38 protein-coding genes, 7 tRNA genes and 2 pseudogenes are annotated in these 41,288 nt (G+C 44.7%); 7 read left to right on the plus strand and 40 right to left on the minus strand.

Annotated elements, in window-relative coordinates:
• Window positions 1-72 precede the first annotated feature (72 nt).
• Window positions 73-738: pseudogene (locus GPK60_RS01005) on the plus strand (ATP-binding protein); the annotation flags it as partial.
• Between the two features lie 327 nt (window positions 739-1,065).
• On the opposite strand, the gene GPK60_RS01010 reads toward GPK60_RS01005, so the two are convergent.
• From GPK60_RS01010 to pyrH, 11 genes and pseudogenes are all read right to left on the minus strand, one after another.
• Window positions 1,066-1,488 carry a hypothetical protein gene (locus GPK60_RS01010; protein WP_173887182.1) on the minus strand — a complete coding sequence of 141 codons (423 nt, stop codon included), beginning with the start codon at window positions 1,486-1,488 and terminating at the stop codon, window positions 1,066-1,068.
• Window positions 1,489-1,507: 19 nt separating this feature from the next.
• Window positions 1,508-1,927: pseudogene (locus GPK60_RS01015) on the minus strand (WYL domain-containing protein); the annotation flags it as partial.
• 138 nt (window positions 1,928-2,065) lie between these two features.
• On the minus strand, window positions 2,066-2,995 hold the full coding sequence (gene rhuM / locus GPK60_RS01020; RefSeq protein WP_147631850.1) for a RhuM family protein: 930 nt from the start codon (window positions 2,993-2,995) through the stop codon (window positions 2,066-2,068).
• Between the two features lie 430 nt (window positions 2,996-3,425).
• Window positions 3,426-3,815: a 30S ribosomal protein S9 gene (gene rpsI / locus GPK60_RS01025; RefSeq protein ID WP_248835028.1), complete on the minus strand. Its 390-nt coding sequence runs from the start codon at window positions 3,813-3,815 to the stop codon at window positions 3,426-3,428.
• Between the two features lie 16 nt (window positions 3,816-3,831).
• Entirely contained in the window at window positions 3,832-4,260 is a 429-nt protein-coding gene (rplM, locus tag GPK60_RS01030; protein WP_022118729.1) for a 50S ribosomal protein L13, read from the minus strand.
• 244 nt (window positions 4,261-4,504) lie between these two features.
• A complete protein-coding gene (gene rseP / locus GPK60_RS01035) occupies window positions 4,505-5,539 on the minus strand; it encodes an RIP metalloprotease RseP (RefSeq protein ID WP_022118730.1) in 1,035 nt (344 codons plus the stop codon).
• Window position 5,540: 1 nt separating this feature from the next.
• Window positions 5,541-6,686, minus strand: a complete 1,146-nt coding sequence (gene dxr / locus GPK60_RS01040; RefSeq protein ID WP_173896210.1) for a 1-deoxy-D-xylulose-5-phosphate reductoisomerase — start codon at window positions 6,684-6,686, stop codon at window positions 5,541-5,543.
• Between the two features lie 10 nt (window positions 6,687-6,696).
• A complete protein-coding gene (locus GPK60_RS01045; RefSeq protein WP_022118732.1) occupies window positions 6,697-7,506 on the minus strand; it encodes a phosphatidate cytidylyltransferase in 810 nt (269 codons plus the stop codon).
• Window positions 7,507-7,509: 3 nt separating this feature from the next.
• Window positions 7,510-8,217 carry an isoprenyl transferase gene (locus GPK60_RS01050; RefSeq protein ID WP_022118733.1) on the minus strand — a complete coding sequence of 236 codons (708 nt, stop codon included), beginning with the start codon at window positions 8,215-8,217 and terminating at the stop codon, window positions 7,510-7,512.
• 81 nt (window positions 8,218-8,298) lie between these two features.
• Window positions 8,299-8,853: a ribosome recycling factor gene (gene frr, locus GPK60_RS01055; RefSeq protein WP_147631844.1), complete on the minus strand. Its 555-nt coding sequence runs from the start codon at window positions 8,851-8,853 to the stop codon at window positions 8,299-8,301.
• A 25-nt stretch (window positions 8,854-8,878) separates the two neighbouring features.
• Window positions 8,879-9,574, minus strand: a complete 696-nt coding sequence (gene pyrH / locus GPK60_RS01060; RefSeq protein ID WP_022118735.1) for a UMP kinase — start codon at window positions 9,572-9,574, stop codon at window positions 8,879-8,881.
• Window positions 9,575-9,874: 300 nt separating this feature from the next.
• Between pyrH and GPK60_RS01065 the strand changes: the two genes are divergently transcribed.
• Complete coding sequence (locus tag GPK60_RS01065) at window positions 9,875-10,723, plus strand: putative manganese transporter (protein ID WP_022118736.1); 849 nt, start codon at window positions 9,875-9,877, stop codon at window positions 10,721-10,723.
• A 33-nt stretch (window positions 10,724-10,756) separates the two neighbouring features.
• Here the strand turns inward: GPK60_RS01065 and GPK60_RS01070 are convergent, their stop codons facing one another.
• Entirely contained in the window at window positions 10,757-12,976 is a 2,220-nt protein-coding gene (locus tag GPK60_RS01070; protein WP_215658693.1) for a DNA topoisomerase III, read from the minus strand.
• A gap of 400 nt (window positions 12,977-13,376) precedes the next feature.
• Between GPK60_RS01070 and GPK60_RS01075 the strand changes: the two genes are divergently transcribed.
• Window positions 13,377-14,057: a response regulator transcription factor gene (locus GPK60_RS01075; RefSeq protein WP_215658694.1), complete on the plus strand. Its 681-nt coding sequence runs from the start codon at window positions 13,377-13,379 to the stop codon at window positions 14,055-14,057.
• Window positions 14,054-15,364 carry a HAMP domain-containing sensor histidine kinase gene (locus tag GPK60_RS01080; RefSeq protein WP_173896214.1) on the plus strand — a complete coding sequence of 437 codons (1,311 nt, stop codon included), beginning with the start codon at window positions 14,054-14,056 and terminating at the stop codon, window positions 15,362-15,364. Before GPK60_RS01075 ends, GPK60_RS01080 begins: the two co-directional genes overlap by 4 nt.
• Before the next feature lie 10 nt (window positions 15,365-15,374).
• Here the strand turns inward: GPK60_RS01080 and trpS are convergent, their stop codons facing one another.
• The 8 genes from trpS to GPK60_RS01120 all read right to left on the minus strand — a co-directional run bounded on the left by trpS (window position 15,375) and on the right by GPK60_RS01120 (window position 27,746).
• Entirely contained in the window at window positions 15,375-16,472 is a 1,098-nt protein-coding gene (gene trpS, locus GPK60_RS01085) for a tryptophan--tRNA ligase (protein ID WP_147631840.1), read from the minus strand.
• Between the two features lie 267 nt (window positions 16,473-16,739).
• The gene (locus GPK60_RS01090; RefSeq protein WP_215658695.1) at window positions 16,740-17,942 is read right to left on the minus strand and encodes a class I SAM-dependent rRNA methyltransferase; all 1,203 of its coding nucleotides are present in this window, start codon (window positions 17,940-17,942) and stop codon (window positions 16,740-16,742) included.
• Window positions 17,943-17,959: 17 nt separating this feature from the next.
• Window positions 17,960-22,501, minus strand: a complete 4,542-nt coding sequence (locus GPK60_RS01095; protein ID WP_215658696.1) for a PolC-type DNA polymerase III — start codon at window positions 22,499-22,501, stop codon at window positions 17,960-17,962.
• Window positions 22,494-23,558 carry a flavodoxin-dependent (E)-4-hydroxy-3-methylbut-2-enyl-diphosphate synthase gene (ispG, locus tag GPK60_RS01100; protein ID WP_022118743.1) on the minus strand — a complete coding sequence of 355 codons (1,065 nt, stop codon included), beginning with the start codon at window positions 23,556-23,558 and terminating at the stop codon, window positions 22,494-22,496. Before ispG ends, GPK60_RS01095 begins: the two co-directional genes overlap by 8 nt.
• Before the next feature lie 73 nt (window positions 23,559-23,631).
• Entirely contained in the window at window positions 23,632-24,126 is a 495-nt protein-coding gene (locus GPK60_RS01105; RefSeq protein ID WP_173897615.1) for a dihydrofolate reductase, read from the minus strand.
• 71 nt (window positions 24,127-24,197) lie between these two features.
• Window positions 24,198-25,049: a thymidylate synthase gene (gene thyA / locus GPK60_RS01110; protein ID WP_022118745.1), complete on the minus strand. Its 852-nt coding sequence runs from the start codon at window positions 25,047-25,049 to the stop codon at window positions 24,198-24,200.
• A 31-nt stretch (window positions 25,050-25,080) separates the two neighbouring features.
• Complete coding sequence (locus tag GPK60_RS01115; RefSeq protein ID WP_215658697.1) at window positions 25,081-26,223, minus strand: DHHW family protein; 1,143 nt, start codon at window positions 26,221-26,223, stop codon at window positions 25,081-25,083.
• A gap of 104 nt (window positions 26,224-26,327) precedes the next feature.
• Window positions 26,328-27,746, minus strand: a complete 1,419-nt coding sequence (locus GPK60_RS01120; RefSeq protein ID WP_022118747.1) for an MBOAT family protein — start codon at window positions 27,744-27,746, stop codon at window positions 26,328-26,330.
• 123 nt (window positions 27,747-27,869) lie between these two features.
• Here GPK60_RS01120 and GPK60_RS01125 point away from each other — a divergent pair, with 123 nt between their 5' ends.
• Together GPK60_RS01125 and GPK60_RS01130 are read left to right on the plus strand one after the other, a co-directional pair.
• Window positions 27,870-28,856 carry a GDSL-type esterase/lipase family protein gene (locus tag GPK60_RS01125; protein ID WP_173865695.1) on the plus strand — a complete coding sequence of 329 codons (987 nt, stop codon included), beginning with the start codon at window positions 27,870-27,872 and terminating at the stop codon, window positions 28,854-28,856.
• A 136-nt stretch (window positions 28,857-28,992) separates the two neighbouring features.
• Entirely contained in the window at window positions 28,993-29,460 is a 468-nt protein-coding gene (locus tag GPK60_RS01130) for a DUF4358 domain-containing protein (RefSeq protein WP_022118749.1), read from the plus strand.
• Between the two features lie 259 nt (window positions 29,461-29,719).
• Here the strand turns inward: GPK60_RS01130 and hydF are convergent, their stop codons facing one another.
• Window positions 29,720-30,967 carry a [FeFe] hydrogenase H-cluster maturation GTPase HydF gene (hydF, locus tag GPK60_RS01135; protein ID WP_215658698.1) on the minus strand — a complete coding sequence of 416 codons (1,248 nt, stop codon included), beginning with the start codon at window positions 30,965-30,967 and terminating at the stop codon, window positions 29,720-29,722.
• 27 nt (window positions 30,968-30,994) lie between these two features.
• Window positions 30,995-32,419, minus strand: a complete 1,425-nt coding sequence (gene hydG, locus GPK60_RS01140) for a [FeFe] hydrogenase H-cluster radical SAM maturase HydG (RefSeq protein WP_022118751.1) — start codon at window positions 32,417-32,419, stop codon at window positions 30,995-30,997.
• A 403-nt stretch (window positions 32,420-32,822) separates the two neighbouring features.
• On the opposite strand from hydG, the gene GPK60_RS01145 reads away from it, so the two are divergent.
• Complete coding sequence (locus GPK60_RS01145; RefSeq protein ID WP_147631831.1) at window positions 32,823-33,560, plus strand: ATP-binding protein; 738 nt, start codon at window positions 32,823-32,825, stop codon at window positions 33,558-33,560.
• Here the strand turns inward: GPK60_RS01145 and GPK60_RS01150 are convergent.
• The 18 genes from GPK60_RS01150 to GPK60_RS01235 all read right to left on the minus strand — a co-directional run bounded on the left by GPK60_RS01150 (window position 33,508) and on the right by GPK60_RS01235 (window position 41,199).
• Complete coding sequence (locus GPK60_RS01150; protein WP_147631830.1) at window positions 33,508-34,338, minus strand: PHP domain-containing protein; 831 nt, start codon at window positions 34,336-34,338, stop codon at window positions 33,508-33,510. The genes GPK60_RS01145 and GPK60_RS01150 overlap by 53 nt on opposite strands.
• Before the next feature lie 62 nt (window positions 34,339-34,400).
• Complete coding sequence (locus tag GPK60_RS01155) at window positions 34,401-34,850, minus strand: hypothetical protein (protein WP_215658699.1); 450 nt, start codon at window positions 34,848-34,850, stop codon at window positions 34,401-34,403.
• A 297-nt stretch (window positions 34,851-35,147) separates the two neighbouring features.
• Window positions 35,148-35,732 (minus strand): 50S ribosomal protein L25, encoded by a 585-nt coding sequence (locus tag GPK60_RS01160; protein ID WP_022118755.1) that lies wholly within the window; start codon window positions 35,730-35,732, stop codon window positions 35,148-35,150.
• Between the two features lie 199 nt (window positions 35,733-35,931).
• Complete coding sequence (locus tag GPK60_RS01165; protein ID WP_215658700.1) at window positions 35,932-37,077, minus strand: glycosyltransferase; 1,146 nt, start codon at window positions 37,075-37,077, stop codon at window positions 35,932-35,934.
• Window positions 37,052-37,645 (minus strand): glycerol-3-phosphate acyltransferase, encoded by a 594-nt coding sequence (locus GPK60_RS01170; RefSeq protein WP_215658701.1) that lies wholly within the window; start codon window positions 37,643-37,645, stop codon window positions 37,052-37,054. Before GPK60_RS01170 ends, GPK60_RS01165 begins: the two co-directional genes overlap by 26 nt.
• A 26-nt stretch (window positions 37,646-37,671) precedes the next feature.
• The gene (locus GPK60_RS01175) at window positions 37,672-38,352 is read right to left on the minus strand and encodes a hypothetical protein (RefSeq protein ID WP_147631827.1); all 681 of its coding nucleotides are present in this window, start codon (window positions 38,350-38,352) and stop codon (window positions 37,672-37,674) included.
• Between the two features lie 221 nt (window positions 38,353-38,573).
• On the minus strand, window positions 38,574-38,789 hold the full coding sequence (locus tag GPK60_RS01180; protein ID WP_215658702.1) for a hypothetical protein: 216 nt from the start codon (window positions 38,787-38,789) through the stop codon (window positions 38,574-38,576).
• 77 nt (window positions 38,790-38,866) lie between these two features.
• Window positions 38,867-39,181: a YjcQ family protein gene (locus tag GPK60_RS01185; protein ID WP_173896224.1), complete on the minus strand. Its 315-nt coding sequence runs from the start codon at window positions 39,179-39,181 to the stop codon at window positions 38,867-38,869.
• A gap of 5 nt (window positions 39,182-39,186) precedes the next feature.
• The gene (locus tag GPK60_RS01190; protein ID WP_173896225.1) at window positions 39,187-39,498 is read right to left on the minus strand and encodes a hypothetical protein; all 312 of its coding nucleotides are present in this window, start codon (window positions 39,496-39,498) and stop codon (window positions 39,187-39,189) included.
• 99 nt (window positions 39,499-39,597) lie between these two features.
• A complete protein-coding gene (locus GPK60_RS01195) occupies window positions 39,598-39,813 on the minus strand; it encodes a hypothetical protein (protein WP_215658703.1) in 216 nt (71 codons plus the stop codon).
• Entirely contained in the window at window positions 39,800-40,231 is a 432-nt protein-coding gene (locus tag GPK60_RS01200; RefSeq protein WP_215658704.1) for a hypothetical protein, read from the minus strand. The genes GPK60_RS01195 and GPK60_RS01200 overlap by 14 nt, the downstream gene beginning before the upstream one ends.
• A gap of 161 nt (window positions 40,232-40,392) precedes the next feature.
• Window positions 40,393-40,478, minus strand: a tRNA-Leu gene (locus GPK60_RS01205).
• 14 nt (window positions 40,479-40,492) lie between these two features.
• Window positions 40,493-40,565: transfer RNA gene (locus GPK60_RS01210), tRNA-Val, on the minus strand.
• Window positions 40,566-40,571: 6 nt separating this feature from the next.
• Window positions 40,572-40,645 (minus strand) — tRNA-Asp (locus GPK60_RS01215).
• Window positions 40,646-40,708: 63 nt separating this feature from the next.
• Window positions 40,709-40,782 (minus strand) — tRNA-Ile (locus tag GPK60_RS01220).
• Between the two features lie 3 nt (window positions 40,783-40,785).
• A tRNA-Thr gene (locus tag GPK60_RS01225) sits at window positions 40,786-40,858 on the minus strand.
• 24 nt (window positions 40,859-40,882) lie between these two features.
• Window positions 40,883-40,954 (minus strand) — tRNA-Glu (locus GPK60_RS01230).
• Between the two features lie 173 nt (window positions 40,955-41,127).
• Window positions 41,128-41,199, minus strand: a tRNA-Asn gene (locus GPK60_RS01235).
• Window positions 41,200-41,288 lie beyond the last annotated feature (89 nt).

A 41,288-nucleotide genomic window follows, 5' to 3' on the forward strand; every position in this document is an offset into this window, starting at 1 on the left:
AAACGAAAGGGCAGTTAATGAAAAGTCTCCATACTGCTTTTTCGTTTGCACCACCTTCGATTCTTTCCTTAACGATTTGTCAAAGAAGCACAATATCGGGTAGACAAGCCGGATTATGCCAAAAGAGCTGTGACAGAGGCTCTCGTCAATGCACTTATCCATCATGATTACATTGTGCTTGGCAGCGAAGTTCACATTGATATGTTTGATGATCGGGTGGAAATCACATCGCCTGGTGGTATGTTTGGCGGCGGCTCAATTCAGGAATACGATATTTACAGTATTCGTTCGATGCGACGAAACCCTGTGATCGCTTACCTGTTCCACCGCATGAAGTACATGGAACGCCGTGGAAGTGGCCTACGCAAAATCGTCAGTGAAACTGAAAAGCTGCCTGGATACACAGAGGCATATAAGCCCGAATTTTCCTCAACAGCGACAGATTTCAGAGTTATTTTGAAAAATGTAAACTACAACTTAGAGGGTGATACCCACCAAGTTACCCACCAAGTTACCCACCAAGATATTGAACTATCAACGATGTCCAAACAGATTTTGGCTTTTTGCACAACACCAAAATCCAAGAAAGAGCTTGCAGTATTTTGCGGCTTCAAAGATTTAAGAAACTTCACTTTGAAGCATATCAATCCGCTTTTAGAATCCGGGCAATTAGAAATGACTATTCCCGATAAACCTAAAAGTCGCAATCAAAAATATATTACAGTTCGTTCCGAATAAACAGAGAAGCAGGGCATTGGGTCTCATCTCCCATTGTCCTGCTTCTTTTCATTCCAAATTATATTCACATCATTTACCCATACATCCAATCCTGGATCGCAAATTTCAAACTCTGCACCTTGGTGCTAGAATATAAATAGTACAAGCCAAAATGAGAAATTCCAAATACACATAAGCATGATACAATAGAGGCATGCTGAAGGAGGATCTCATATGGCAAAGCAACATGACAAACAATTTAAACTTGATGCAGTCCAGTACTATCAGGATCACAAAGATCTCGGAGTACGTGGATGTGCAGAAAATCTTGGAATCGGATACAGCACATTAACAAAATCTATTGCTTTCCGTATATGGATAGTTCATTTGAAGAATTTCATCTGCGGATATATTCTTTTTACCTATCCCTTTTGTAAAGAAATCCTTCAATACATATTGATATCTTGCGGATATAAGCTGCACACTTTGATTATCCCCCAGATAATCCAACACCTGCATATAAACACCTACAAACTTTGTTGCCAACTGCATATCTAATGCTAAAAAGTTCATGTAATTCTGTATCTGTTTTGTATTTCTAAAAAACGAACGTATAGTGAGTTTTGCAAGATGATCTGCAGATGTTTTTAAATCTGTATACACTGCATTTGTTGCAGTTGTAAGCTGATCAAAGGCTTTCTGTAAAAGTAACTTTTGTTCTTCTAAATCCGTTTTGTTTTGTGCCTGGAATATAAAATCTCTTGCATTCAAAAATGGAGTCACCATATCATAATCTCTTTCGAACTGTAGATTCAGCAAACATTCTCAGCTCAGAAAAGCGTGAGAGCCTTTCGTCAATTTGGTCTGTAATCTCACTAAATGACATTTCAATGGAAGGATCAAATAGAATATCAAACAAAATAAAATGTAATGTAATATCTCCATCTGTAAAACTCTTTGTCTTCCATGCTTTATACAGCGGATTATGATTAGACAACCGGCTATCGATGGAAATGAAAACATTCTTTCCCTCAGGAGTCTGACGGAACTGCATATAATCTCCAAGTCAGCTTTCCAGACGACGCTCATCATCATAGGATCGTGCACTCTTTTTGCTAAACTCGTCACGACTTTTGAATCCATATACATAAAATTCTCTCATATAGTCACGGATGCGATTGAAATTCTTTACTAACTCGCTATATGCCATGTTTTTTTACCACCTCTCATCTATTTATTTTAATAGTATACAAGATGGGATAGTGACTGTGCCAACTTCGTGCACATTGGGCACAAGGTTGCTTCATCTCATCATATACTGTTGTAATATAAAAGCGATGCAATGCCACTATAATTTCAACAGATTCATTACCAGTTTTACCATCACATCTTTTTCTTCTGGTTTTGATTCTGCAATCATCAATGTAATTGCTACTAACGTTCCATCACTGAGTCTCTTCTCTCCATCCAAGAACAACGCATTGTTCTTGTCTAAAAATTCCAGGAACAGTGATGCGGCAATTCTTTTACAACCATCTGCATATGGATGATCTTTTATCATAAAATACAATAGATTCGCCGCTTTCTCTTCCAAGGATGGATACGCATCCTGTCCAAATACACTCTGGTAAACTGCGGCAATAATTCCTTGTACCTTGCCATCCTCTTTTTCTACACCAAATACATCTGTTTCAAAAGAATCTTTCATCTGACCAACCATCTGAACACACTCTTCATAAGTAATGCGGTATACTGGAGTACTTCCCTCTGGCTTACTTAATGACTGGTGGTCATATTGATCCAGAAGAATCAATGCATCTGTGTATTCATTCACAGCTCTGAGCACATCTTTCTCCTCTATATCAAGTGCATCTGCAAGCATCCTTGACTGAATATCAACTGTTTTCTTAAGTGCCTGAAGACGCTTTTCATTGATTGCATAGCCTTTCAAAATAAACTGTTTAAGAACATTATTTGCCCATTTTCTGAAAGCTATACCTCTTTTAGAATTAACTCGATATCCGACAGACAAAATCATATCCAAATTATAAATTTTGGGTTTTCGTCCTCCTGTACTTCTGTCGGAAAAACCGACAGAAGTCTCATCCAGTTCTCCTGAAGCAAGAATATTTGAAATATGTTCGCTTACTGTAGCGTGCTTAACATCAAACAACACTTCCATTTGTTTTTGCGTCAGCCAAACTGTCTCCTGCTCAGGATTGATTTGAACTTCTATATTGACATCACCATCTGTAAATAATACGATTTCATTCTTCATCTTTTAGTTCCCCTCCACGAATATTTCTCGATAACATTTCTAATGTAGATTTTACTGTATTTTTCAGATTCAGTCCATCTTTTAGTCCCAACCGGTAGAAAAACATTTCTGCACATACACCCATGTAGCTATACCACTGGCCTCAGAGATGATTCCTGTTATGATTTTACGCATGATATCCTCAAATTCTGCTATTTCCTCTTTGGAAACGGTGTCATAGACATCAGGGTATAGTGGTTATCGGAAGCTGGTGCTCAGGATACAACCATCAAGAAAATTGTGGGACACTCCGGCACTATGACTTTGACCAAAAAAGTTTCACCACATATCTAGACATTTCACCAAGAGTTAAGAGGAAAGAAAAACCCCAGAAACACGCGGTTTCTGAGGTTTGATATACTTTTTCGTATTCTCTTTTTGATAATCGAGATTAACGTTTTGAGAACTGTGGTGCACGTCTAGCTGCTTTGAGACCGTATTTCTTACGTTCTTTCATTCTCGGGTCACGTGTCAGGAATCCTGCTTTTTTCAGGACTGGTCTGAACTCGCCATCTACATGAAGCAGTGCTCTTGAAAGACCATGTCTGATAGCACCGGCCTGACCTGTTGTACCACCACCGCGTACATTTACCAGTACGTCGTATTTATCAGCTGTCTCTGTTGCTACTAACGGCTGACGAACGATTACTTTCAGTGTTTCCAGACCAAAGTACTCGTCGATATCTCTTTTATTGATTGTGATCTTACCTGTACCAGGTACTACATATACTCTTGCGATAGATTTTTTTCTTCTTCCTGTACCGTAGAATTTGTTAGCCACTGTCATTTACCTCCTGTTAAAATGTTAATACTTCTGGCTTCTGAGCTGCATGTTTGTGATCCGGACCAGCATATACAAAAAGTTTTTTGTACATTTCTCTTCCCAGAGGTCCTTTTGGAAGCATACCTTTAACTGCCAGTTCGATAACTCTTTCCGGTTTCTTGTTTAACATTTCTTTCAGAGTTGTCTCTTTCATTCCTCCAACGTAGTCGGAATGTCTGTAGTAAACTTTCTGTTCCAGTTTTTTACCTGTTACTTTGATTTTGTCTGCGTTTGTGATGATTACATAATCACCTGTATCGATAAACGGAGTAAAGATCGGTTTGTTTTTACCTCTTAAGATCTTTGCTACTTCTGATGCTAATCTACCTAATGTATATCCTGTTGCGTCCACTACATACCATTTTCTTTCGATTGTTGCTGGACTAGCCATATAACTTTTCATGGGGTAACCTCCTGATTGATATTCCATTATGAGTTTCTATAGTAAAATGTCGTTACCGGGGCTTGGATCAGACATTTACATACTTCGTCACATTGCTTAATTATATTATACAGACCCGTGTGTGTCAACCTTTTTTTACATTTTTTACGATTCTTATGAACCTTTTTTACGATTGTGAGTCTGCAAAGCACGGAATGATCCACCGGTATCGCAGTTTTAATTTTTAACCTCAACATCTTAACACTTAAAAGAAGATTTTCCGCACATCATTGAACATCACCATTACCATCAAAAGCATCAGAAGCATCAGTCCGACAAAATGCACCATTCCTTCTTTCTCGGGATCGATCCGTTTCCCACGGATCAGCTCAATAATCAGAAAGACCAGTCTGCCGCCGTCCAGTGCCGGGATTGGCAGAAGGTTCATGACACCCAGGTTTGCTGTCAGAAAGATCGATATGTTCAGCATATTCAGCCATACATAGAAACCTCCGGAGGACTGTGACTCCTGATACGTCTCTCCGATGTAACTCACAACACCGACCGGACCGGACATATCATTGATGCTCGCCTGACCGGTAAAGAGCATTTTAATACTCTCGATTGTCAGCTGAATCCAATATTTTACTTCATAGGCACTGTATTTCAGGGTGCCGAGGATACCGCATTTTTCGCGGTAATTGGAACTGCAGCTGATACCGAAAATGTAGCGACCGCTCTCATTTGCAACCGGATCCATCTGAACGGTGATATCTTTGCCGTCGCGTTCTACCGTCATCGTCACGGACTGTTTCTGATGAAAAGTCACATAGTTGGTTACTTCTCTTGCCACATGGATATTGCTGTGATTGATCTTTTTAACAATATCGCCTTCTTTCAGGCCTGCTTCTGCTGCCGGGTATCCGTCACTCACCTGCAGGATTACCGGTTTATCGTACCCGATACTTCCTATAATAAACATAGACAGTACAAATGCCAGGATAAAGTTAAATACCGGACCTGCTGCAATAACTGAAATCCTTGCCCATACGGATGCCGCTGCAAATGCTCCCGGTTCCATCGTTCCTTCATCTTCTCCAAGCATCATGCAGGAACCGCCAAACGGCAGAAGTTTCCAGGAATATTTTGTTCCTCCTTTGTCAAAGCTTAACAGTCTCGGTCCCATTCCCAGAGAAAATTCCACAACCGTAATGCCATTTTTCTTCGCCAGCAGAAAATGTCCGAATTCGTGAAAAAGAACAATCAGGCTGAAGATCAACAATGCTATAATTATGCTCAATTTACCACCTGCTTTCAATCATTTCATAAGTTTCCTGTTCACACTGCAGGATCTGTTCCACCGTTGGAGCTTCAATCACTTTGTGTGCATCCATACAGGTTTTGATGATCTCGTAAATATCCAGAAAACCGATCTTGCGGTTCAAAAATTTGCTGACTGCACGCTCGTTTGCCGCATTAAATACAGTCGGCATGGAGCCGCCTGCTTTTGCCGCTGCAAAGGCCAGCGGAAGTCCTTCGAAATTCTCCATATCCGGTTTTTCGAAGGTGATCTGTGACAGGCTCCAGAAATCCAGACGTTCTCCGGCCAGATATTCCCGATCTGGATAGAACAGTGCATACTGGATCGGAAGCTTCATATCCGGGGTTCCAAGCTGGGCGATCACCGCACCGTCTTTGTACTGCACCATGGAATGGATGATGCTCTGCGGCTGGATCACAACCTGGATCTGATCCAGTTCCACATCAAACAGCCATTTTGCCTCCATCACTTCCAGTCCTTTGTTTACCATACTCGCAGAATCGATCGTGATCTTATGTCCCATCGACCAGTTTGGATGTTTCAGTGCATCCTCAAGCTGCACATGTTTCAGAAATGCTTTATCTTTTCCGCGGAACGGACCGCCGGATGCTGTCAGCAGGATTTTGTCGATCTGTGTTTTCTTTTCTCCGTTTAAGGACTGGAAAATCGCACTGTGCTCGCTGTCCACCGGAAGGATCTTTACGTTGTATTCTTTTGCCAGAGGCATAATGATATGACCGGCAGTTACAAGTGTCTCTTTGTTTGCAAGTGCAATGTCCTTTCCTGCTTTTATTGCTGCAATGGTCGGGCGTATCCCAATCATGCCAACGATCGCTGTCACCAGCACTTCTGCTTCTTCCATTTGTGCGATCTCAAGAAGTCCCTCCATGCCGGAAACGATCTTCACCGGAAGGTCTGCGGTACAGATCCGCAGCTCCTTTGCTTTTTCTTCGTCCCAGACAGCTGCAATCTGCGGATGAAACTCGCGGATCTGGCTCTCCAGCTGTGTAATATTATGACCTGCTGCCAGTGCTTTTACGCAGAGCCTTTCCGGATTGGCACGCACCACATCCAGCGTCTGCGTTCCGATCGATCCGGTTGAACCCAAAACTGCTATATTTTTCATTTGTTCCTCCTTATCTCATCATAAACATGGAAAGATAATAAATAACCGGTGCAGTAAAGATCACACTGTCAAAACGATCCATGATCCCGCCATGTCCCGGTATCAGTGTACCGTAGTCTTTGATGTTGTGATTACGCTTGATCGCTGATGCTGCCAGATCTCCGACCATGGAGATCAGTGCTCCGACTGCACAGATGATCGCATAGGTGATCACCGGATTTTCTGCCTCCAGATGACTGCCTACGACTGCCGCATAGATGGCTCCCAGAAGTGCCGCACCGACAACACCGCCGACGGCTCCTTCCACGGATTTCTTCGGGCTTAAAACCGGAGACATTTTGTGTTTCCCGATCAGCATGCCGACACAGTAAGCACAGGTATCACATCCCCAGGAACACAGAAAGATCAGCCATACAAGAAATGCTCCGTCGCGGATCATCCTGGTCTGATAAATGTAGGACAGCATGACACCCACATAGACCACACCGAAAAAGGCTGCCATCACCTGTTCTGCATGATATTTCGGATAAGAAAACACATAGACAAACATCATGGCGATCAGCACAATGATCAGGTTCATCATCGCATACTCCGAATATCCGAGACTCAGCAGAATATAATGTAAGATCACGCCCAGATATCCTACCACTGCCAGCAGGTTTTCACCCTGTTTCTGTACCTTCACTGCACGGTACAGTTCAAACATACCGATCAGCGATACGATGGTCAGTGTTCCGTACAAAATCCAGCCTCCGCTGCAGATTGTCAGAAGTGCCACTGCCACCAGAACGATACCGCTGATAAGTCTTGTCACAAACATATCTTATTCTCCTTTCACACCGCCATATCTGCGTTCTCTTCCATTATATTTCTCAATGGCCTTTAACAGTTCTTCTTTATTGAATGCCGGCCACGGAACTTCCGTGAAATAGAACTCCGAATAAGCCAGCTGCCACAGCAGATAGTTGGACAGACGCAGCTCACCGCTGGTGCGAATCAGAAGATCCGGATCCGGTATCTCTCTCGTATCCAGATATGCAGAGAAGAGATCTTCTGTGATGTCTTCCGGTTTTACTGCCCCGTCTACGCAGTCCTGGCTGAGCTGACGGATCGCACGCACGATCTCATCACGGCTTCCATAGTTGATCGCAAGGTTGAAATTCAGCCCGGTATTGTTTTTGGAAGACTCAACCAGTTCTTTTAAGCTCTCCTGCAGATCATCTGCAAGTGCCGTCGGATCTCCGAGAACACGGACTTTCATATTATTTTCCCTTGCTGTCTTGATACAGGTCTTTGTATAGCTTCGGAAAAGCTTCATCAGCCCGTCAACTTCTTCTCTGGAACGTTTCCAGTTCTCAGTCGAAAACAGATAGACCGTCAGATATTTGATACCGATATCATAAGCGTCACGGCAGATTTTTTCCAGATTCTTGGCACCGCGTGCATGCCCGTAATTACGCGGCATCCCTTTGCTCTTTGCCCAGCGTCCGTTGCCGTCCAAAATGATTGCTACATGTTGTGGAATATTCATACACAAAACCTCCTGTGTGCAAAAAAGCAGGGATGCCACACTGCAACATCCCTGTATTTACCCAATATTTACCTTCTAAGACTACACGGTCATGATCTCTTTTGATTTCTCCTCGATAGCCTTGTCGATATCCTTGATATACTTGTCTGTCAGCTTCTGGACATTTTCTTCCAGCTCTTTGACTTCGTCTTCGGATACCTCTTTTCCCTTTCCAAGTTTCTTGAATGCATCGTTTGCGTCACGTCTGATATTGCGGACAGCAACTTTTGCACCCTCGCCTTTTTTCTTCACTTCTTTTACCAGATCTTTTCTTCGTTCCTCTGTCAGTTCCGGGAATACCAGACGGATCACTTTTCCGTCGGTATTCGGATTGATGCCAAGGTCGGATGTCTGGATCGCTTTGCAGATCTCTTTGATCAGAGATGCATCCCACGGCTGAATCTGGATCATACGCGGCTCCGGAACGGTAACGTTTCCTACCTGCTGAAGTGGCGTCGGTGTTCCGTAGTACTCTACGGTGATACGATCCAGTACGTGCGGATTGGCACGACCTGCACGAATCGCTCCGAACTCTTCGAGCAGATTGTTATATGATTTTGTCATTTTGACATCGTATGCTTTGATTCTTTCATCCATTTCTGATTCCTCCTGTATTCTGGTATTATACGGTAACTTTTGTTCCGTTGAATTTGCCGTTTACGGTATTGACTATGCTGTTCTCTTCGTTCAGCCCGAAAACAAGCATCGGCATCTTGTTTTCCATGCAGAGAATGGACGCTGCCATATCTACTACGCCCAGTTTGCGGTCGATGACTTCCTGAATAGAGATTTCATCGTATTTTTTTGCATCTGGGTTGGTCTTCGGATCACTGTCATATACACCATCAATGGATTTTGCGAGCAGGATCACATCTGCCTCAATCTCAATGGCACGAAGCACGGTTGCTGTATCGGTGGAAAAATACGGATGTCCGGTACCTCCTGCAAAGAAAGATACAATCCCTTTTTCAAAATATTTATTGACACGGTCTTTTGAGAAAAGTTTTGTAAACGCTCCGCATGCAAACGGTGTCAGGATCTGTGTTTTCATTCCGACAGAACGGAAGATCTCCGATACATAAATGCAGTTCATGACCGTTGCCAGCATTCCGATCTGATCCGCTTTTGTGCGGTCGATATTCTCACTGGAGCGGCCTCTCCAGAAGTTACCGCCGCCGATCACGATGCTGACTTCCAGACCTGCATCGACAATCTCTTTTACCTGTTTTGCTACTTTTGTAACGGTCGGCTCATCAAAGCCCATATGTTTATCACCTGCAAGTGCTTCGCCGCTTAATTTCAATAATACTCTTTTCATTCTGCACCTCAATCTGTTTTTTTGTTTCGAGACAGTTTATGTGTCTGTTTACCTGAAACTTTCTGCTGAGAGTATATCATATTTCCTTTGAAACTACAACTAAGAATTCTCCGAGTACTTCCACGGATTTTTCCTTCGGTCGGCATATTTTTTTGCACCGGAAGAGAACCTCCGCAAATTTTGCTATACTTTTTCCCGCGTTTTTGTTATAATCACGCTTGGTATCCGCACAGCATACGATCTGTTGCCCGTCGGATACCCGGTAACTCAGAAACATAACCTGAATATGGGAGATATCATATGAATGCAACTTTATTTCTGGATGCTGCACTGGACGCACTGCTTGACAGTCTTCGCATGCTTCCCTTTTTATTTGTAGCTTTTCTGATCCTGGAAGCCCTCGAACACTATTCCAGTAACCGGCTGACGCATTTCTTTCAGCACAAAAAAGGCGGACCGGCCATCGCATCCCTGCTTGGCTGCATCCCTCAGTGTGGATTTTCCACTCTGATCTCAAGCCTTTACTGCGGAGGCATTGTCACAGTCGGAACCTTGATCGCTGTATACTTATCCACTTCGGATGAAGCGATCCTGATCCTTCTTGCACATCCGGATCAGGCCGGTGTGGTCGGAAAGCTTCTGCTCGCCAAACTGATCATCGCCATTCCTGCCGGATATCTGGTTGATTTTATCTGGAACAGATGGAGACATCCTCAGAAACACGTCGAGGATCTCTGTGACCACTGCGGATGTCACGATCATCACGGTATTATAAGGCCGGCACTGAATCACACGTTAAAGCTTTTTGCTTTTATCCTTGTGTTCAATGCCGTTCTGAATCTTCTGCTCGAAGGGATCGGGCTGGAATCACTCTCGAAAGCCCTGCTTGGCGGGACTGTCTTCCAGCCGTTTCTGACTGCACTGCTTGGACTGATTCCGAACTGTGCAGCTTCTATCCTGATCACGCAGCTCTTCCTGGAAGGTGCGATCAGTTTTGGTTCTGCCGTTGCCGGTCTGTGCACCGGTGCCGGGATTGGACTTGTAGTCTTGTTTAAGACCAGTCGGAATAAAAAAGAATGTTTTGCCATTACCGGTATTCTCTATCTGATCGCTGTGATCGCCGGAATGATCCTGCAGCTGATCGGATAAAACATCCGCATCCGCTTACAGGCACTCTGGCTTCTATTTGATGTCCAGTTTGGCAAAAGCCGCCGCAAACGCGTTATTTAACGGTTCGGCGGCTTCTTTTTGCTGTTTTTTCAGATAACTCTGCACATCCCGTTTGCTGACACCTGCTCCTTCCTTTTCTCTTCGGTTTTTAAATGCTGAAAGTTTCTCTTTGTATCCGCATTTGCAGATAAATGTCTGATCTTCTCCTTTTCCGTACAGCTCCATCTTTTTATGGCATTTCGGGCATCTCGCATTGGATGTTCTGGAAAGAGTTTCCCGATAGCCGCATTCCCTGTCCTGACATACCAGCATTTTGCTGTTCTTTCCATTGACCGCAAGCAGTCTTTTGCCGCACTGCGGGCATTTCTTGTTGGTCAGGTTATCGTGGCGGAAGGTCTGTGTGCCTGCCTTGATCTCACGGATCAGTTCTTCGGTATAATCGCTGATTTCTTCAATAAATGCTTTTTCCTGTAAGTTTCCTTTTGCAATGCCGGAAAGTTTCATTTCCCAGGCTGCCGTCAGCTCCGGTTTCTTCAGTTCGGACGGAACCAGCTCCAGCAGCTGTTTCCCTTTTCCGGTCACATGGATCTCATTTCCCTTTTTCTCCATCAGGAAAGAGTTAAACAATTTATCAATGATATCGGCTCTTGTCGCTACCGTACCAAGTCCGCCCGTCTCGCCCAGTGTTTTTGCCGCTTTTGCATCTTTGCTTTCCATGTAACGGACCGGATTTTCCATGGCGGAGAGCAACGTTGCCTCCGTAAAATAAGCCGGCGGCGTTGTCTTTCCGGTTGTAACTGTCACTTTTGCGACCGGCATACTATCTCCCTTTTTCACGGACGGCAGCGTCTGTTCTTTCGGTGCCGCTGCCAAATCGTCCGCTTCTTCCCATTCTTCATCCGTTTCAAGATTTTCATAGGCTTCTTTCCAGCCCTGGCTCTTCACAATCTTACCTTTTGCCGTAAAACTCTCTCCTGCCAGCCCGCCGGTAAATACGGTCTGATCATACTCAAATGCCGGAAGCAGTACTGCCAGGAATCTACGTACTACCAGATCATAGACCTTACGCTCTTCGTTCGTCATCGTCTGCAGATCCACAAACTGCTCGGTCGGAATGATCGCATGGTGATCCGTCACTTTTTTATTGTCCACAAAAGAAGCATTTTTGCGGATCGGACGCATGGAAAGGCTTCCTGCCAGTTTACGGTAAGGTCCGACGCTGCATGCCTTTAAACGTTCTTTTAAGGTATCTGCCACATCGGTTGTGATATATCTGGAATCGGTTCGCGGATAGGTCAGCACTTTATGACTTTCATAGAGACGCTGCATGATATTTAAGGTCTCTTTTGCCGAATATCCAAAACGTTTGTTGGCATCTCTTTGCAGCTCCGTCAGATCATAAAGCCCCGGTGCAAATGTTTTCTTTGCTGTTGTTTTCACCTCTTTGATGATCATTTTTTTGCCGCTTTTGATCTCTGCTTTTACTTTTTTCTCAATTTCATCCATTCTCTGTTTCTGAAATGTGCAGTAACCGGAGCTTTTTGCATCTTTCCAGTTGAAACGCACTCCGCCGGATAAAATCTGCATGCCATAATATTCCTTCGGTACAAAACTGCGGATCTCTTTCTCGCGGTGTGCCACCATCGCAAGCGTCGGTGTCTGGACACGGCCGCAGGACAACTGTGCATTGTATTTGCAGGTCATCGCTCTGGTAGCGTTGATGCCGACCAGCCAGTCCGCTTCTGCCCTGGCTTTTGCCGCATGGTAAAGATTGTTGTACGCTCTGCCGTCACGCAGGTTTGCAAATCCTTCGCGGATGGCTTTGTCTGTGACTGAGGAGATCCACAGACGTTTTATCGGCTTTTTGCATTCTGATTTTTCCAGGATCCAGCGTGCTACCAACTCTCCTTCTCTTCCGGCATCGGTCGCAATGATAATCTGATTTACATCCTTGCGGAACAGCTGCTTTTTCACCAGCCCATATTGCTTTGCCGTCTGTCTGATAACAACAAGCTGCATTTTTTCCGGCATCATCGGCAGTGTTTCCATGTCCCATTTGCTGTATTTTTTATCGTATTCTTCCGGATCTGCAAGCGTCACCAGATGTCCCAGTGCCCAGGTTACAATGTACTTGTCCCCCTCGAGTGCTCCCGAAATGTTTTTGCTGCAATGTAAAACTCTTGCAATATCTCTTCCCACAGAAGGTTTTTCTGCGATCACTAATGATTTCATATGCTTCTTCCTCTTTTCTTCTATTTTGTTTTGGGTTTTATCTGATGATCAGTCGCTATGTATGATATCTGAACTTGTTTGCTTTGTTCCTTGTGCGAACCTGAAATCTATTGTAAACGAAATTTTCGTTCATGTCACGAAGTTTAAGTCGAACATATTTTAGTCGGAGAGTCAAGCGGATACTCTCAATGAAAGCAGGGAACTTGCCTGATTTGATCAAATATCTGACTGTGATATATTTCAGCCTGTTTTCAGCTTTTTATGCTATACTGATGATGCCAGGGTTACAGAATTTCGCAAGTACGCAGTACAGAGCAATTCGTATGGCATCATCAATTATAATATTCATTCGCAGGCACTGTCTGCAATGTCTGATCTTATATACACAGGAGGCGATTTTATGCAGATTTTAATTATAGAGGATGAAAAGCGACTGGCGGATGCACTGGGGCAGATTATGCAGGAAGCCAGATATCAGGCAGATATTGTTTACGATGGCCGAGACGGGCTTGCCTATGCTTCTTCCGGCGATTACGATGTGATCGTGCTGGATGTGATGCTGCCCGGCATGGATGGTTTTGAGGTCGTACATCATCTGCGGGAGTCCAAAATTTCCACACCGGTCATCATGCTGACGGCTCTTGACGATGTAAAAAACAAGATCACAGGCCTCGACAGCGGTGCGGATGACTATATGACAAAACCATTTGTCCCGGAAGAACTTCTTGCAAGGATCCGTGCCCTCTCAAGACGTCTGGGTGAGGTGATTCTGGAAGAACTGACGTTTGATGATCTGACGCTCAATCTCTCCAGCAACGACCTTTCCTGCAAAAATAAATCCATTCATCTTGGATATAAGGAATTTGAAATCCTCAAAATCCTGATGTCTAATCCGAAGATCCTGATTTCAAAAGAAACGCTGATCGTCAAAGTCTGGGGTGCAGAGTCTGCTGCCGAAAGCAACAATGTGGAGGCTTATATTTCGTTCTTACGCAAGAAATTCCACTATCTGGATTCGAAAGTCACGATCGGAACCGTCCGCAAAGTCGGCTACCGGCTGGAAAGTGAGGAAACATCATGATCAAAAAACTGCGTCGCAAATTTGTGATCATCAACATGTCCCTGGTTGCCGTGATCCTCTATGTGGTGCTTGGCATGTTCTGTTTCACCCGTATACATGCTTTTCGTGCAGAAAGTGAAATAGCAATGCGGCAGATGCTGGACAGCTCACGCTCAAAGGAGCCGCCGAAAAATGACACGAAACCTCAGTCTCCAAGTCTTGATTTCGGTCCAGGCGGACGCAATCCGGCATTTAACTCGACCCCGGTTTTTCTGGTCACTCTTGATGAAAACAACGAGATCACGGACACCAACTCCAGCGGCTCCTATACCGTAACGGATACGCTTTCCGAAGCTGCCGTAAGTGCCGCATTTGCTGTTTCCGAAGATCAGGGATATCTTTCAGATCTGAAGCTGCGTTTTATCAAGCAGAATACACCGGAAGGCACAAAAATCGCCTTTGCCGATACGGTCCAGGAAACACGTGCTCTTGGCGAGCTTGTCATTCAGTGCGTCATGATGCTTCTGCTTTTTCTGCTCTGTTTTCTTCTGGTCAGCATTTTTCTGGCACGCTGGGCATTAAAACCGGTCGAAAAGGCCTGGGAACAGCAGAATCAGTTTATCGCTGATGCTTCCCATGAGCTGAAAACACCGCTGACTGTAATTCTCGCCAACCTTCGGATTCTGCTCTCACACAAAGATGCCACGATCCGCGATGAACTCCAGTGGGTGGAAAGCACGCAGGAAGAAGCCGGCCGTATGAAAAAGCTTGTAGAAAATCTGCTCTTTCTGGCCCGTTCCGATGCGAAATCCACGCCAATGCTCTACAGCACGTTTTCGTTCAGTGACCTGATCCTTGGCTGTCTTTTAACTTTTGAGCCGGTTGCCTTTGAGCAGGGTGTCATGATAGAAGATGAAATTTCTGATGATATTTTCATATCCGGTGATGCTCCACAGATTCGACAGCTGGTTGCCATTTTGCTGGATAATGCCTGCAAATATGCCGGCATTGCAGATGTTCTTGAAAAATCGGGCAGTTCAGATAAAAAAGTTACCGTCACCCTGACATCTGAAAACGAAAAAATAAAGCTGACTGTCCACAATACCGGAAAGGCCATCCCGGAAGAAGACCTGCCACATCTGTTTGAACGCTTTTACCGCACCGACAAATCGCGAGCCCGCACGGACGGCGGTTATGGACTTGGTCTTGCCATCGCTCAGACCATAGCAAAAAACCACCATGGTAAGATCACGGTGGTCAGTGCCAAAAATCTCGGTACTTCTTTTACGGTCACATTTCCTGTGTCAAAAGAAAAAGAATCTGCCTGATTTCTGATATTTATTTCTCATGTTTAGCTGCAAAACGCTCTGACTGTTCCTGGATCAGTGCTGCATCTTCAAAATAATTGATACGCATCGCACGCTTCACTTCAGCCATCGTTTCTGCTGCTGCTTTTCTTGCTTCTTCGCTTCCTTTTTTCAGGATCTCATAGATCTCCGGAATGTGCTGTTCCAGCTCTTTTCTTTTTGCACGGATCGGTCCCAGCTCTTCCTGCATCACAGCATTGAGGAAACGTTTTACTTTTACATCTCCAAGTCCGCCCCTCTGATAATGTGCTTTCAGCTCATCCAGATTTTTATAGTCCGGCAGGTAACGCTCAAAATGTTCCGGTCTGCTGAATGCATCCAGATAAGTAAAGACTGCGTTTCCTTCTACGCTACCCGGATCAGACACTTTGATATGGTTCGGATCGGTGTACATACTCATGATCTTCTGGCGAACTTCTTCTTCTGTATCGGACAGATAGATGCAGTTGCCAAGAGACTTGCTCATCTTCGCCTTACCGTCCGTACCCGGCAGGCGGCAGCATACTTCATTCTCCGGGATCAGTGCGGTCGGCTCTACCAGTGTCTCGCCGTATACGCTGTTGAATTTGCGGACGATCTCTCTTGCCTGCTCGATCATCGGCAGCTGGTCTTCTCCTACCGGAACAGTCGTTGCCTTGAAAGCTGTGATATCGGATGCCTGGCTGATCGGGTAGGTGAAAAATCCTACCGGGATGCTTGTCTCAAAATTACGCATCTGAATCTCAGTCTTAACGGTTGGGTTTCTCTGCAGTCTGGAAACAGTAACCAGATTCATATAGAAAAAGGAGAGCTCTGCCAGCTCCGGAACCTGTGACTGAATAAAAATCGTACATTTTTCCGGATCCAGTCCGCAGGAAAGATAATCCAGTGCTACCTCAATAATATTCTGACGGATCTTCTCCGGATTGTCTGCATTGTCCGTCAGTGCCTGTGCATCTGCAATCATGATAAAAATCTTGTCGTACTCTCCGGAATTCTGCAGCTCAACTCTGCGTTTCAGAGATCCAACATAATGTCCTACGTGAAGTCTGCCGGTCGGTCTGTCGCCGGTCAAAATGATCTTTTCCATCTTTATTCCTCCTGAAATGCAGCCTGAAAACCGCATTTAATCATCTGATTTCTCTGTCCTCTAGTATAGAACAGACGAGGCTGCAACGTCAATCCTTTTTTCCACTCTGCCAAAAAACAGACTCCTGTATTCTTTCTTGATACAGGAGTCTGTTTTCATTACTTTAATTTGAGAATATCCGTCTTCGGCGGATTTCACTTAACATGCTGCCAGAATTTTCCCATTTGGATTGTTTTCGAATCATTATGGCGTGACTATTTTACAAAATCACTTCTCATCCACCACCTGGAACACGTAAAACTTCAGATAATAGGACTCTTCTGCCGCCCACAAAATCGGGTGATCCGGTGCCTGGGTGCGGTACTCGACCTGACGCAGGCGTTTGTGGACATTTCTTGCCGCCTGATGGATGGTCTGTGTGAACAGTTCATAGGTCATAAAGTGTGAGCAGGAACACGTTGCCAGGAAACCTCCGTCACGCACCAGTTTCATCGCACGCAGGTTGATCTCACGGTAGCCTTTCACGGCATTTTTCACGGAATTTCTGGACTTAGTGAAAGCCGGCGGATCGAGGATGACCACATCGAATTTCTCCCCTTTTTCTTCCAGTTCCGGGAGAAGCTCAAAGACATCTCGGCAGATAAATTTCACGCGGTCCTCCATGCCGTTTAACTTGGAGTTCAGTATTGCCTGCTCTACGGCAAGTTCAGAAGCATCAACTCCTGTCACTTCTTTTGCCCCGCCATATCCGGCATTTAAGGCAAAGGATCCGGTGTGTGTAAAGCAGTCGAGCACTTTTGCATCTTTGCAGAGATGCTGGATCGCTTTTCGGTTGTATTTCTGATCGAGGAAGAATCCTGTTTTCTGTCCGTCTTTGACATCGACCATGTAGCGGACACCGTTTTCTTCGATCTCCACGTTGGTATCAAACGGTTCTCCGATAAATCCCTTGTACAGCTCCATGCCTTCCTGACGGCGTACTTTTGCATCGCTTCGCTCATAGACACCGCGGATCTTGATGCCGTCTGCTGCCAGGACTTCTTTTAGCAGCTCCACGATCTGATTTTTCAGGCGGTCAATGCCAAGTGCCAGGGACTGTACGACCAGCACATCGGAAAATTTATCTATCACCAGTCCCGGCAGAAAGTCTGCCTCGCCGAAGATCACACGGCAGCTTCCGGTATCGCTGACTTTTTTGCGGTAATCCCATGCCTCCTGCACACGCATCTTCAGAAATGCCTCATCAATCTCCTGATGACGGTTTCTTGTCATCATCCGCACACGGATTTTGGAATTGCGGTTGATAAAGCCTTTGCCAAGTCCGTAGCCGTCAAAATCATGTACTGCCACGATATCTCCGTCCTCAAAGCTTCCGAGGATACTTGCGATCTCATTGTCAAAGATCCACAGTCCGCCTGATTTCAACATTCTTCCTTCGCCCTTTTTCAGGGTAACAATTGCTTCGCTCATTCTTTTTTTCTCCTTATCTATCCTACCAGGTCAAACAGCGACAGCTGGTTGCTCTCTGGCAGATCGCCCAGAATTCCCAGATCATCCATCAGGTCGATGACTGTCTTGCTGACTTTTGTCCGGTCTCTGAAATCATCTTTTGATAAAAATTTTCCTTCTTTTGCCGCATCCATAACGGCATCCGCAGCCTTCTCTCCAAGACCCTCGATCGTACTTAACGCCGGCATCAACTTGCCGTCGATGATCTTAAAACGTCTCGCATCTGCCTGATAGAGATCGAGTGGCAGAAAATCATAACCTCTGGCATACATTTCCTGCACGATCTTCATGTCTTTCATGGAATCCTGCTCTTTTTTGGAGAGTGCATCGCCTTTTTTGCGATATTCGTCCATGTAGTGAAGCAGTTTTTCCTGTCCCTGACACATCAGCTCATAGCTGAATGCAGAAGCTCGTATACTGAAGTATGCCGCATAATATGCCAGCGGATAAAAAATCTTGTACCAGGCAATGCGGAATGCCATCATAACATAAGCTGCCGCATGTGCTTTCGGGAACATGTATTTGATCTTTTTGCACGACCAGATATACCAGTCCGGCACATCGTGTGCCAGCATCTCCTCTTCCCACTCCGGTTTCAGTCCTTTCCCCTTTCGCACGCTCTCCATGATCGTGAAGGACTGCTCGCTGTCCAGCCCTTTTCCGATCAGATAAGTCATGATGTCATCTCGTGTACAGATTGCCGTGGAAATGGTTGCCTTGCCTTCTTCGATCAGGGTCTGTGCATTTCCAAGCCATACGTCTGTTCCATGGGACAGACCGGAAATGCGGACCAGATCTGAAAAGCTCTGCGGTTTGGTATCCACAAGCATCTGGATAACGAAATCGGTTCCAAACTCCGGAATACCAAGCGAACCGAGCGGACATCCTCCAAGCTGCTCCGGTGTAACGCCAAGTGCCTCCGTGCTGACAAAAAGCGACATGACTTCTTTATTGTCCAGCGGAATGTCCTGTGCATTGATGTCTGTTAAATCCTCCAGCATACGGATCATCGTCGGATCATCGTGTCCGAGAATATCGAGCTTCAAGAGGTTGTGGTCGATGGAATGGTAGTCAAAATGCGTCGTTATAATATCCGTTGTCATATCGTTTGCCGGGTGCTGCACCGGTGTGAACGAATCAATCTCCTCGCCAAGAGGCAGAACGATAATACCGCCCGGATGCTGCCCCGTTGTCCTTCGCACGCCGGTACATCCTTTTACGATACGGTTGATCTCACAGGTACGCTTCCGCTCGCCGCGTTCTTCGTAATAATTTTTCACGTAACCAAATGCCGTCTTCTCGGCAAGCGTACCGATTGTTCCGGCACGGTAAGTCTGGCCTTTTCCGAAAATAACCTCGGTATAGCGGTGAGCATTTCCCTGATAATCACCGGAGAAATTCAGGTCGATATCCGGCTCTTTGTTTCCCTTAAATCCAAGGAATGTTTCAAATGGAATATCAAATCCTTCTTTTCGAAGCTTCGCTCCGCAGACCGGGCAGGTCTTATCCGGCATGTCACATCCGGCTCTTCCTGCATAGGCTTTCACATCCTCGGAATCAAAATCGCTGTAGTGGCATTTCTCACAATAATAATGCGGACGCAGCGGATTTACCTCGGTGATCCCCGCCATCGTCGCTACGAACGAAGATCCGACCGAACCTCGTGATCCTACCAGATAGCCGTCCTCGTTCGACTTCCACACCAGTTTCTGTGCGATGATGTACATAACGGCAAACCCATTGGAAATGATGGAGTTCAACTCTCTCTCCAGTCGCTCGACAACGACTTCCGGAAGATCCTCACCATAAATCTCATGGGCACGGTTGTAGCAGATCTCACGCAGACTTTTGTCCGAATCCGGGATGACCGGCGGACATTTATCCGGTCTTACCGGCGATATTTTTTCGCACATATCGGCGATCTTGTTCGGGTTTGTGATCACGACCTCTTCTGCTTTTTCACTGCCAAGATATTCAAACTCTTTGAGCATCTCTTCTGTGGTACGCAGGTAAAGCGGTGCCTGTTCGTCGGCATCGGTAAATCCTTTGCCCGCCATAATAATGCGGCGGTAAACTTCATCCTCTGGATTTAAGAAATGCACATCGCAGGTCGCCACGACCATTTTGTTGAACTGTTCTCCGAGTTTTACGATCTTGCGGTTGATCTCCTGAAGATCTTCGATCGTCTCCACATCGGTCTTGTCGCTTCGAAGCATAAAAGCATTGTTGCCGATCGGCTGGATCTCCAGATAATCATAGAAATTGACCAGCCTTGCGATCTCCTGATCCGAGCGATGGTTTAACACAGCCTGATACAGTTCGCCCGCTTCACAGGCAGAACCAAGCAACAGTCCCTCTCTGTGACGCACAAATTCGCTCTTCGGGATCAGCGGTCTTCGGTTATAATATTTCAAATGTGAACAGGAAACCAGGCGGTAGAGATTGATACGTCCAAGATCGTTTGTCGCCAGCAAAATTGCATGGTGCGACGGACTCTTGCGGATCTTATCCACGGAAGTACGACCCAGCTCATTGACTCCATCCAGCGTTGTAATATCTCTCTGCTGAAGCATTTCAATAAATTTCACAAAAATCTCTGCCGTACATCCGGCATCATCAACGGCTCGATGATGGTTCTCCAGTGATACTTTCAGTGCCTTTGCAACCGTATCCAGCTTAAAACGGTTCAGTTGCGGCATCAACACCCTTGCAAGTGCTACGGTATCGACAACCGTAAATTCTTTTTCAATGCCCTGCCGTTTGCAGTTTGCTTCGATAAATCCCATGTCAAACGATGCATTGTGTGCGACCATCACGCATCCTTCCGAAAATTCCAGGAACTTCGGCAGGATTTCTTCGATTGTCGGAGCGTCGAGCACCATGTTGTCGTTGATGCTGGTCAGCTCCTCGATCCGATACGGGATCGGCACTTCCGGGTTGACAAAGGTGCTGAATTTATCCGTAATCTTACCATTTACCACTTTGACGGCACCGATCTCGATGATCTTGTTTGCCACCGTACTGAAACCGGTTGTCTCCAGGTCGAAGACTACATAGGAATCCTCCAGGCTTTGATTTCTGGAATTGACAACGAGGTCCTGCAGGTCATCCACCAGATAAGCCTCACATCCGTAAATGATCTTAAAGTCCTCATCCGGCGAAACCGCGTGGTTCGCATCCGGGAAAGCCTGCACAACACCGTGATCTGTGATGGCGATCGCCTTATGTCCCCAGGATTTTGCCCGGTTTATGATGTCTTTTACATCGGAAACGCCATCCATATCACTCATTTTTGTGTGACAGTGCAGTTCCACACGTTTCTCCGGCCAGGTGTCCACCCTCTGTTTGCGGAAATCCTGGATTTTTTTGATACCAAACACCGAACCGATACTGAGCTGTCCGTCAAACCGGTCGATTGTCGTCACGCCGCGGATTTTCAGAAACGCACCGGTTTTGATATCTTTTAAAATCTCCGGCACCTGCTCTGTCTGTGCAAAAATCTTGATCACAATGGTATCTGTAAAGTCGGTCACTTCCATCATAATAATTGTTTTATTATTACGGATGTCACGCGTCTCCAGCGTCTGTACCTGTCCGCGGATCGTCACTTCACCCATCTCTCCCTGGATCTGCTCGATCGCCAGAGATTCACTTTCAAAGTCACGTCCGTAAAGCACATCCGGATTGTCCGAGCGACGCACGCTGCGAGATCCGTCTCCTCTGGAAAATCCAGAACGGAATCCTCCTTTTCCCTGGAAATTTCCTCTGCTTTTTGGCATATCTGCTGCTTGTTTCTCGACTTTTTTCTCGCTCTTTCCGTCATTTTTCTTTTCCGGTTTTGCTTTCTCTTTTTTCGCCGTTTCTGTCTTTCCTTCCGCTTTTGCAGCCTCCACCTGTCCGTTTTCTTCCGGCAGATTCTGAGGCTCTTCCGGATTACCAAGCACGGCATTTTGCAGGATCGCATCGACTTCCTGCTGAATACGCAGCTCGCTGTTTTTATGCGACTTGCTCTCCACCGGCTCTTTGAAAACAGTCTGCACCTTAAAATGCATGCCGCAGCGTTCGCAGAAAATTTTCTCCAGGATCTGCAAAAGCTCCTCAAGACGCTCTTCCGCTATCACATTCTTTTCAATGGTCAGCGTCATCTCATCGTCCGCTGTGAAAGTACATTCTGCCTGACGCAGGATGCTGTAAAGGAAGATATTATAATCTCTGATTTCAGATAGAATACTGCTTTCATACTCCTGCATCAGCGTTCTTGGCGTATATTGTCTGGATAACTGAAATTTGACAATGATCTTTACGTCCATCGATGCATTGCCAAAAATCTGTCTTCGTATCTCATGCTCCGTATCCTGCACGGACTGCCAGTACAAAAGCCTTGGGCTTTCCAGATATACCCTCATTCTGTCTCTTGCAGAAGTGACGGTTACTCTCGTAACCGTCGCCTGAGAAAGTAATCCTCTTAAGTTGTCATTTACCTTTAAAGTCGGAAATACATCAAAAAACTCTTTAGGCATGAATCTCATTCCAGTGAAGAAGCTCTTCTCTGAGAGCATCCAGAAGTTCACTCTCAGGCACTTTCTTCACCACTTCCCCCTTCCTGATCAAAAGACCTTCGCCTTTTCCGCCGGCGATCCCGATATCCGCTTCTTTCGCTTCGCCAGGTCCGTTTACCACGCAGCCCATGACCGCAACTTTGATATCCAGTGGAATATCTTCTACCATATTTTCAACTTTGTTTGCCAGACCGATCAGATCGATCTGTGTACGTCCGCAGGTCGGACAGGACACAACCTCAATGCCTCCTTTTCGCAGCCCCAGCGTACGCAGGATCAGCTTGGCAGATTTGATCTCTTCTTTCGGGTCTCCGGTCAGAGATACACGGATCGTATCACCGATGCCCTGCGAAAGAATGATACCAAGTCCGACAGCGGATTTGATGTTTCCGGATAAAACTGTTCCGGACTCTGTGATACCGACATGGAGCGGATGACCGGTCTTTGGTGCGATCAGCTCATGTGCTTTTGCACACATCAGTACATCGGAAGATTTGATGCTGATGACCAGATTGTCATAGCCCATATCTTCGATCATATGCACTTTATCCAGGGCACTCTCCACGATCCCTTCTGCCGTCACGCCGCCGTATTTTTTCACCAGGTCTTTTTCCAGAGAACCACTGTTTACACCGACACGAATCGGAATGTTTCGCTCTTTGGCCGCATCAACTACAGCCTGCACACGCTCCCTGCTGCCGATATTTCCCGGATTGATGCGGATCTTGTCGGCACCGTTTTCGATCGCCGCGATCGCCAGTTTATAATCAAAATGAATATCCGCTACCAGTGGGATCGTAATCTGCTTTTTGATCTCTTTCAATGCACTCGCAGCTTCCTGTGTCGGAACTGCACATCTTATAATATCGCATCCTGCTGCAGTCAAAGCCTGGATCTGTGCCACAGTTGCCCGCACATCTTCTGTTTTTGTATTTGTCATGGACTGGATCAGGATCGGATTTCCGCCTCCGATCACCCGGTTGCCGATCTTTACCACTTTTGTATGTTCTCTGTACATAAATCAGACCTCCCTAATGTCAGCAAAGCTGACCAAAATCGCATACCAAGTCTCACGTATGTTCGACTTGACTTCACTGTACCTGTTTTTCATATTTCACAAAATAATATTCCAGATCAAAATACGTCTGCTCATCGCTTATCGCCGTGATTTTCCATTCTTCCTTCTCATCCAGATTTGGAAAATAAGCATCAGCCTCATATGCATGGTCAATCTTTGTCATATGAGCCGTATCGCAGTATGGAAGCATCTGACGGTAGATCTGCTCTCCGCCGATCACATAGACATCCTCACTGTCATATTTTTTCAGCTCTTCCAGCACTTCCTCGACACTGTGCACGATGATGGCACCTTTGACCTGATAATTCTGATTTTTTGTCAGGACAATGTTGACTCTGTTTTTGAGCGGCAGTCCGTTCGGAAAACTCTCCAGTGTCTTTCTGCCCATCACAACTACTTTTCCGGTTGTCATCTGACGGAACATCTTCATATCGTTCGGAATACTGACCAGCAGTTCATTGTTCTTGCCGATCGCCCAGTTCTTATCCACAGCAGCAATCAAATTCATCTTACTTATCCTCCTCTTTTCTCATTCTTTACACTTTTTTATCCGGTAAATGTATTCTGTCATGCCAGCTTTTACACTGCAACCGGTATATGTTTGATCTGCGGTCCGGTTACGTAATCTTCTACATGCAGATCATCCACGGTAAATTCATAGAAATCTTTTTTCTCCGGGTTCAGCCATACTTTCGGAGCCGGATGCTCTTCTCTTGTGATCAGTTCCTCGATCAGCGGAATATGTCGGTCATAAATATGGGCATCTGCGATCACATGCACCAGCTCGCCGACGTACATATCACACACCTGTGCCAGCATATGCACAAGCAGGGCATACTGTGCCACATTCCAGTTGTTTGCCGTCAGCACATCGTTCGATCTCTGGTTTAAAATGGCATTGAGCGTCAGCTTATCCTCGCCCTTTTTCTGTGTCACATTGAACGTCATGCTGTAGGCACAAGGATAAAGATTCATCTCATGCAGATCCTGATGCACGTAAATATTGGTCATGATCCGGCGGCTGTACGGATTATTCTTCAGATCGTAGATTACACGGTCCACCTGATCCATCTCGCCTTCTTTGTACTGATGCTTCACGCCGAGCTGATAGCCGTAAGCCTTTCCGATCGAGCCGTCCTCATCTGCCCATGCGTCCCAGATGTGAGAATTCAGGTCATGCACATTGTTGGACTTTTTCTGCCAGATCCACAGAAGTTCATCAAACGCACTTTTCAATGCCGTTCTTCGAAGCGTCAGTGCCGGAAATTCTTTTCGCAGATCGTAACGGTTGACCACGCCGAATTTCTTGATCGTGTACGCCGACTCATTCGTGTCCTCCCAGACCGGACGCACCTTTTCTCCTTCTGTGCTCACTCCGTTATCCAGAATATCTCTGCACATTCCCTTAAATACTTTATCTGCATAGCTCATGCCATTTCCTCCTGTCTTTTTTACCCCGTTTTCAGTTTCCAAGTTTGATCAGACTGTTGTCCTCTGCAAATCCGGCCGCATTATACAGAAACAGAACATCCGTATAATCGCCCTTTTCCATATATTCTTTGAGACTTTCGCTGTAATAGCGAAGATCCACAAAATCGACTTCTTTAAAATCATGCAGCGTAAACGGAATAAAACAGTGTGCGTAAGAATCCTGCACGACCAGAAGCTTCCGTTTGCTCTTGCTGTCTGTCTTTACTTCCACCAGACTCTGATTTCCGCCAAAATAAACGCTGTATTTGTCTCTTATTTTCAGATAATCATACTGATAAATATCATCTGCCGTCTCGTTTTTCGCCACATAATTTACCTGATATTTTTCCTTTTTCTTCGGAATATAAACATGGATCGTATCGCTGCGGTTGCGTCCGCCGACCTTGGCATCAACCGTGCCGAAGAATCCATCTGTGAGCATCTTCTTTTTATAATCAGACAGTGCAAGCGGAGAAAGTCCCTTTTCTTCTGCCCATGCCGCATACACATAATATGCTGCTTCCGTGGTCCAGTGGTGGTCTGTGCGGTAATAAAGCTGAATATTCTTATGCTCACGCAGAACACTTCCACTGTCAAACCAGGTGCCTTCCGGCATTGCATCCGCAACTTTCTGAAGGTAGACTTCTTCATCGTACGGAGATGCATATTTCGGCAGATGATCTCTCAGAATGTCCACCGCATTCGGCACAACCATCGCTGTTGCATGGTCTTTGCCGTATGTTTCCACACACGTTTCCATGAAATTCTTCAGGTAACCGATATTGGCATTTGCACTCGGTGCCGTAAAGCTTTTGGAATGTGCCTCAATCAGATAATCATCGTCTGCAAAATATATATCCTTGCTCTCTGTTTTAAAAGTTGCCTTCTCGATCGCAGTCTTTGCACTGATCCAGCCATCCCGCATCGGGAACTGATCCGTCAGATACGTTTCAAAATCTTTTTCAAATTTTCCGGAAAAGCAGCTTTCAACCGATGCTTCCGGCATCTGTGCCAGTGCTCTGTTCTCCCTCTCCGAAAATTCTCTGGAAGGCGTGACCATCGTCCAGATTGTCATTCCGAAGACCATGCACAGAAACACAGCGATCACTGCTATATTCTGCTTTTTTGTAGTCATATATTCTCTCCATTCTGTTTCCCTGTTTAAAGATGTTATGTTAATGTACAAAGATGCCTACGAATTGTTCCGTACTTCGTACTCTCACAATTCTATAAACATCATTAAAATCTAAAATATAAAAACGGATTGTACGTTGCATCTACCAGATAAGCGACTGACACAAAGAAGATCACCGCATAAAATGCAATGTAGATCACATTTTCCGCCCAGGTCCGCTTTCTGCCGCCAAGCACAACGCCGGCTGCTTTCTTTGGCAACATCGTCGAACCGAGGATCGCCAGAACAAACAGGACGGCATAATTACCAAGCAGGTAGAGTGTCTCGTTATTCCACAGGCCCTGTCCGAATCCGCCAAACATGGCTTTCAGATACGAGATCCCATATGCCATATCTTCGCATTTGAAAATGATCCAGCCGATCACCACAAAAAACATGGTGTAAATCCGCTGAATGATTCCAGGAAGACGGTTCAGCACCTTTTTCAGCACCAGCTTTTCGATCAGCAGAAGTGCTCCGTAGTAGCAGCCCCAGAGAACATAATTCCAGTTCGCCCCGTGCCAGATTCCGGTCAGCATCCAGACAACCAGAATGTTGCGGATCTGCTTTGCGATCTTGCAGCGGTTGCCGCCAAGCGGAATGTAAACGTATTCTTTAAACCAGGAACTTAAGGAAATATGCCATCTTCTCCAGAATTCCGTGATACTCTTTGAAATATACGGATAATTGAAGTTCTCAAGGAAATGGAAACCGAACATCTTTCCAAGCCCGATCGCCATATCCGAATATCCGGAGAAATCAAAGTAGATCTGGAACGTATAAGCCAGTGCCCCAAGCCATGCCGTACCTGCTGCCAGTCCATCGACCGGAAGTACTGCAATGGCATCCCAGAGTGCACCGATGTTGTTTGCGATCAGGACTTTTTTGCCAAGTCCGATCATAAAACGATGAATACCTTCTGAAAAATCGGAAGTATTTTCCTTTCTGTGCTCCATCTGCTCTGCGATCGTCTTGTACTGCACGATCGGTCCTGCGATCAGCTGCGGAAACATGGAAACATAAGTGCCATACTTGATCCAGTTTTTCTGAACCTCCGTGCTTCCCTTGTATACATCAATCGTGTATGACATTGTCTGAAACGTAAAAAAAGAAATACCGATCGGCAGCGGTATCCCAAGCAGTGGTATTCCCGCACCGGTTAATGTATTGACCGTCCCGATGAGGAAGTCCGCATATTTAAAAAATCCAAGGATGGAAAGATCCACAAGGATTGAAGTCATAAGAAAACGCTTCGCCTTTTTCTGATTGCCTTCCTTTTTCGCTTTGTCGATCCCTTTTCCGATGAAGAAATCCATGGTGATCGTAAAAAGCATCAGAAATACATACTTCGGTTCGCCCCACGCATAAAAAAACAGGCTGAAGAGCAGCAGAATGACATTCCGAAGCTTTCGCGGTGCTATATAGTAGAGGATCAGTACTGCCGGCAGAAACCGGAACAGAAACAACAGACTGCTGAAAACCATAATTAAAAACTCCCGTCTAAAAAAACTATTTACAATTATCGGGTTTATTATATAATATAGGAGGAGAAAAGACAATATTATTATTTTACAATACTTTATACTTTAAGATTAAGAGGGGACATTATGGTACAGCAGAAAAGACGAAAGCCGCGTAAAACCGCCCGCTTTCTTAATATGCTCCTGCTTGTCTTTGCGTTTTTAGTTGTTTTTGAAGGTCGTCTGATCATCAATATCGCTTCCAAAGGCGGCATAAACAAGCAGGTAGATGAGCAACTCAACAAAATATTCTCTTCCAGTGATTTTCAGAATCAGGACGAAGCTACGGCAGAAAGTGAGACTTCATCGGAAACCGCTTCCAAATATCCTGCCAACGTCACACCATTTGTAAACGGAGCCGGATCTACCTCCACTTCTTCCGTTACTGTGGACGACAGATGCATTGTAAAAAAACAGGCAACGCCGGTGGATGATTCTTACTTTTCTGATGCTGTATTTATCGGTGATTCCAGAGTCGAGGGATTCCATATGCAGTCCGGCATTACGCAGGGAACGTTCCTGACCGGTGTCGGCATGAACTGCACGGATATTTTTGAGACACCGTACATATCTACTGCCAGTGGAAATGTAACCGTAATACAGGCACTGAAAAACAATTCTTTCAAAAAAATGTACATCATGATCGGTACCAACGACCTTGGTTATCCGGATTTTGAAGAATTCCGCAAGAATTATACAAAATGTCTTGCAGAACTCCGCAAACTGATGCCGAATGCCATTTTTTATGTCAGTGCCGTGCCATACGTGGAGGAAGCCAAAGTTCAGACCGGCGACTATGTAAACAACACTAACATTGACACGGTCAACCAGATTATCCTTGAAATCTGCAGTGCCAATGGTTATTATTATCTGAATCCAAACGAAGTGTTATCCAACGGAAACGGTGCACTTGCCGCCGATGCTACCAGCGACGGTATCCATATGTATCCGGAATACTGTGCAAAATGGCTGGATTATCTGCACACGCATTATGTGACAGCTGACAGCAGTTCCAGTGATTCTGAAAGCGAAACTGCATCTGAGAGTGAAACTGCTTCCGGTGCTTCTTTGTAACCTGGCAGAGCATACAGAAATCATGTTTCCGAAACGGTATGATTTTTTCAGCTTGTCCGTTTTCGGAACATTATTTGAGGCAGATGAAAGTCTGTTCTCACATTAATAAAACATAAAGCAAAGGAGATTAGAAACCATGAAAAAACTCATCACACTTCTTGTGACCATCGCTATGATCGGTGTCATGCTGACCGGATGCGGCGGTTCCGGCAAAGAAGTCACAGCAGACCCTGCAAAACTTGCAGAAGATCTTTCCAAAACAGCAAGCGGAGACACCCTTTCTTCTATTTCCGAAGATATCCTAGCTTCCACTTACCTGGTAGACACTTCCAAAATTGATTCCTGTGCTGCTTACGTCGGTACCGGTGCTACTGCATGCGAAGCTGTTGTCATCAAATGCAGCGACAGCTCTTATGTTTCAGAAGTAAAAGGACTTTTTGAAACACGTGTAAAAAATCAGTCCGATCTTTACTCTTCCTACAACGCAGATGAAGTAAAGAACCTGGACAATGCGATCATCAAGACTTCCGGAAACTACGCTGTTCTGTGTGTTACCAACGACACCGCAGCAGCTGAAAAAGTGCTCAAAGAAGCAGGTTTCTAAATCATACCTCAATGTGCACAGAAAAATATATCATGTGATGTATAGACGTGCACCTCACAGTAAGTATGCCAGATACATTCTTAAACAGGTATACGGTATTTACAGGTAAAAAACAACAAGAAGCAGGGATCTCAGATCGAGAAACCTGCTTCTTGTGTAGAATGTGCAGTGATTCTAAGAAGAATATGTCAGCTTTCGCTGACCAGAATCACGCACCAAGTCTCACGTGCGTTCGACTTGAAAATACTTATCTCTATTACTATAGTGTTTTCCATATTTCCGGAAAAACTTCCACACTTCTTTTCAAAATCCCATTCATATAAGCGATCGCCACGCCATAATTGGTGATTGGAATACCAGCATCCTGTGCACAGGCGATCCGGTATTTCATTTCCCGCTCGTTGAGCATGCAGCCGCCGCAGTGAATGATCATTCTGTATTCTGACAGATCCATCGGAAACTCCGTGCCGCTTGTAAAATGAAACTCTATCTCCTGCCCGGTGTGTTTGCGAATCCAGTTCGGAAGCTTCTCTGTCCCGATATCACCACACTGGCGATGATGCGTACATCCCTCACAGATCAGCACTTTATCACCATTTTTCAGATGATCCAGAGCTTTTGCTCCACGTACCTGTACTTCCAGCTCGCCTTTGTAGCGTGCAAAAAGAATGGAAAATGAAGTCAACATTACATCTGACGGTATTTCTTTTGCCACTTTGCCAAACACCTGACTGTCCGTGATTACAAGCTTTGGCTTTTTTCCAAGATTCTGGAGCGTATCACAAAGCTCATCGTCTCTTACCACAACCGCTGTTGCACCTGCTTCCAGCACGCCGCGAATTGTCTGCTGTTGCGGCAGGATCAGCCTGCCTTTCGGAGCCGCCTTATCAATCGGCACAACTAGGACTGCAAAATCTCCCATCTCAAGTAGATCCTCTACCAAAGGATATTCTGGCTTTTTCTGTTCTATTCCGGAAGCAATCTTTTCTTTCAGTTCACGGATCTGAAGATTTTTTGCAGCACTGACCCACAATACCGGAATCTTCTGTCCTCTCACAGATGCAGCATTTTCTGCTCTCTCTTTGAACTGCTGCCCTTTTTGACACTCTTCCAGCAGATCCGCCTTATTCATGACAAGGATACAGGGTATCTGCTTTTTTTCGATCTGCTTCAGTAATTTCTGCTCTTCTTCTGTAATCCCCTCAACTGCACTGCACACAAGGAGTACAATATCTGTCTTATTTAACACCTGATAACTTTTCTTTACTCGAAGCTTTCCAAGCTCACCTTCATCATCGATTCCCGGCGTGTCGATCAGTACCACCGGACCTAACGGCAGAAGCTCCATCGCTTTATAAACCGGATCTGTCGTTGTCCCGGAAACATCGGATACGATTGCCAGATTCTGTCCGGTCAGTGCATTGATCAGGCTTGATTTTCCGGCATTTCGTTTGCCGAAAATCCCGATATGGATACGTTCTGACGCCGGCGTTGCATTCAGACTCATAGGCTTCTTCCTCCCGACACTCTTGCATTAAAAACGAAAATCTCTCTGACCGTCTTCAATCTCTTTTAAGTGGTACTCCAGTATCTCTCTTGTCTTTTCTCTTGGTACATTCGGAATCTCTTTCTCGATCAGTTTCAGACCGATTTTTCTGGTATCTTCTGATGCATAATCCATCAGATATTCTTTTAATGTCATCAATGCATTCGGATGACAGCAGTTCTGGATCTGACCGCTCTTGCACAGGCTCATAAAACGGTCTCCCGTTCTTCCTTCGCGATAACATGCGGTACAGAAACTCGGAATATAACCAAGGTGCATCAGCCAGTTTACAACCTCATCCAGGGATCGATTATCACTGACATCAAACTGTGCAGAATTATCATCTTCCGCTTCCGGTTCTACATAACCGCCAACGCTCGTTCTGGAACCTCCGCTGATCTGTGATACACCAAGATGCAGCACCCGTTCACGACAGGCCTGACTTTCTCTCGTAGAGACGATCATGCCGGTGTACGGAACAGAAATACGGATACATGCCACAATCTTTGCAAACGTATCATCGTCAATGCCATTATCAAAGGTCTCCGGATCAATGTCATCGGCTCTGCGGATACGCGGCACGCTGATCGTATGCGGTCCCACACCATGTACCGCCTCAAGGTGTTCTGCGTGCATCAGAAGTCCTGCAAATTCATAACGGTACAATTCCAGCCCAAACAGTACACCGATGCCTACATCGTCAATCCCCCCCTCCATGGCACGGTCCATCGCCTCAGTATGGTAAGCGTAATTGTGCTTCGGTCCGGTCGGATGCAGTTTTTCATAACTTTCTTTATGATAGGTCTCCTGAAAAAGAATATAAGTTCCGATTCCTGCCTCTTTCAGTTTCCGGTAATTTTCCACCGTTGTCGCAGCAATGTTTACATTCACTCGGCGGATCGCTCCGTTTTTATGTTTGATGCTGTAAATCGTCTTGATACTTTCCAGCACATATTCGATCGGATTGTTGACCGGATCCTCCCCTGTCTCCAGTGCCAGACGCTTATGCCCCATATCCTGGAGTGCGATCACTTCTTTTCGGATCTCTTCCTGTGTCAGCTTTTTGCGGCTGATATGCTTATTCTTTGCATGATATGGACAGTATACGCATCCATTCACACAATAATTTGATAAATACAGCGGTGCGAACATAACAATTCGATTGCCGTAAAAATCCTTCTTGATCTGCTCTGCAAGAGCGTAGATCTCCTGATTTTTCTCCTCGATATCACAGTCCAGAAGCACCATCGCCTCCCTGTGTTCCAGTCCCTTTCTCTTTTTTGCTTTCTCAAGGATCTGAGCAATCAGAGCTTCATTATGCTTATTTTCTTCCGCATAGCGAAGCGTCTCAAGAATCTCCTCGTGATTGATAAATTCTTCCGCTTTTTTTGATTCTCTGTCATACTGACACATTTTCATCTCCTGCCTTTCTTCTCCATAGTCTGACACATTCCCCAGGCTTTTTATCATTTAGCAGAACCTGTCGATATAAAAATGGATGCATCCATTTTTTCTCCATTTGTTCCCTGATTTATTTTATTATACCGACTCTGGATATGAATTGCAATCGTTGACTTTTTCTCATTTATAAGGTATGGTTTTGTTATTCCATGATGCCAGAATTTTGAAAGTGCGAAGTACAGAACAATCCACCCCAGTATTCGCATATCGTGGGATTATCATCCCACTTTTATGCTCATATAGGGGCGGGTCCCAAGGTCTTTCATCCACCTATGAGCAAGCTCATGTGGATTTAGACCTTTTGCCCCTGGCATCATATCATATTATTTCAGTCGAATATTGAAGGAGTATAGCTATGAAATATCAGAAATTATTAAGTCTCACCCGTCAGGCAGTCGATACTTACCAGATGATCGACGAAGGCGACCACATCGCAGTCGGCATTTCCGGAGGAAAAGACAGCCTGACGCTTCTGTGTGCACTCTATGGTCTGAAACGCTTTTATCCGAAATCGTTTGATCTGACTGCCATCACCGTGAACCTTGGTTTCCAGAATCTTGATTTGGAGCCAATCAAAAGAATGTGCCGGACGCTTGAAATTCCCTATAAAATCGTGGATACACAGATTGCCCGGATCATTTTTGAAGAACGCCGTGAAAACAACCCATGTTCTTTGTGTGCTAAAATGAGAAAAGGCGCTCTCAATGCTGCCATCAAAGAACTTGGCTGCAATAAGATCGCCTACGCACATCATAAGGATGATGTGATCGAGACTATGCTTCTGTCTCTTCTTTATGAAGGACGCTTTTACTCGTTCCCACCGAAAACATATTTAGATCAGATGGATCTGACTGTGATCCGTCCGCTGTTTTTTGTCGATGAAGCGGATGTGATCGGATTCTGGCATAAATATCAGCTCCCGGTTGCCAAAAGTCCCTGTCCGGCTGACGGACATACACGCCGCGAGTACAGCAAACAGCTTCTGCGTCAGTTGAACCTGGAAAATCCTGGTGTCAAAAACCGGATGTTTACTGCCATTCTCAATGCGGAACTTTCTGACTGGCCGGATCGTATAATCCCTGACCGCCACTGATGGAAAGCGGAAGATATTTTCGCTGCTTTCTGCGTTTGTTGTATTTGGCAAAACCGGCCACTTTGTTGTAGACCCAGAAAGAATACAACAGCAGATCGTTCGCCTTGCCGATTTTTTCTTTGGTCGTACCATGATAATACGTGCCGCCTGCCTTGATCGGTGCTCTGCGTTTCACTTGCTCGATCAGATCGGATTCTGTATGGATCGGTTCACGAAATTCTGTATATGCCGTTCCAATGCAGTCCGCTTTGTGAGAATCACTTCCTCCAAACTCTGCCAGAAAATACTTTCTGGCCGCCTTCTTTGCTTCCTGATTCCGTTCTTCCACTTCACAGGAATTGTATGCCTCAAGGAAATCAAACTCCTGCATGATCTTCGGATTCCGCTGATATTTCTTAGAACTTCCAAAACTTAAATATTTCTCTCCAAACGGATGTGCCGGTCCGAGAATTCCTCCGTAAGCATGTACGACCCTGGTCAGCAATTCTACCGGCATCCCTCGCATTTCCAAAATACGCGGCTTTACACCTTCCGGCAGAATTACCAGAAAATGTCCTGCATTGTTTGTATCATACTCAATTCCCTTCAGCACTACGAAGTCCGTATACTTTTTTCCTTTGATGTGATCTCTCCAGTATCTGTAACCATTATAAGAATTATGGTCAGATACCAACATTCCCTGATAACCTTTTTCCTTCAAAATGCGAATATATTCTTCAATTTCGACTTTTCCATCCAAAGATCCCTCTTTTGTATGGCAATGCATATCAAATTTCACAAGAAACTCCTTCCTGAAACGCTCTTTGTACTGAAAAACCATATTCACAGAACGCTGGTTTTTCAGCTTCTTGCCTGTCTGCGACGTGCATGACGTTCCTTCTGTTCATCTGCTTCTCTTTTTCTGTGACTTTTTTTCTCTCTCTTATCTTTTCCCTTTTCTTCTGTGACATCCGATGTCTCTGAAATATTTTCTGCCGGTTTTTCAAGCAGAAAAACACTGTAGCCTGCTGCCAGTGCCGCAAGTGATGAAACCGGATATACCCACCAGTCTTCCCGGTGCAGCAGCGTCTTTATAACAAAAAACATCAGTACTGCACAGACCAGAAACAGCCCCGCCCGGTAAAACCGAAAAGCCAGTATACCAAGGATCACCGCACAGACTGCACCGATTCCGAGACACAGTCTCACATTTGCGAACAGTACACGGCTCAGCTGATATCCGACAACCATTCCCGTACATGCTGCTATTACACAGAACAGCAGCTTTCGAAATCCCTGAAATATGTTCATTGTATGTTTTATTCCTCCGTTCTTCTGACACTTCCCTTTTCTCTTGATTGAATAAGCTTCCCATTTCTATATCACAGCAGAAAATCCATCCAAGCGAAATTTTTGTTTTCTACTATTCTTCTCCTGCTAAGAGTATAGCACAGCTGCCTGCTTTTTGCTACCTCAATCCCTCAAAAAGCATCTGGACTCTTTTCCCTTCTTTTTCAAGCAAAAAAAACATCCGTTCTTTCTTCAGATTTTCTCTGATTCTTAAGAACGGATGCCTTTCGCTTTTTATTTCTTATACCACTTTTTATTTTATTCTTCTGCTGTCTCTTCTGTCTCTGTTTCCGGTACAACATTATGTACGGCTGTTACCGTTGCCACAACTGCTTCCGGATCGGTTGACAGATCAATCTCTTTATCTTTTGCAATCTCCAGATCCTTTACACGGATCGTATCGCCGACTTTCATATTTCCAACATCTACTTTTACTTTATCAACCAGTGCTGCCGGCAATGCTTTGTATGCGATCTCACTTAAACCTTCCTGTACAACACCGCTTGCAACTTTCTCTGCATTTACCAGAATGACTTCTGCAACGGAATGAACTTTTTCATTGCTTACCAGAGCCTGGAAATCAATCTCATCCACTCTTCTTGCCATTGCATTGTACTGAATGTCTTTGATCAGGGCATCATACTGTTTGCCGTCTACTTCCAGCATAACCTGACTACCTTTGTTATCTACTTTGAGCAACTGCTCTACATCTTTCTTACTCAGCTTCAGCATGATAGAATTTTCTATCTCTCTGCCAAATAAGTTACCAGTAACAAATCCTTCTCTTCTTAGTTTCTTTGCTTTTTCATCTGTGCTTCTTTTTTCAGCTTTTAAAGTATTCATTTATCTTTTCCTCCAAAAATCTGATTTCTTAGCAGCCTTCAACAAAGAGGTTTTGTTAAGTTCTTTCTTGTTACGCCTATATTATAATCGTTATATAACAAAACGATTAACCAAAAATCAAATTCTTTTCGGCTCTTATTTGTGCATTTTTTTCGTATTTTCTGTAAAGCGGACATTCACAATCCGCTTCGCTACTTGCTCACCGCTTAGTGCTCTGCACACTTGAAGCGGGGGAATGGTTCTCTGCGTTCAAAAAATAGTACAATTCTTCGGAAGCATCCGGATTTATTTCTCTTTTTTGAGCCTCCAGCATCCGTTTTACCTTTTTTTTATCGTGGATCAGACGCACACCGCTTACCACCTGACCAATCGCTGTCTTTCCGGAAACGCTCATTCCAAGCATCCGGAAAAATCTCCTGTTTTCCGTCTCACATCCCGGAATCGGCCGGATATGCACGATTGGGATACCACTGACTGCCGCTTCGGTAGAAGTCAGTCCTCCCGGTTTCGTAAAGATCACATCACAGGCTTTCAGATAAAGAGGCATCTTTTTTGTGTAACCGACAAGCGTTACCTCTTTTCTGTTTTTATATTTCTGCTGAAGCTTTTTCTTTAACTTCTGGTTGCTTCCACAGATGACCACAAGATTTTCCTTTTTGCTTCGCATTGCCAGCAAAAGTTCCAGGATATGCACGATTGCTTTTGTTCCCATACTTCCTGCCGCCAGCAGAAAATATTTCTTTTCCTGCTCCAGTCCAAGCATATCGCGTGCCTGTTCTCTGGAAATATCCTCCCGGCACTGCCTAGATACCGGAATACCAAACGCTTTCAGTTTATATGCCGGAATTCCTCTTTTTATGATCTCCGGATGCAGTTTTTTATGCGGTGTAATATAATAGTCACAGTCGGTTTCTTCCCAGAACGGGATACAGGTGTAGTCTGTCATCACGGCCACCGTAAGCGGCAAAGCAAACCCATTTCTTCGCATATAAGTAATCGTTTCTGCCGGATAAAGATGTGGCATAACGATCGCATCCACCGGATTTTCCTGAAGATATTCTTCCAGATAGCGTGCCATTCTGGCATTTGCATAATACACCGGAGATTTTTTCATCAGTCGACTTACCACCATTCCAAGTTTATACGCCATGCCAAACATGGCCGGTGCTTTTTTAACAACCTTCACATAACCATCCCCGACCAGTTTTGATACTCCTTTTCCGGCAAGAGACAGATAATCCAGCACTTCTGCACATTCACCATGCTCACGGATTGCTTCTGCGATCGCCTGTGCCGCCGCATTATGTCCGCCGCCTGTATTACAGGATAAGATTAGCACTTTCATTTGATTTCTCCTCCATCAGATGATGCTTATAGATCACAATACACGAAATCAGGACACATCCTAAAAGAATCGCAGGTATGGGAACCAGAGACAGGCAGCCGACACAAAAACAGCCAAAAGTCACAATTGAACGTCTGCGATGTGAACGGATCTTAAAAACCACCGAAAATAAGATATAAAAAAACGCCAGCAAAAGCACCGGTTTCCAGATTGGAAACAACGCCAGCAGTACCCCAAAAGAAACTGCAATTCCCTTTCCACCTTTTCTTCCGTGAAAAATTGAGAAGGCATGTCCAAACACCGGTGACGCCATCACAAGAGCAAAGATCAGCTCCTCTGTACTATAATTCTGACGATACAGTATCACCGGCAAATATCCCTTGCCCATATCCGCCAGCAATGTCAGAATCCCGCACCAGAATCCGCCAAACACAAATGCATTATACGTTCCCGGATTTTCATCCTCTGCAAGTTTTCTGATATCAACGCCCTTCAACAGCCATGTGATGCGATATCCAAACAACATGCTCCCCAAAAAATATCCAAGAAAAACATATGCCAGTTGCATCCTTCTTTTCCTCCAGCCTCTTTTTCTTATTCGAAAGGCAGTTCAAAAGAAATATCGCTTTCCATATCTTCCGAATATCCCTCTAACTCCTGTTCGTATTTCTGCAGAGCTTCCGTAACTGCCATCCGCTCCTTTTCCTTTCCGTTTACAAGATACAGATCAGCCGCCGCCATAAACAGAATATCATTCTCATCTGTACAAGGCGTATCTTCTGAAATATATTTTCTTACAACGTCCTCCGCCCCTTCCAGATCTTTCAGGGTCATTTTTGCGTACACAAGAGCTGTTGCAGCCATCTCATGCTGATCTTCTGCATACCATTTCTCACAGAATTTCAGTGCTTCTTCCTTTTTATCTTCCGCAGCCAGAGCTGAAGCGATCCGAAACTTCAAATCCCCCGGATATACTTCCTGCCACTGGAACAGATTCAACAGTTCCTCACATCTTTCCATTAATTTTTCATGTTCTTCCCTTGCATCCAGCTCGTCCAGATAATCCTCGATCCAGTCTGCCACACCATACGCAAAATCCGTAGCATCATCCATTTTCAGGATCTCAGCTGCATACTGCGGATCTTTTTCTCTTCCCTGTGCAACAAGTTGTTTGAAGACTTCATAAGCCTCATCCCACTGAGGACAGTTATCCTCCAGCTCACTCATATAACAAATTTCCGTCAATTTATCAAATTTTTTCCATAATTGCTTCATTTTCTTCTCCTGTTCTTTTTCATAGTTTGTTTTTATGTTTTATTCACGTTTCCATTTTCTTCATTTTACACATACAGTATTTTTACGTCAAGAATATTCGCCGTATATTTCTTAACAAATCTATCTCTCATTTTACTTTTATCTCTCATCTTCCTGCAAGGCGATTTTTATCAGCATAAGTATAAAAATAGCACGCATCTCTGCGTACTATACTCCTTTAATCAAATACAGTTATTTTCATAAATTCTATCATATACTTTCTGAGCTTCTCGTCCAAACTCATTGTAATCATAATAATCTGGTGGTGCAAATCCTTTTCTATCAATACAATCCCCAATAGCATCCAATATTTGTCTGACCTTCCCCTGAAGAATCCATCGGTGTATAGCAGTCGTCTGTCGTTTTCTTCGGTTTGAATTTTTCAACAAATTCTTCATAAGTTTTGCTTTTTATGTTTCTCACCTCCTTAAAAAAGGGTACAAAAATACCACCAGTCGAAAGACCAGTGGTAAAACTACGGAACTAATTCCGTTATTCCCTTTGCTGCTTTATATAACCTTTGCATAATGCTGTTTTCGCTCAGATATTCAAGACCTTTTAAAGTGATACGGATATCATCGATATCCACACTGGTTCCACCTGCTACATATTTCTGTATCTTTACCCCTTTTATATATCCTGCATCCAACAACATTTCCATGTATTTATTCCAACGTTCATCAGAAATCTTCAATGCTTCCGGGCTGATGCTGTCCGGATTAAACTTCTCCAGATCCATGGACCTTTCCAGTGTAAAAAGTATTTTGTAAATGATTTTGAAATTGTCCATAAGCATCACCCATCATAGCTTTTCAGCTTCCACAATTCGACTTTCGAGCGGATAAATGCAATATCCTTCTCCAGAAGCTCTCTTTCTTCCGGCGTGATGTCGTTGTATTTTCCCATCTCATAGCGTGGGATATGATACGACAACTGCTCCAGTACTCTCTCCTCCAGAATGTCATGCTCCACTTCATAAGCTCCGATAGAAATGATCCAGAGTGCTTCTGATGTGCCAATAAGCAGCTCATTATCTTCTTCTGTCATCCAGTCTGTGACCTGTCTCGGTTCCCATCCAAGCCTCTCATAATGCATCATATAATCCAAAACATTGTCCTTATATTCCTGATATGTCAGATCATCTTCTGCTCTCTTACTTCATCACCTCAAGCATCATCTAATTCGTCTGATAAAAAATGTCATCCCTTACAACATGTATGTCTTCGGAGATGCTTCATAGTTTGCGTCCATCCAATATACGGATTCGTCTTCAATATACTCCATGAAATCAATCTCTGTATCAACATCTATTTCAAAGTTGCCATTCTTCTCTGATTTTAGCACACGCTGAACAAGTTCATTATCCGGATACATTTTTTTAAGAAATTCAATTTGATCACTTTTGAGTTTAAACTTTCGCATTTTTTATTCTCCTAATATAGTCGGCGTCTGTTGGATTACATTGTAGCAGTATACCGCTGTCTGGATTTACTGTCACAGTTGCGTATTTTCCGATATACTTCTGACTTCTTCGCCCCTGCCTGTCGGTCTTCACAGTTCTGACATCTAACAGCGTTTTTAATGCTTCGGATATATCGTCCACTGTTACTCCTGATCTTAGTTTTCCTGTTTTAGGATCGCTCATGTTTCCAAATTTTTCAGGCTCATTATACTTCATCTGCCTGAAATCCGCAAGGCTTCCTGCATCTTCTTTCAGGACTTCCCTGTACCGTTCGTACTGGTTCGAATCAATCTTAGCATTTCGCATCATCTCCGGCGTATAGCGTACGTTCTGCTGGTTTCTCACCTCCTTAAAAATGGGTACAAAAATAGCACGCATTTCTGCGTGCTTAGGCTATTTCATGAATCATCTGATTTTGAAGGGGCAAAAAGGGGCAGGATTTTGCCGTTCTGTTCCGGCACAGAAAAACAAAAAACGACTGAAATCCTTGATTTTACAGGGTTTTCAGTCGTTTTCTTATATATGCATATTGCAAAAAATGCCGCAGACCGGAATCGAACCGGTACGGGTATCACTACCCACGGGATTTTAAGTCCCGGGCGTCTGCCAGTTCCGCCACTACGGCATATTCATTATAAATGGGACCTACAGGGCTCGAACCTGTGACCCTCTGCTTGTAAGGCAGATGCTCTCCCAGCTGAGCTAAGATCCCATTAAACGACCCAGATCGGACTCGAACCGACGACCTTCGCCGTGACAGGGCGACGCTCTAACCAACTGAGCCACTGGGCCATACATTGTAAAAGTATAACTTGTTGTCTTTGCATCAAATATTAAAATATTTGATAGCTTGAATGGACCTTCGGGGACTCGAACCCAGGACCGACCGGTTATGAGCCGGTTGCTCTAACCAACTGAGCTAAAGGTCCAGAAGCCGATGATCGGACTCGAACCGATAACCTGCTGATTACAAATCAGCTGCTCTGCCAATTGAGCCACATCGGCATATCCGTATATACTTTTACGAAATGACTCCTACGAGAATCGAACTCGTGTTACCGCCGTGAAAGGGCGATGTCTTAACCGCTTGACCAAGGAGCCTTATTTACTTTGCTGAATCTCTCAGCGACATTGACAATTTTAGCATAGATATTTATAAATATCAAGTACTTTTTTTAATTTCTTTCATTTTTTGTAACTTCACAGTTCCTGTTCGCATCAAGCATACATTCTATAAAAAGCAAAAAAGACCTGCAGTTTTTACTGCAGGTCAGCTCCCCGAGTTGGGCTCGAACCAACAACCCTTCGGTTAACAGCCGAATGCTCTACCATTGAGCTATCGAGGATCATAAAGGCATGTGCCTTCAAAACCGCATACAGACCATAAATCCTACATCTTTTTCTTCTATCCTGAACCTCACACTCTCGTGCTTGG

The organism is Ruminococcus sp. MCC718, from assembly GCF_018783905.1.
Taxonomy (GTDB): domain Bacteria; phylum Bacillota; class Clostridia; order Lachnospirales; family Lachnospiraceae; genus Hominisplanchenecus; species Hominisplanchenecus faecis.

Coding starts and splice junctions, on each gene's coding strand:
- GPK60_RS01155 (WP_215658699.1), bottom strand. CDS start 34,850: ATGAACATATTTCAGGGATTTCGAAAGCTGCTGTTCTGTGTAATAGCA.
- pyrH (WP_022118735.1), bottom strand. CDS start 9,574: ATGAAAAGAGTATTATTGAAATTAAGCGGCGAAGCACTTGCAGGTGAT.
- dxr (WP_173896210.1), bottom strand. CDS start 6,686: ATGAAAAATATAGCAGTTTTGGGTTCAACCGGATCGATCGGAACGCAG.
- GPK60_RS01120 (WP_022118747.1), bottom strand. CDS start 27,746: ATGGTTTTCAGCAGTCTGTTGTTTCTGTTCCGGTTTCTGCCGGCAGTA.
- GPK60_RS01115 (WP_215658697.1), bottom strand. CDS start 26,223: ATGACTACAAAAAAGCAGAATATAGCAGTGATCGCTGTGTTTCTGTGC.
- GPK60_RS01200 (WP_215658704.1), bottom strand. CDS start 40,231: ATGCGTGCTATTTTTGTACCCATTTTTAAGGAGGTGAGAAACCAGCAG.
- GPK60_RS01075 (WP_215658694.1), top strand. CDS start 13,377: ATGCAGATTTTAATTATAGAGGATGAAAAGCGACTGGCGGATGCACTG.
- thyA (WP_022118745.1), bottom strand. CDS start 25,049: ATGAGCTATGCAGATAAAGTATTTAAGGGAATGTGCAGAGATATTCTG.
- GPK60_RS01045 (WP_022118732.1), bottom strand. CDS start 7,506: ATGTTTGTGACAAGACTTATCAGCGGTATCGTTCTGGTGGCAGTGGCA.
- GPK60_RS01160 (WP_022118755.1), bottom strand. CDS start 35,732: ATGAATACTTTAAAAGCTGAAAAAAGAAGCACAGATGAAAAAGCAAAG.
- GPK60_RS01080 (WP_173896214.1), top strand. CDS start 14,054: ATGATCAAAAAACTGCGTCGCAAATTTGTGATCATCAACATGTCCCTG.
- GPK60_RS01090 (WP_215658695.1), bottom strand. CDS start 17,942: ATGAGCGAAGCAATTGTTACCCTGAAAAAGGGCGAAGGAAGAATGTTG.
- GPK60_RS01070 (WP_215658693.1), bottom strand. CDS start 12,976: ATGAAATCATTAGTGATCGCAGAAAAACCTTCTGTGGGAAGAGATATT.
- GPK60_RS01165 (WP_215658700.1), bottom strand. CDS start 37,077: ATGAAAGTGCTAATCTTATCCTGTAATACAGGCGGCGGACATAATGCG.
- hydF (WP_215658698.1), bottom strand. CDS start 30,967: ATGAGTCTGAATGCAACGCCGGCGTCAGAACGTATCCATATCGGGATT.
- trpS (WP_147631840.1), bottom strand. CDS start 16,472: ATGGAAAAGATCATTTTGACCGGCGACAGACCGACCGGCAGACTTCAC.
- GPK60_RS01050 (WP_022118733.1), bottom strand. CDS start 8,217: ATGAATATTCCACAACATGTAGCAATCATTTTGGACGGCAACGGACGC.
- GPK60_RS01145 (WP_147631831.1), top strand. CDS start 32,823: ATGAAATATCAGAAATTATTAAGTCTCACCCGTCAGGCAGTCGATACT.
- GPK60_RS01170 (WP_215658701.1), bottom strand. CDS start 37,645: ATGCAACTGGCATATGTTTTTCTTGGATATTTTTTGGGGAGCATGTTG.
- rplM (WP_022118729.1), bottom strand. CDS start 4,260: ATGAAAAGTTATATGGCTAGTCCAGCAACAATCGAAAGAAAATGGTAT.
- GPK60_RS01095 (WP_215658696.1), bottom strand. CDS start 22,501: ATGCCTAAAGAGTTTTTTGATGTATTTCCGACTTTAAAGGTAAATGAC.
- GPK60_RS01175 (WP_147631827.1), bottom strand. CDS start 38,352: ATGAAGCAATTATGGAAAAAATTTGATAAATTGACGGAAATTTGTTAT.
- GPK60_RS01065 (WP_022118736.1), top strand. CDS start 9,875: ATGAATGCAACTTTATTTCTGGATGCTGCACTGGACGCACTGCTTGAC.
- frr (WP_147631844.1), bottom strand. CDS start 8,853: ATGGATGAAAGAATCAAAGCATACGATGTCAAAATGACAAAATCATAT.
- GPK60_RS01195 (WP_215658703.1), bottom strand. CDS start 39,813: ATGCGAAAGTTTAAACTCAAAAGTGATCAAATTGAATTTCTTAAAAAA.
- GPK60_RS01105 (WP_173897615.1), bottom strand. CDS start 24,126: ATGAATTTGATTGCTGCTGTGGATAAGAACTGGGCGATCGGCAAGAAC.
- GPK60_RS01130 (WP_022118749.1), top strand. CDS start 28,993: ATGAAAAAACTCATCACACTTCTTGTGACCATCGCTATGATCGGTGTC.
- GPK60_RS01125 (WP_173865695.1), top strand. CDS start 27,870: ATGGTACAGCAGAAAAGACGAAAGCCGCGTAAAACCGCCCGCTTTCTT.
- GPK60_RS01180 (WP_215658702.1), bottom strand. CDS start 38,789: ATGAAGAATTTGTTGAAAAATTCAAACCGAAGAAAACGACAGACGACT.
- ispG (WP_022118743.1), bottom strand. CDS start 23,558: ATGTACAGAGAACATACAAAAGTGGTAAAGATCGGCAACCGGGTGATC.
- hydG (WP_022118751.1), bottom strand. CDS start 32,419: ATGTGTCAGTATGACAGAGAATCAAAAAAAGCGGAAGAATTTATCAAT.
- rhuM (WP_147631850.1), bottom strand. CDS start 2,995: ATGAAGAATGAAATCGTATTATTTACAGATGGTGATGTCAATATAGAA.
- GPK60_RS01185 (WP_173896224.1), bottom strand. CDS start 39,181: ATGGACAATTTCAAAATCATTTACAAAATACTTTTTACACTGGAAAGG.